We start from the raw sequence: 56520 nt of genomic DNA on the forward strand, positions 1-56520 counted from the left end.
TGTTTTTTCGTGCAACTAAACCCTATACCGGCAGACCTTTTTCCTCACTCGCCCGCACCACCACCCGCCCATCCCCTGCCCAGCCGCTCAGATCGCGCGGCACCTCGGCGGGCGCCACGTCCATCGCCTCGATGACCCCGAAATAGCCGTCCCGCCCCCGGGCCTTGGCCGCGTACAGCGCCGAGTCGGCCAGGGCGAGGGTGGCGGGCCAGTCCCAGGCGCGGGGTCGGCGCGGGTCGAGCGGGAAGGCGGCGAAGCCGATCGAGACCGTGACCTCGACCGCCTGGCCGAGGCCGATGTCGAAGGGCTGATCACGCACAGCAGCGCAGACGCGCGCGGCCAGCTCGGCGGCGTCTGCGCGGCTGGTCTCGCGCACCAGCACCAGCAGCTCCTCGCCGCCCCAGCGAACCAGCGAGTCGGTACCACGGAAAACCTGGCGCAGCCGCTCGGCCAGGGTCACCAGCACGGCGTCGCCGGCGGCGTGGCCATGGGCATCGTTGACGCGCTTGAAATGGTCCAGGTCCAGCAGCATCAGCATCAGATCGCTGTCGGGGCCTGGCAAGCCCGGCTCGCTGGCCTCGAAGCGGCGCAAGCACAGGCGCAAGTCGTCCTGCAATCGCAGCTCCAGATAGCGGCGGTTGCGCAAGCCGGTCAGCGCGTCGGTCAGGCTGGCCTCACGCAGCTCGGCGGTGCGCTCGTCCACCAAGGCCTGCAGCACGGCCTCGCGCCGGCGCAGCAAGCGGGTGCGCCAGCGCACATAGGCCCAGATCGCCAGCAGCAGCAGGGCCACCGACGCCAGCTGCGCCCATATCGTCTGCCACCAGGCGGGCAGCAGCTCGACGGGCAGCTCCAGCCGGGCAGGGCCCCACAGCGTCGGGTGCGCCGTCACGCGCATCTGCAGCACATAGCGGCCGGGCCACAGCGGGCCGAAGCTGGGGCTGCGCGCGCCGGGGTCGACGCTGGTCCAGTCGCTGTCCAAGCCCAGCAGGCGGTACTGGTAGCGAAGCCGGCCGGGATCGGCATAGTCCAGCCCGGCGAACTCGACGCTGAAGCTGCGTGTGCCAGCCGGCAGGCGCAGTCCCTGACCATCTAAGCGCACAGGCGCATGGGGCTGGCCGTTAACGCGCAGCGCGCTGATCACCAGCGGCAGCGCACCCGGATCCGGCTCGAAGGCTTCGGGCAGAACGCGCAGCAAGCCCCGGCTGCCGCCGAACAGCAAGGCCCCGCCGGGCAGCTCGGCGCTGGCGAAGAACCAGAAGCTGCCGAAGGCCGCGCCCTCGGCGGCGCCGAAGCTGTCGATCCGGTCGGCCTTTGGGTCGTAGACCTGCAGCTGGCTCCAGATGCGGCCGCGTGCGTCCTCGTGCAGATTGCCGCCGAACACGCCCTCGCTGCCGAGGCGCTCGCCGACGCGGTCGAAGCGGGCCCGGCCCTCGGCGTCCCAGCCGCGCAGCCGGTGCAGGCCGGCGACCGGTGTGTCGAGCCACAGCGTGCCGTCGCTGGCCAGCAGCAAACCCATCACGACCGGGCTGGCCAGGGTCTCGCCCGACGCCTGCGGCACAGCTGCCAGGCCGGCGCCTTGTTCTCGGAACAAGCCTTGCTGGCCACCGACCCAGAGCCGACCTGACCCGGAGGCCCCAGCCTTTTCTTCGATCAGCGCATGGATGCCGCCTTGCAGCGGTGCACCGCCGGCCAGCGCGACCCGCTGCAACGCCGGCGCCGAGGCGCCGGGGAGCCGGTATAGGCCCTCCTGCATGCCCAGCCAGACTTCGCCATTGGCGCGCAGCAGCAGGCGCTGTGCTCGCCCGCCGTCCAGCGGCCAGTCGCGCAAGAGCCGGCCCTGAGCGGAGCGGTGCTCCAGCCGGCCGGCTGCCGCCATCCACAGACTGCCGTCCGGCGCCTCGGCCAACGACTCGACAACGCTGGAACGCTCCCGCGGCCAAACGCCCAAGCTCGCCAGGCCCTGGCCGGGCCGGCCATCGAGGCGCACGACGCGCCCGCTCTGCGTAGGCGCCAGCACCTCTCCGTTGCTCAGACTCAGCAGCGCACGCACATCGGCATCGACCAACCCGGTCGGTGGCCCGCCGTCCGCCGCAGGATCCGGGCCGCGCACGGCCAGCGCCGGGTGGTGCTGATGGCGCTGCAAGCCCAGACCATAGCCGCTGACCCACATCGCGCCGCCGGCGTCGCGCAGCAGGCCGCTGATGTCATTGCCGGCCAGGCCGCTCAAACGGCGCGGGTCATGGCGGAGCCGGGCCTCGATCGCACCGCTGTCCCGGTTCAGCCAGAGCAGGCCCACCTTACTGCCGACCCAGAGCCGGCCGGCGCTGTCCTCGGCCAGGGCCTGCACTGGCGTGTGCAACTGCTGGACCCAGCGCACGCGCCCCTGTTCGACCACGCCCAGACGGCCGTCCTGGGTGCCCAGCCACAAGCGACCGTCACTGTCCTCGGCCAGTGCCAGCACCGGCGCGCTCGCGCCGCCCGGCAGCGGCAGCGCTTCCCAGGCGCCGTCGCGCAGCCGCGACAGGCCACGCCAGTGGCCGGCCCAGACCGTGCCGTCCCGGGCCACGCGCACAGCCAGCACGCGGGCCTCGGGCTCGCCCTGCCAGCGCAGATCCTGGGCTTCAAAGCGCCGCGTGGTCGGCGTATAGCGCAGCAGACCCCGACCCAGGGTGCCGACCCACACGGCGCCCTGGCCATCCTCGGCTAGCGCCCGGATCGGTGCGTGCGGCCCGGCCTCACCCTGCATGCTGCCCAGGGCCTCGACCCGGTCTTGCGCGGGATCGAACACCATCAGGCCCATGAACTCGGTGCCTATCCACATGCGGCCATCGCGGCCGGCGCCCAACGCGCGCACCCAGCCGAGATTGCGCCGCGCGCGGGTCGGGCCCTCCCGCTCGATAGGCCGCAGCCTGTAGCCGTCATAGCGCGTCAGGCCCTTGCTGGTCGCCACCCAGATGAAGCCGTCGCGGTCCTGCGCCAGCGCGGGCACGGTATTCTGCGGCACGGCCACCGCCCGGAATTGCACGTCCAGCGCCTCGCCGACCGGGCCCGCCTTCACTCCCGCCAAGAGGGTCAGCAAGAGCAGTAGCAGGCAGCACTGGCTGCGGAAAGGAAATGGCATGGGCGAAATTGTAAGCAGCGCACCGACATCACCCCACCTCGGCCGTCCCCGCTCGGCGCAAGGCCAATAGGCTTGCGCGACACTATCGAGCCCCGCCAGCCTCTCAGCATCACGCCTCTTGGACACCCGCACCCCTCCCCGCCTCGCCACCCTCGCCAACGGCCTGCGCGTCGTCGCCATCGACATGCCCTGGCGTGCGACGGTCTCGCTGAGCATCTTCATCCGCACAGGCAGTCTTCATGAGAGCGCGCGGCAGGGCGGCATCAGCCATGTGGTCGAGCACATGGCCTTCAAGGGTACGGCCACGCGCGACTGCCAGCGCATCAATCTGGACGCCGAACGCTTGGGCGCGGAGGTCAACGCCCACACCGACAAAGACCATACGGCTTTTCACATCGAGGGGCTGCCGCAAGACCTGCCGGCCTTTGTTGTGCAGCTGGCCGACATCGTGCTCAACAGCAGCTTCCCCGAAGACGAGCTGGAACGCGAGCGCCGCGTCATTGAACAGGAGTTCAGCGAGTTCGACGAGGACCCGGCCAGCGTGGCCTTCCAGCTCTTCGACCGCGCCTGCTACGGCCCCACGCACCCGGCCGGCCGGCCCATCATCGGCACGCGAGCCAATATCCGACGCTTCGCCCGCAGCGATCTACTGGACTATGCCAAGCGCCAGTACACGGCCAGTAATGTGATCGTGGCCGCCGCCGGGCCGGTGGACTTCGACGCCTTGGCGCGCGCCACCGAGCAGGCGTTTGGCGCGATGCCCACCGGCGCACCGAATCGGCTGGAGGCTCCCGTGTGGCTGGGCGGGCTGAAGACGCGCCGCCTGGCGGGCAGCGGGCAATGCCAGGCGGTGCTGGGCTTTGCCGCGCCGGCGCTGACCGAGGACGCCCATCTGGCCTATGTGCTGGCCGCCGCGCTGCTGGGCGAAGGCATGAGCTCGCCACTGCTAGACGAGATTCGCGAACGCCGAGGCCTGGCCTATCACACGGCATGCGCGGCAGATATCGGGCCACTGGCTGGGCAGTTCGTGATCGAGGGTTCAACCGCGCCGGCCCAGGCCGAGGAGTTCCTGGGCGCGGTGGAAACCCTGCTGCTTCAGCAGACCCAGGGTCTTGATCCGGTCGGGCTGGAGCGCGCGCGCAAGCAGCTCATCGTGCGCTCGCTGCGCGGCCTGGAGCAGCCCTCGCGGCGGCTCGAAGCGGCCGCGCAAGATCTTTTCACGCTGGGCCGGCTTCGCGACACGCAGCAATGGCTGGATCAGCTGCAGGCAGTCAAGACCAGCGAGATCAGCGCGGTGTTTGCCCACCTGCTGGACCGGAAGCTCCCGGCCGCAATCGCGCTGGCCGGCAGCGTGCCGGCCAAGGTGCACGAGCGGGCTGCAACGCTGTTTTGCTGATCAACCGTCGCGCAGCAAGTTTGACAGCTCGACCGCCGACTTGACGTTCATCTTCTCGAACACCCGGGCACGGTGCACCTCAACCGTGCGCACGCTAATGAAGAGCTGATCGGCGATCAGCTTGTTGGGCAGGCCTTGGACGACCAGGGCCATCACCTCGCGCTCGCGCTCGGTCAGCTCGGCCATACGCAGGGCCAGCTGACCCTGGCTCTGGCGGGCCGCAATCGCGGCGGCGCTGGCGGCCAGCGCCTCCTCGACGCGGTCGACCAGGGCGTTGTCAGAAAAGGGCTTCTCTACGAAATCGAAGGCGCCACGCTTGACCGCAGCCACCGCGGTCGGCACATCGCCGTGACCGGTCAGAAAGATCACCGGCAGCGCGGCGGCCATGCCGCGCTCGATCAGGCGCTCGAAGAGGGCCAGGCCACTGGTGCCGGGCATGCGCACATCGAGCAACAGGCAGGAAGGCGCGTCTGGCCAGCCGGCGCCATGCCCGGGCCGGGCGTCCAGCATGGCCTCGAAGGCCTCGGCGCTGCCGAAGCCCTCGGAGAGTAGGCGGCGAGAGCGCAGCAGCCAGGCCAGCGCGTCGCGCACCACCTCTTCGTCATCGACCAGGTAAACCATCGGCAGCTTGGTGTGCGTCTGTTGCATCGGGTTTTATCCTCTCCTCGGACGCCATGGTATCGGCCGGCAAGGTGAAGCGGAACTCGGTGCCGCTGGGCCGTGTCGCGGAGGCCGCCGTGTGACTCTCGTAATCCATCGCACCACCATGCTGCTCGACCACGGTTCGGCACAGGCTCAGACCCAGCCCCATGCCCTCGCTGCGGGTCGTAAAGAAGGGGGTAAACAGCTGCTGGGCCACGCCGGGGTCGATACCGGGCCCGCGGTCGATGATGGAGAAGGTAACCCAGCGCGGCTGGGTCTGCGTCACCCTTAGGGTCAGCACCCGTTCGGCCAGCGGCGTGGCGCCATCCATCGCCTGAATGCCGTTGCGGGTCAGGTTCAGCAGCACCTGCTCGACCATGGTGCGGTCGCAGCGCACGCGCGGCGCGGGCGTGGGCAGATCAATGTCGATGCGGGTACCGCTCTTGCGGGCCTGCAGCCGTACCAGCGGCAGCACCGCGTCGATCAGCAGATCGACCGCGATCGGTTCGCGCGCCTGCTCGCGCCGGCGCACGAAGTCGTGCACGCTCTTGATCACGCGGCCGGCGCGCTCGGCCTGCTCGGCAATGCGGGTCACGGCCTGGCGCACCATCGCCGGGGTCTGCGGATCGTCGGCCTCTCGGGTCAGCAGGTTCAGCGAGGCGGTGGCGTAGCTGGCAATCGCGGCCAGCGGCTGGTTCAGCTCGTGACTCAAGAGCGAGGCCATCTCGCCGACGGTGGCCAGCCGGGCCGTGGCCTGCAGCCGCTCCTGCTGCTGGCGCGACAGCTCCTCAATCCGGCGCTGGGCTGAGACGTCGAGCACCGCACTCATCCAGCCGGTCTGTTTGCCGAGGGCGTTCTTCAGCGGCGCCTCGAAGATCAGCACGGGGAAGCGCTCGCCGTTGCGGCGCATGAAGACGGTCTCGAAACCCTGGCGCTGCTCCTGGCCGGCCTCCCAGCGGGCGCTGCGGTCGCGGTGGCGGTCGCGGTAGACCTCGATGAACTCGGGCGGCCAGTAGGGCGGCGTGGCCTGGCCCAGCAGCTCGGCGGCCTCGAAGCCGACGATGGCGCAGAAGGCCGGATTAACGTAGGTGATATTGCCGTTGATGTCTCGGGCGCGCAGGCCAGTGATCAGCGAGTTCTCCATTGCCTGACGAAAGCTCAGCGACTCGGCCAGCGCCGCCTCGGCAAGCGCGCGCCGGCGCCCATCGCGGGCCAGCAGCAGCACCACGGCGAACAGCGCCAGCGACAGCCCCATCACCAGCGCGGTGGCCAGATTGGGGATCAGCTGCGGCTCGCCGGCGGCGCTGTCGACGCGCAGCTGCAGGGTCAGACCCGGCAGGTCGACGACACGCTCGGCCAGATAGACGCCGGCACCGCGGGTCAGCCCGGTGCGCGCCAGCCGGGTGCCGTCGCCCTCGACAAAGGACATCTCATGGACCCGCGCCAGCTCTGGCGTGACCGCCTCCTCCAGCAGCTGGCGCAGCCCCACGGTGGCGACCAGAAAGGCCGTCACCTCGCCGGCGCGCAACTGAGGCAGGCACAGATCGACCACCTCCAGCCCCTCCCCGCCCGGCAGCGGCACGAAGTAGCTGCGCGAATAGAGCAGGGAGCCGTGACGCACGGCGGCCGAGCAGGCCAGCTCGGTCTCAAGCTGCAGCTGCTCGCGCCGGATCTGCGTAAACAGCGGCGCGGCATAAGGCGAGTCGACCGCCTCGACCACCTCGCGCCGCACATCGCGGTGCTCCAGCCGCAGCAGTGGCCGGGTGCGGCGCAGCATCTCGCCGGCATCGTCGCGCCAGCGACTGTCATTGAGGCTTTGCCACATCAGGGCCTGCAGGCCCTGCAGTTCGCGCCCGGCCATCTGCTTGGCGCGCGCGGCCACCTCGGCGGCGGCCTGGTCGGCCTGCTCCTGGGCCCGCGAGGCCTCGTAGCTCAGGGTCAGCCCCACCAGCAGGGTCTGGGCGATCAGCAGCAGGGACACCAGCGCGCCCCACAGCAGCGCGCGCCGCCAGCGCCGCCACAGCGGCAACGCGGGCGGGGGGGGGGCAGAGCGCTCGGTCGTGTCCATGCAGGCCGCAGTATCCTGTGTGCGGCGGCAAAGCAGATGCGCAGTTTCGCGTATCAATTCGCGCCGATCTCGGTCCACACTCAAGCCTGATCCCTACAATCGCCGGCCACTCATGGCTCAGCCATGGGGCACGCCAGCCCAAACGCCTCGAATTGCCTATGTCAACGTCCGAACAAAAAAGCGCCCAGCTCCGTCAAGCCGCACTGGAGTACCACGAGTTTCCGACGCCCGGCAAGATCGCCATCGCGGCCACCAAGCAGTTGGTCAACCAGCGCGATCTGGCGCTGGCCTACTCGCCAGGCGTGGCCTTCGCCTGCGAGGAAATCGTCGCCGACCCGGCCAATGCCTTCCGCTACACCTCGCGCGGCAATCTGGTCGCCGTCGTCACCAATGGCACCGCCGTGCTCGGCTTGGGCAATATCGGCCCGCTGGCTTCGAAGCCGGTGATGGAAGGCAAGGGCGTGCTGTTCAAGAAGTTCGCCGGCATTGATGTGTTCGACCTGGAGATCCAGGAGAACGATCTCGACAAGCTGGTCGACGTGATCGCTGCGCTGGAGCCGACCTTTGGCGGCATCAACCTGGAGGACATCAAGGCCCCCGACTGCTTTTATGTCGAGCGCAAGCTGCGCGAGCGCATGAAGATCCCGGTCTTCCACGATGACCAGCACGGCACGGCAATTGTCGTCGGCGCGGCCTTCCTGAATGGCCTGAAGGTGCTGGGCAAGGACATCAAGAGTGTCAAGCTGGTGACCTCGGGCGCCGGTGCGGCGGCACTGGCCTGCCTGGGCCTGCTGATGAAGCTGGGCCTGCCGCGCGAGAACATCTGGGTGACCGATCTGGCTGGCGTCGTCTATGAGGGCCGTACCGAGCTGATGGATCCTGACAAGGCCGTCTTCGCACAGAAGACCGAGCTGCGCAGCCTGGGCCAGGTCATCGAGGGCGCCGATGTCTTCCTGGGCCTGTCGGCCGGCGGTGTGCTCAAGCCTGAGATGGTGGCCAAGATGGCCGAGCGGCCGCTGATCTTCGCGCTGGCCAACCCGACGCCCGAGATCCTGCCTGAGGCGGTCGCCGCAGTGCGCAGCGATGCGGTGATGGCGACCGGTCGCACCGACTATCCGAACCAGGTCAACAACGTCCTGTGCTTCCCCTACATCTTCCGCGGCGCGCTGGACTGCGGCGCCACGACCATCAATGACGAGATGGAGATCGCGGCGGTCTACGCCATCGCCGAGCTGGCCCAGGCCGAGCAGAGCGAGGTGGTGGCTGCGGCCTATGCCGGCGCGAACCTGAGCTTCGGCCCCGAGTACCTGATCCCCAAGCCCTTCGACCCGCGCCTGATGATGAAGATCGCGCCGGCCGTGGCACTGGCGGCGCAGACCTCGGGCGTGGCGGCACGGCCGATCACCGATATGGACGCCTACCGCGAGAAGCTGCAGAGCTTTGTCTACGCTTCGGGCACGACGATGAAGCCTATCTTCAACGTCGCCAAGCGCGCCGCCAACAAGCGCGTCGCCTATGCCGAGGGCGAAGAGGAGCGCGTGCTGCGCGCGGTTCAGGTGGTGGTCGACGAGGGCCTGGCCCGGCCCACGCTGATCGGCCGCCCCGAGATCATCGCCCAGCGCTGCGAGCGTTTCGGCCTGCGCTTACAGGAAGGCCGCGACTACGACACGGTGAACGTCGAGCACGACGCTCGCTACCGCGACTACTGGCAGACCTACCACCGCCTGACTGAGCGTAAGGGCGTGACCCAGCAGCTCGCCAAGATCGAGATGCGCCGCCGCCTGACCCTGATCGGCTGCATGATGCTGCACAAGGGCGAGGTCGACGGCATGCTGTGCGGCACCTGGAGTAACACCGCGATGCACCTGCAGTACATCGACCAGGTGATCGGCAAGCGCCCAGGGGTCAAAACCTATGCCTGCATGAACGGCCTGATGCTGCCGGGCCGACAGGTCTTCCTGGTCGACACCCATGTCAACTACGACCCGAGCGCCGAGCAACTGGCCGAGATCACCGTGATGGCGGCCGAGGAGCTGATGCGCTTTGGCATCCGGCCCAAGGCGGCCCTGCTCTCGCACAGCAATTTTGGCTCAAGCAACTGCCCATCCGCACTGAAGATGCGTGAGGCCCTGAGCCTGATCCAGGCCAGCGCGCCCTGGCTGGAGGTGGATGGCGAGATGCATGGCGACACTGCGCTGGATGCGAATTACCGCGCCCAGCTGATGCCCAACAGTACGCTGAGCGGCGAGGCCAATCTGCTCGTGCTACCCAATATCGACGCCGCCAACATCAGCTACAACCTGCTGAAGACAGCCGCCGGCGGCGGCATCGCGATCGGCCCGGTGCTGCTCGGCGCAGCCAAGCCGGTGCATGTGCTGACGCCCTCGGCGACCGTGCGCCGCATCGTCAATATGACGGCACTGACGGTAGCTGACGCCAACGCCGCGCGCTGAAAACGCCTCCGACCCATTGAGACGCCCCGCTTGCGGGGCGCTTTTACGCCCCATCCAGGTGCGTGACAAGGCCGTGACTGGCTTCGTTTTATAAAAGTTTGTAAGAGCTCACCACAGCAGTTTCAACTTCGACAATGCTGCTAAGGTGCCAATCTCAATGAATGCGTGCGCACACTAACTAAACAGCAATAGCCCCGCAACAAGGGTGTGGCGGCTTGAGGTTTTCGGCCTCATTCGGTACCATCTTGCTTTCGATATTCAGGGTAAACCCGTGTTTTTGCTCGATAGGTCACCGATGTGGCCGTCTTGGCGCAAGTTCGGTCTTGCCGTCGCCATGCTGGCGGCGCTGGGCACGGAAGTGCATGCCAAGCCGTCGGTAACCCTGCAGCAAGACACGGTGGCCTTGGCGGCGTTGCCGCGCGAAGCCCAGAACACACATCGTCTCGTGCTTGCCGGAGGGCCCTTCCCCTACGACAAGGACGGCAGCGTGTTCGGCAATCGCGAGCGACTGCTGCCATCAAAGGCCAGGGGCTACTACCGCGAATATACCGTCAAGACGCCAGGCGCCCGCAACCGCGGAGCCAGGCGACTGGTATGCGGCGGTAAACCTCCGACCAACCCCGATGCTTGTTTTTACACCGACGACCATTACGCCAGCTTCAAGCGCATCGCGCCCTGAGCCCGTAGTGACCGGCGGCCAAAAGTTCTTGTGACTATATAGGAGGATCGCGACCATGCTTTTGCAGACCGTCCGTCCCAATATCGTGCAGGCCATACGGGCCTATCGCGTAGAGGACTTGGCCCAGGCAGCCCAGGATGCCGGCCAGCATTTCCTGTATGCCAATCTGAGCGAAGCTCAGTCCAAGCAGGAAGTGCTGGAGGGCATCGCCCAGTCCTTTCTGTTCCCGGCGCACTTCGGCAAGAACCTGGACGCCTTGCATGACTGCATGACCGATCTGGTCCACAAGTCGGGCGCCCAGCCCGGCTTTGTGGTGGTGCTGGAGCAGCTGCCCGACAACCTGCGCTTCGACCGCGAAGCCCGCGAGCAATTGCTTGACGTCTTCCGCGAAGCGGCGGATTACTGGGCCGACCGCAAGGTCCAGTTCCGCTGTTTCTATTCTTTTCAGTAGCCCGCTCCCAAGAAAACGGGTCATGGGAGCGGGCTGCTGAGGTGGCCCCGGTTGCTGAGAAGCCGGCTGCGAAAAGCAGCAAGGCAGCGGCAAATGCAAACTTCGGCATGAATATGCCGATGATGAGCAGCGCGTTCGATACATCGATGTGGCTCAACGCCGCCTGACGTCATCGAGCCTGCAATAAACAACAAGGGGACTCCGCTGGAGTCCCCTTGTTGTTTTCAGAGCGCCTGGGCCAGCGCGATGTAGTCCGCCACGGGCACCTCTTCGGCGCGGCGCTTCAGATCGAACTCGCCCTCGAAGCCGCGCGCGGCCAGCCAGACCCCCAGACTGTGGCGCAGCAGCTTGCGGCGCTGCGAAAATGCCACCTGCACCATCTCGCCCAGCAGCACCGGGTCCAGCGCAGGCGCCTGGGCGTAGGGCAGCATACGCACGATGGCGGAGTCCACCCGTGGCGGCGGATCAAAGGCCTCGGGCGGCACATCCAGCACAGCCTCGACGTGATAGCGCCACTGCAGCATCACCGAGAGACGACCGAAGTCCTTGTTGCCCGGCGTCGCAGCCATGCGATCGACAACCTCTTTTTGCAGCATGAAGTGCTGGTCGACCACATGGTCCACAAAGCCCAGCAGGTGGAACAGGATGGGCGTCGAAATGTTGTACGGCAGATTGCCGACCACGCGCAAGCTCCGGCCCTTGGCGGCGGCCAGCTCCGCGAAATCGACCTTCAGCACATCGGACTCGATCACCTCCAGATCGTCGCGGCGGCGCAGCTTGGCGGCCAGGTCACGGTCCAGCTCGATGACGGTCAGCGGCCGGCTACTCGCGGGCAAGCTCTGCAGCAGCGGCAGAGTCAAGGCACCTAGACCGGGTCCGATCTCGACAAGGGCCTGATCCTCGGCAGGCTCGATCGCGGCGACGATGGCATCGATGATGCCGCCATCGGTCAGGAAATGCTGACCAAAGCGCTTGCGGGCAATATGAGCCATCAGATGCTCACTGCCATTCGCGCAGCTCCACAAAGGCACGGGCGCGCAACTCAGTGACCCACTCGCGGTAGGCGTCCTCGTACTTCTGCTCGCGCAAGGCATTTCGGGCCTGCTCGCGCAGCTGCTTAGGGTCGACCTCGGTGTCGCGTCGCTCCAGCACCTGGATCAGGTGCACCCCGAAACGCGAGGGCACCGGCGCCGAGATGCCGTTGATCGGCAGCGCATTCATGGCCTCCTCGAACTCTGGCACGAAGCCACCCGGCGAGACCCAGCCGAGGTCCCCACCACCGGCGGCGCTGCCATCCTCGGAGTTGTCGATCGCCACCTTCTCGAAGCTGGTCTGGCCGCTCTCGATCAGCCGCTTGAACTCGGCCAGGCGGCGCGCCGCCACCTCGGCGCTCAGCTGCTCGGAAGGCCGCAGCAGCACATGGCGGGCCCGGGTCTGTGTGACCATATTGACGGCATCGGCCGCCGTGCGGCGCTGCACCAGCTTCAGCACATGAAAGCCCGCCCCCGAGCGCAGCAGCTCGGCGCGCACCGCACCGGACTGCAGATCGCGTACTGCGTCGACAAACAGATCCGGCAGCCGGTCGGCCGGGCGCAGGCCGATCTCGCCGCCGCGCTGCTTGTTGCCATCCTCGGAGACTTCGCGCGCCACCTTGGCAAACTCCTCGCCCGCCTTCACGCGGGCCAGCGCCGCCTCGGCCTTGGCGCGGCGCTCGGCCACCAGCGCATCGGCCGCGCCTTCGGGCACCGCGACCAGGATCTGCGCGATGTTGAGCTGGTCCGCACCGCCGGCCTGCTGGCGGCGCTGCTCCAGGAATTTGTCGATCTCGCCGTCGGTAATGCTGATGCGGCCTTGCACCTCACGCTCGCGCACCCGCTCGGTCATCATCTGATCGCGCAGGTTCTCGCGGAAGCGCCGGTAGTCCAGGCCCTCAGCGCGCAGGCGCTCGCGCAACTGCTCCATCGTCAGCTTGTTCTGCGTTGCGACATTCGCCACCACCCGGTCCAGCTCGGGCTCATCGACCCGGGTGCCGCTCTCGCGCGCATGGGTGACGATGACACGGTCCTCAATCATCGCTTCGAGCGCCTGCTTGCGCAGCGCATCGATATCGGGCGTCTCGCCGCGGCGGCGGGCTTCCTCGCGCAGGCGCTCGGTGCGCATCGCCACTTCACTGGCAGCCACGACATCCTGATTGACGACGGCGGCGATATGGTCGCCCGGCCGCAGAGTGGCACCGGTGCTTTGCGCCTGGGCCGCTGAGCAGGCCAGCGTCGCGCTCAGCACGCAGGCCAGAGGCAGGAAACGAAAGAGCTGCAGATCAGTCATAAGATTGGATGGGCGAGCGGTCGGAGCTCAGCTGACGGTAACCAGGGATATTGTCTCTCAGGACTCCGAGTGCGTTGGAGCCCAGCTGGGAGAGGCCCACGAGCTCCAACTGCAGCAGCAAACGGGTATTGGTTTCGGCCCGGCCGGTAGACAGCCGCTCGGCGCCGACCCGCAAGATCCAGCAGCCGGCGTCATATTCGACGCCCAGCACCGAGTCGGTGAAGCGGCGGTCGCGCAAGCTGTATTGCAGCCGGCCGGCGCTATACCAAGCGCCGCTACAGCTACCGCCGCCGGTGCCGCGCCGCGCGCGCGGCCCGTCGGACTGGGCCACCGCGCCAAACAGCGGCCACTGCCAGCCCAGCTCCAACTGCTCGCTCTGCCCGCGCGCCAGCCGGTAGGCGGCATTGACGGTACGAAAGGGGCCGGGCGAGTACCGCGCACGCAGGGTCGAGCGCACGCTGCGGCCGGAGTCGGCATTGAACTGCAGAGAGCCGTCCATCCACCAGCGCTCGCTGACATGAGCCGCGCCGAGCAGCAGCAAATCGGAGACCTTGCGCGTCTGCGTCTGGCCGTCCGGTGTGATGCGCTGGTCATTGAACAGAAAGCGCTGCACCAGGCCAAGGCGCAACAGCTCAGCGCCGCCATTGGCATCGATCCAGCGCGAGGTCGCGCCCACCGTCAGCTGATGGGCGTCGGACACCCGATCAACACCGGAGAACTGGTTCTCGGTGTAGATCGAGTCGAAGTTAAAGTCCTTGGCCGCCGAGTCAAAATTGGGCAGGTCCAGCTGGTCGCGATACGGCGTCTTGACATAGAGCAGGCGGGGCTCCAACGTCTGTGTCAGCCCACGCCCGAACAGCCGGGTCTCGCGCTCGAAAATCCAGCCGTGGTCGATGCTGAAGGTCGGCACCGATCGGCTGGCCGAGCGCCGGCCATCGGCCAGGGCCTGATCCAGCGAATAGCTGGCCGCATTCATCGACAGCTTGGGGATGAGCCACCAGGCCGCGCCGCTCATCGGCAGGCTGACATGGCCCAGCAGATGCACGCGCGAGCCGGTCTGGGTCTGGCTGCTGAGCGCGTCGGTGGGCAGGTCGAAGCGGTTGTATTCCAGCTCCAGCCCACCCTCCAGCCTGGCCTTGCGGCCCCAGGGGGTGAATCCGGCCAGCACGCCCTCGTCGGCCAGGCTGGACAGGCGCAAGCCGATCTGCGGCGTGCGCTGATAGGGTGACTCGAAGCGGGTCTGCAGGTCGGTGCCCTGCAACAGTTGCCATTGCTGGATGCGCGCATAGGTCTGCGCTTCACCCCAGCGGAAGCTGTAGCCGCGCTGCAGCTGCAGATCGCTGCCCAGCAGGCGCTGGGTGTCACTGTCGATGCGCTTGGGCAGGTCTTTCCAGTAGTCGTCGTCCGAGACACGCTCAGAGCGCAGGCGGTAGCGCCAGGCCAGGCCCAGCTCGCCGTCATGGCTCAGATTCAGCGCCCAGCGCTTGCGATCGGCGACGCGATCATTGGGCAGCCAGGCCAGGTTCAGCTCGCCGCGATGATGAGGCTCCAGATAGCGAAACTCGCTGTCCAGGCCGACGCCGCGGCGTGTCATCACGAAGGGCGTCAAGGTGGCGTCGCGCTGCGGCGCGATGTTCCAGTAATAAGGCAGACCCAGCTCGACGCCGCTGCGGTTGTCGACACCGATGTTAGGCGGCAACCACCCCGATTTGCGCTCACCGCCGAGCGGGAAGCTCAGCGCGGGCGCGGCCAGGATGGGCACGCCGTAAAAGCGCAATACCGCCTTGCTGGCCAAGCCCTCGTTGGCCTCGAAGTCCATCTTCAGGGTCTCAGCCGTCAGCTGCCAGGCCTGAGTGCCCTCGCCTTCGACCGCCGGGCAGCTGCTGTAGGTGGCGGCCTCGGCGCGCAGGCGCTTGCTGTCGAGAAAGCGCAGAGAGCGGGCCGTGCCGCCGCCGCCAGTTTCTGAGAAGAAGTAGCTGGGCTGAAGGAACTCGCCTTCGAAACGCTGCAGATACAGCTCCAGGCTCGGGCCTCGCACGGTATTGCCAGCCCGGCTGATTTCAACGCTGCCTTTGGCGCGCGCCAGATCGCTGGCCTGGTCGTAGCTCAGGCTATCGGCACGCAGCAGCAGGTCTCCGTAGCGCAGCTCGGCCTCGCCCTCTGCCAGGGAGCGCTGGTCGATCTGAGTCTGCAAGCGCTCGGCGCTCAGCACCAGGGCCGGCTTGCTGGCCTCGCTACTGGCCGGCGCCAACAGCAGGCGCGAGGGGCGTAGGCGCAAAGGCTCGTCGGGAGGCGCGGCGACGGCTTGCCCGCACAGGCCCAGAAGCAGGGCTGACAGCAGCGGGGTCAGCGCGGTCGGCGGCGGTGAGGAAGGAAACGGTAGGCGCAGCACGGCGTCGGCGGGCGTCTTCTTCGGACGATGTTGAGCGAGGGCTTCGGCGCGGTGCCGACGGTTTGTAGAATTGATTATCCATGAGGCACCCGCCTCGCTCCCAATGCCGCGCCGATGCGGCCGTCCAAGCTCCCCCATGAACGCTATCGTCTGGCCCGACCCGGCCCGTGAACAACAGTTGCTTGCCTGGCTGGCGACGCTTGCCGCCAGCCATGGCCTGCGGCCCGAGACACTGCAGCTGGCCAAGGAAGATGCCAGCACGCGGCGCTATCTGCGACTGCAGACTGCGGCGGGCGGCTCGCTGATTGTGATGGACGCGCCGCCCCAGCATGGCAGCCAGCGCGCCTTCGTCGAGATCGCCGCACACATGGCCGACTGCGGACTCCGAGTGCCGACGGTGCTGGCGGCCGACGAAGGCCTGGGCTTTTTGCTGCTCAGCGATTTCGGCGACCAGCCCTATCTGCAGGCCCTGCAGCAGGCCACCATCGCTGAGGCCGACGCGCTGATGCGTGCCGCCATCGCCACGCTGCTGCAGTGGCAGCTCAAGGGCGATGCCAGCCGGCTGCCGGTCTTCGACGAGTCCTTTGTGCGCCGCGAGCTGCAGATCTTCACCGACTGGTGCGTCGAGCGCGAGTTCTGCCAGCAGTGGAATGCGACCCAGAAGGGCTGGTGGGCGCACAGCTGCCAGGTCTTGGTCGACAACATCCTGAGCCAGCCCCAGTTAGCGATGCACCGCGACTTCATGCCCCGCAATCTGATGGTGATCGACGGCGGCCCCGGCGTGCTGGACTTCCAGGACGCGGTGCGCGGCCCGATCAGCTACGACCTGGCCTCGCTGCTGCGCGACACCTTCGTCTCCTGGGATGAGGAGCGCGAGTTGGACTGGGCGATCCGCTATTGGGAGCAGGCGCGCCAGCTGGGCCTGCCGGTGCATGAGGACTTCGGCGAGTTCTGGCGTCAACTGGAATGGACCGGTCTGCAGCGCCATCTGAAGATCCTCGGCCTGTTCTGCCGCCTCAAGCAGCGCGACGGCAAGCCCGCCTATGCAGAGGATCTGCCGCGCTTCTTCGCCTATGCGATCAAGGTCACGACCCGCTATGTCCAACTCTCTCCTCTGACCCATCTGCTGGAGGGCCTGCGCGGCAATTTGGTGCAGACTGGCTTCAGCCTGCGCTGACCGAATCGCCGCAGACGCCAGGGTTGGTCTCGCAGCCGGCGGCTGCCAGCCAGGGGTCGCGGTCCTCGCCGCCGAAGACCTCGACCAGGAAGTCGAGGAAGGCGCGGGTGCGCGCCGGTACGTACTTGCGCGTCGGCATCGCTGCCCAGATCGTGAAGCTGAACAGCCGCCACTCGGGCAGCACGCGTTCCAGCGCATGCTCCATCAGAGCGTCCTCGATCAGAAAGGACGGCAGGCCCGCCACACCCAGCCCGTGTAGCGCGGCGGCGTAATTGGTGTCCATATGCGCGGTGGCCAGCACCGGCCGCTTAGGCATCAGGGTTAGGCTTTCGCCGCCCGGCTCGTCATCGCCCCAAACGCCGCGCTGGAACACGATGCCGCGCTGCAGCTCGGAGACCGGTGGCAGCAGTGAATCGTGATCACGCAGATCATTCGGATGATGGGGCCGGCCGCGCTTGTTCAAATACTCGGGCGAGGCGCACAGAATCACCTCGGTGCGCGCCAGCCGCCGAGCCACGAACTCGCCGTCCAGCGGATGGCGGGTGTGCAGAATCGTCAGATCAAAGGCCTCGTCCACCGTCTCGATGCCGCCGGGTGAGCTCAGCTCCACCGAGACCTGCGGGTAGAGCTTGTGGAACTTGGGCAGATGCTTGGCCAACTGATGCACCGCGATCGCCGGCGGCACCAGCACACGCAGATGGCCGCGCGGCTCGGTAGTCGCGGTGGTCGCCAGGGCCTCGGCCTCATCGACTTCGACCAAGATGCGGCGGGCCCGCTCCAGATAGGCCTCGCCGATATCGGTCAGCGCCAGGCGGCGGGTGGTGCGGTTGATCAGGCGAGCGCCCAGATGCTCCTCCAGCTCAGCCACCAGCCGGGTCACGACGGCCGGCGCCAGGTCCAGGGCGCGCGCGGCGGCGGCAAAACTGCCCTCGTCGATGACGCGGACGAAAACACGCAAGGCTCGGAGCTGGTCCATGGGGGGCTGAGGCTGGGCCTCTGCAGGTAGTGGGCGCGACCCAGTCTAAGTGATCACAGAGACCGGCATCCGGTTGGGCTCACGGGGCGGCCATCGCACAACGACGCCAGTCGGCATCGGCCCCTCATCCAGGGGGTCCCCGGGTCACGGGGTTGCCGCGTCCCCTGAAGCCGGGACAATCGGCCCGCCTCTCACCCCGCCCAGCGCATGCCTTCCGTCTATCTCCTACGTCGTACCCCTCTAGCGCTGCGCCAGGCCCGAGCCGCCCTGTTTGATGAACTGCCGAGCTGGCATTGCGTCGGTGTCAGCACCCAAATGCATGAGGCCCTGCCGCAGGTCGAGCGCCTGCGCCCCGACATCGTCGTCTGCGATCTGCACTTGATCAACGGCCATGCCGTCGCACTGCTGCGCCGTCTGGAGCGGGCGCGGCCTCGGCTGATGCTGCTGACGACGCTGGCCGACGACAACTTACTGTTCGAGTCGCTATGTGGCGGTGCCCAGGGCTACTGGCTAGACGCAGGCGGGGCCAAGGGGCTGGGGCAAGCGCTGCAGGACTTCCAGCAGCGCCGCGCCACGATGTCGCCAGCGCTGGCGCGTCAAACGCTAGCGAGCTTCGGCCTGCTGCGCAGCGACCTAAAGCTGGCGCACAACGTCGGCTCGGCGCATGACCTGGCCCCTGCGGCGCCGGGCTGCCTGCTCAGCAAGGCCGAACAGCATCTGCTGAGCATGCTGGCCCAGGGCCTGCTGGAAGGCGAAATCGCTCAGTGCTGGCAGACCAGCCCGGCCGACATCGGTCAGCGCCTGGCCTATATCTACGCGGCGCTGCATCGCCAGCAGCAGGTCGCCCCGCAGGGCTTCATCAGATCGTCGGCGGCGCCGTATCGATGAAACTCGTGCGGGTCGACAGCTTGTCGAACAGGCGCGCCAGATTGGGATGGGGGCCACGCCAGTCGATGCCGGGGAAGCGGAAGTCCAGATAGCCCAGTGCACAGCCGACCGCGATATCGGCCAGCGTAAAGTGATTGCCCGAGCACCAATTCTTTTCGCCCAGGCCCTGGCCCATGGCTTGCAAGGCCGCCATCACCTTGCTCATCTGGCGCTCGACCCAGACAGCGCTGCGCTGCTCGGCCGTGCGGCCGACCCAGGTCTGCTCTAGGCGCGCCAGGATGGACGCATCCATCAAGCCATCGGCCAGCGCCTCCCAGGTGCGCACCTCGGTGCGCTCGCGGCCGCGCTCGGGGATCAGCTTGCCGACCGGCGACAGGGTATCCACATACTCAACGATCACGCGCGAGTCGAACACCGCCCCGGTGATCGCGTCCTGGCCTTCCATCACCAGGCAGGGCACCTTACCCAGCGGGTTCATCTTCATGATGGCGTCGCTGGACCAGACGTCTTCCAGCACAAGCTGATAGTCGAGCTTTTTTTCCGCCATCACGACGCGGACTTTGCGGACGTAGGGGCTGGCGAGGGATCCGATGAGTTTCATGTCAGGCTTGTGTCGGACGGACTGTCCATTTCGAAAAGATTCTAGCGAAGCACATGTTGTGCGCCAGGCTGTACAAAGCCCCGGAACTGGTGCATGCAGACATCCCCCGAAGGTCCCCCTTGTCAGCCCTGCGGCCCGGCCTCAGACTTCTGGCCCGGCAGGCGGCTCAGACCGCCGCAACGGCAAAAGTCAACAAGGGAGGAACGATGAACGAACAATTTTCCGCCGCCCAACCGCAGGGATCGGCCGCCGGCCCGCGCGAGCTGCCCATCGAATTCAGTGCCTCGGGCAGCGAATACTTCCGCATCTGGATCGTCAACCTGCTGCTGATCATCGTCACGCTGGGGCTGTACCTGCCCTTCGCCAAGGCTCGCCGGCTCAGCTATTTCTACAGCAACACTTTGGTCGATGGCCAGGCCCTGGCCTTCCACGGCAACCCCTGGAAGATGTTCCGCGGCTTCGTGCTGCTGGCAGTGCTGATGCTGGTCTACGGCATCTCGGGCCAGATCTCGCCGACGGCCGGTGTGGCCGCTTTCCTGATCCTTGCGGCGGTCTGGCCGGCGCTGTGGCGGGCGGGTCTGCAGTTCCGCCTGGCCAACACCAGCTGGCGCGGCCTGCGCTTTGCCTTCACTGGCGATTTGCGTCAGGCCTATCTGGCAATGCTGCCGGCCTATTTGCCGGCAGCGTTGATTGTCGTGGTCTCGCTGCTCAACGGCGAGGCGCTGGAGAGCAAGAGTTTCACGCCGGCCCAAGGCGTGATCGGCGCGGCCACCCTTCTGATCATCCTGTTGACGCCCTGGACCCTGAGCCTGAGCAAGCGCTACCAGCAAAGCCACTACGCGCTGGCCGGTCAGCATTCGCGGTTTGGTGTGGGCACCGGCGCCTTCTACCTGCTGATGCTGAAGTTCATGCTGTTCATGATCGGCTACGCCCTGCTGGCCGGCGCAGTGCTGGCCGGCGCCTACTTCCTGCTGCAGGCACCGCTGCTGGTAGCGCCGCTGGCTCTGCTGGCGTATCTGGGTCTGTTCGCCTTGGTGGGCCCCTTCTTCACGGTAGCCCTGCAAAACATGGTGTGGCGCGGCACCAGCAGCGCCGGACTGCGATTTGACAGCCAGTTGCGGCTGCGCGCTTTTGCCTGGTTGAACCTGAAGAACTGGTTGTTGACCGCACTGACGCTCGGCCTGTACCGCCCGTTCGCGGTGGTGCACGCCAACCGCATGCGCCTGGAAGCCGTCAGCCTGCGCGTCAACGGCGACATCGATGGGTGGGTGGCGCGCAAGAGCGCCCAACACCAGGATGCCAGCGGCGACGCTGCCGGCGATTTCTTCGGCATCGACATGGGCTTCTGACGCCGTGGATCAACATCCGATCCTGCCGCTGGACTTCTTCGATGGCCGCAGCGCCCGCCCCCAGCCGGTGCAGGCCTGGGTCGAGCCCGGCACGCTGCGACTGCGCAATGCCGAGGGTCAGATCTTGAGCTACCCGCTGCGCCGGGTGCGCTGGCCCGAGCGCCAGCGCCACGGCCAGCGCCAGGCCCAGCTGCCCGACGGCGCCGTGCTCAGCGCCGTCGATGCCCGCGCTTGGGATGACTGGGCGCGCGCCAGCGGCATCGACGACTCCATGACCGTGCGCTGGATGCAAAGCTGGCGCCTGGTCACGGCGGCGCTGCTGCTGCTGATGCTGAGCCTGGCGGCCGCCTGGCGCTGGGGCATACCCTGGAGCGCAGGCGCCATCGTGACCCTGCTGCCGGCACAGGCCGAGCGGCAGATCGGCAGCCAGGCTATGCAAAGCTTCGACACGCGCTGGTTCAAGCCCAGCACGCTGGCGCCAGCGCGCCAACAGGCCATCGCGGCCGACTTTGCAGCGCTGCTGAGCGCAGGCGGACAGCCGACCCCGGCTTATCAGCTGCATTTCCGCAGCGCCGGCAAGGAGCTGGGACCTAATGCGCTGGCCCTGCCCGGCGGCCACATCGTGCTGACGGACGCGCTGGCCGAGCTGCTGGTCGACCAGCCCGACGCGCTGGCCGGTGTACTGGCCCATGAGCTGGGCCATGTACAGCAACGCCACGGACTGCGCATGGTAGTGCAGGCCAGTCTGCTGGCCAGCATGGCCGGCCTGGTGGTGGGCGATTTCTCGGCTGTGCTGGTAGGCATCCCGACGGTGCTGGGCCAGCAGGCCTACTCACGCGATTTCGAGCGCGAGGCCGATGCCTATGCGCGCGAGCTGCTGCGTGCCGGCGCACGCTCACCGACAGCGATGCTGATCTTCTTCGAGCGTATCGAGGGCTACAAGAAGGAGCACAGCCCGCCGACCCTGCCGATCGCGCTGGCCAGCCACCCGGCACACGAGGAGCGCAAGCGCTTCTTCGGCGCCGCGCCTTGAAATACGGGGCCTAGGCCGGATTGCGAACTAACGATCTGCCGCTCAGAAGCGGTGCACGAGATTGAGCGAGTAGGCGCTGGCGTCCTTGCCCGGCTTGTCGGTGAAGCCGTAGAGCAGGCCTTGCGAGTAAGGCAGCACCTGCTGGCCGGTCTTGTTGTCCACATAGCTGGCAGAGAGCCAGACCGAGGTGCGCTTTGAGAACATATGCTCCAGAGCTACGCCGCCGATTGCCGCCTCGCGCGCCGCCACGGAATCGTTGTAGGCACCATAGCTCACGATCACTCGGTTGCGCTCGTTGACCAGGTAATGCACGCCACCATAGGCCAGATGGCCATCGAAGCCCAGATTGCTGGCAATCTGAGTGCCGTAAGCCAGGAAGGCCGGCTTCAGCGCCGCCGGGATCGCGGTGTTGGCATTGAGCTGCGCGCGCAGCTGGGCGCCCAGGATGGGGTGCTTGTCTTTGGCGCTAACCACGACGCCGGTGACTTTCCACGGGCCGGTCGAATAGCTGGCACCGACAATGGTGTTCTCCAGCGAGTTCAGTCCCTCGGAAGTCTTGCGGCGCTGATGGCCCACGCCGATGTCAAACCCTCCGGTGGCATAGCCAGCGCTAACGCCCCAGAAGCGCCCCGGGCCGACCTCGCCCTCACCGGCACCCAGCATCGCGTTGAAGCGAAAGCCGCTCATCTCAGCCACATATTGCAGCGAGTTGTCGATGCGTACTTCCAGGCCGGTGGGCACGGACAGGGTCGCCAGGGCGTTGCCGATATTGCCAGCCTGATGCGGATCGAAACGGCCATAAGTGGCGAACGCCGGGCTGTACTGACGGCCCGCCAGGACCGCGCCAACCGGGGTGACGACGCCGGCCCAGGCCTGGCGATGCCAGAACCGGTTGTTCAGCGAAGCCGCCAGCGAAGCGCCCAGCGCGGGCTCCAACTGCGAGCGTATGGTGTTGGGCACACCCACAAGCGCGCGTGCCGGGATCGCGAAGCCCGAGATCGGGGTCTGCTGGTTCTGTGAACCGGTGTCAGCGTAGAGCTGGTGCTCCAAGGTGAACATCGCACGCCAGCCGCCACCCAGGTCCTCGTTACCACGCAGGCCCAGGCGCGAGCCCAGCTGGGTGCCGCTGGAGACGAAGCGACGGGTCTTGTCGCCGTAGCCATCGATCGCAGTCACGCCCACATCGATGATGCCGTAGAGATGCACGCCGCTCTCGGCGCTTTGCTGCGCCTGGGCGGCACCGCAAGACAGCATGGCAGCCAGGGCCAAGATGGCTTTGTTGTTCTGTGTCATGGGAATTCTCCTTGTCGGTGCGGTCTCAGCGCACCCAGCCCTTGGTCTTCAGTGCGTCGTAAATCGCATTGCCGAACTTGGCATGCGAGGCCACCGTCGGATGCACGCCATCGGCGAACAGCGAGGTCGCGGCAGGCGCCACCGCCGCCGGGAAGTAGGTGCTAAACACACCCGGGATCTCGAAGCAGACCAGCGAGGTGTTGTTGGTCTTGGCCGGGTCGCAGACCGGCACCGCGACGTTGGTGAAGCCGTTGGCGGCCGGGTTGTCGTAGTACTGGGCCGACAGCGCGGCGGCATCAAACAGCATCACACCGGTGTCCATCAGCGCCAGCTCCTTCATCAGCTGGTCGTTGAAGGCCTTAACGAAGGTCGACATCAAGGTGCGGCCCGAGGCACCGACCTGGGCGCTCTGGCCCATCGGCGACTTGGCAGAATCCGGCAAAGTCATGACGACGATGCGCTGCGCACCGGCCGCCCGGGCGCGCTTGGTCTGCTCCAGCAGAGCCAGCGCGGCCTGCTCCATCTCGATCACATATTTGCCGGCGATCGCCTGCTGCAGCGCGGCGATCTGGGCGGCCGACTGCCCGGCCATCGTGGCGGCGGTCACGGCTGCGGTGATCTCGGGCCCGGCCAGTGCCAGGTTGTGGAACACATCGTTGTTGCCGCCCCAGAAGACCACCAGGTCGGTAGCCGTGAAGCTGCCCTTGGCCAGCGCGCGGTCCACCTGCTGGACCACGGGCACGGCAGTGGCGCCGGTGCAGGCTCCGGCGGCGTTCGGGCTACAACCGATGCCAGGCTGCTTGGCCACACGCGAGCCGCCCTGGGCGTAGTTAGTCGCGTTGGGAGCGGTGCTGATTTGGGCCGGCACCGGGAAGCTGGTGCCGTACTCAAAGCGCTCGTTGACGATGGTCGTGCCCAGCTTGCCGGCCAGCACCTCGACCCACACGGCGCCGGCGCTGTTGGTGAACTTACCAACCGGGGCCGCCGCGATCGCGCCGCCAGTGGCCTGGGCCACGGCCGCCTGGGCGAACTTGGTGTAGGTGCCGCCATCGGTCAGGCTGTCGCCAAAGGCGACGATGCGGGTGGTCTCGTTGCTGCTGGGGGCAGGCGGCGAGCTCTCGCCACCACCACAGGCGGCCAGCACGGCCAGGCTCAAGGCGCCAAACGCCAAACGGATGTTCATGGGAGTGTCTCCTGCGCATGAGGCTCGCTCATGCGCAAGCCTGTTTTGTATCTAGCGAAAGAGCATGCCATAGGCGGGGTCAGGCCCGGCTAGGGTTTTCAGGCGAAGACGGGACCGATGTGCTGGCTCGGGAAAGCGCACCCGACCCGCAACGACCGGCGCCACCGCACCGCGCGGCCGGGCTAGAGCCGCAGCTCTATTCCCTGCCGAGCCACGGCAGCCTGTGCCTTGCGCGCAACACCGCTCGGCATCCTCAATGCGCTAAGCGCCAGTCGAGCTCGGCCGCCGGTCGGCCCGGCAGGCACAGGCGGGCGGTCGCCGGCGGCGTCCGGCTCAAGACCTGGCCCCGGCGCACGACAAGCAGCCGGGCCGCGCGCAGCCGCAGCGCCTCGACCGCATCGCCGGCCTGCAGCAGCACGAAGTCGGCGCTGCGGCCGACCTCAATGCCGTAACCGTCCAGGCCCAGGATGCGGGCGTTGTTGACCGTCACCGCATCGAAGCAGGAGCGCATGCCTGCCTGCGAGGTCATCTGCGCCACATGCAGGCCCATGCTGGCGACCTCCAGCATGTCGCCGCTGCCCAAGCTGTACCAGGGGTCCATCACGCAGTCGTGACCGAAGCCCACATTGATGCCGGCCGCCAACAGCTCGGGCACCCGGGTCATGCCACGGCGCCTCGGATACGTGTCATGGCGGCCCTGCAAGCTGATGTTGATCAACGGGTTGGCCACCGCATGCAAGCCGGCCTCGGCCATCAGCGGGATCAGCTTGGAGACGTAATAGTTGTCCATCGAATGCATGGACGTCAGGTGCGAACCGGTGACCCGGCCTTGCAGGCCCAGACGCTGGGTTTCGCTGGCCAGGGTCTCGACATGGCGCGACAGCGGGTCATCGCTCTCATCGCAATGCATGTCCACCCGCAGCCCGCGCTCCGCGGCCAGCTCGCACAGCAGCTTCACGCTGGCGGTTCCATCGGCCATGGTCCGTTCGAAATGCGGGATGCCGCCGACCACGTCGACGCCCATGTCCAGCGCCCGCTTCAGGTTATCGAGCGCGCCCGGCGAGCGCAGCACGCCGTCCTGCGGGAAGGCCACCAGCTGCAGATCAAGATAGGGCTTCACCCGCTCGCGCACATGCAAGAGGGCCTCGACCGCCAGCAGGCGCGGGTCGCAGACATCGACATGCGAGCGTATCGCCAGCAGGCCCTTGGCCACAGCCCAGTCGCAATAGGCCAGCGCCCGCTCGATCAGGGCCTCCTGCGTCAGCAGTGGCTTGAGCTCACCCCAAAGCGCAATGCCTTCCAGCAACGTGCCGCTCTGATTGACCCTGGGCAGACCGTAGCTGAGCGTGGCGTCCATATGGAAATGGGCATCGACAAAAGGCGGGCTCAGCAGCTGACCCTGGCCGTCGATGATCTCCATGCCCTCTGGCGCTGGCAAGGCCGGCGCGATGGCGGCGATGCGGCCATCGCGCACCAGCAGGTCCTGGCCGCGGCGGCCATCGGGAAGGCAGATATTACGGATCAGCATGGCCGCCAGCCTACCATTGAGGGGCCTCACGCAAGCAAAAAGACCCCCAAGGAGAAAGACCATGAACATCACGAGCTTCGAGCACTACCGGCACCAAGCCCTTGCCGCGGGATTCGACGAGGTGCTCGAGCGGCGCTGGGCGCCGTTTACCGTGGTCGATGAGCACAGCCAACCCTTTGTCGCCAAGGCCGTCATCGCCGAGGGTGAGATGTGGCTGAAGGTGGCAGCCAAGACCCGGCATCTGCGGGTCGGCGAGTGCTTCGAGCTGGCGGCCGGCGAGCGGCACGCCGAGCGCTATGGCGCCGAGGGCGCGATCTACTGGGTGGCGCGGCGTGCCGCCTAGCCAGGCGCGGTACTGAAGACACGAGGCGGGGTGTCGCCAACCTCCAGGCGTTCGTACTGGGAGATCAGCTGCGCACCGAACAGCATCAAGGTCGCACCCAGTTCCAGACTCAGCAGCACCGCGATCGAGGTCGTCAAGGAGCCGTACACCGTGCTGATCTGTGACAAAGTGCCGAAGTACCAAACCAGGGCATGGCGCGACAGCTCCCATAGCAGGGCTGCAGCGATCGCGCCAAACAACGCCAGCCGCAGCGAGGGGCGCCCAACCGGCATCACCATATAGATCGAGGTCAGCACGAAGACCTCGCCGGCAAAACCCAGCAAATAGAACAGCAGGCCGGACACCCCCACCAGCGACCAGCTGCGCCACAGGAACTGAATCTCGCTCTGGCCCATGGCCTGTAGCGCGCCGGCCACCAGTGTCACGACCAGCAGGCCGAAGCCCAGGCACAGGATGTAGCCATAGGGGATCAGTGCCGACACCAGGAAGTGGCGCCGCCGTATCAGCACGCGGTGGTGGAAGATCACCGACATCGCGTTCTCCAGCACCGTGAAGGCCAGCGAGCTGAAGAACAGCATCGTCACCAGCAGCACCCAGCCCACAACCGAGCGGAAGGCCAGGAACTGCGCCAGCTCGGCGACGACCGCGCGCGAGTGCCCCGGCAACAGCCATTCCAGATAGCGGCCCAGGGTTTGCAAGAGCGCCGCTTGGTCGATCACATGCGAGAGCGCGATCACCGCCAGTATCAGCAGCGGGACGATGGACAGCAGCGCGTAGTAAGCCACCGCGCCGGCCAGCAGCAGACCCTGGTTGGCGCGAAAAGCCTTCAGCGCACCGAGCAGGAAGGCGCCGGGATGGCGCATCAGCAGGGTGGCGCGCGGGTCAATGAGGGCGCGCGGTCGATTTGTCGCCATCGCGCCAACGCTCAGGGCCCGCGATCAATGCCGCGCCCCGGTGTCGGGTCATCCTCCGGCGCCGGGTCTATCGGCCCCTCATCGGGATCGACAGGCATGGGTTGGGGCTCGTCATCATCACCGGGAGCCTTGATCGGCGGCCGATGAGCAAACAAGGTCTCGGGGGACGAGGTCGGATTGATGAAGGACATGGCGCACTCCGGTTGGCATTCTCTGCATCCTGCCGGGAACACCGTGGGGTGGGGATCGGACAACGGTGCCGGTTCGTGTCAGGCAATGCTCACAACATTCGAATGGATGTCGGCATGGGGCAGCGAGTCACGGACGGAGCCAACAATTGATCAACAAACTCTACGCACTGGCCTGCCGAAGGTCGAGAAACCGGTCATAGGCATTGCAGAAGTCCTGTGGGACCTCGAAGTACGGCAGCGCCCCGGTCGGGAAGATGGTGAACTGCCAGTTGGGGCTGCTCTCGACGATTGACTTGCCGCGATAGTCGGTAAAGTCACCGCGCACGCCATGCGACATCCAAACCGGCATCGCGAGACTTTCGTAAACCGTGTGTATGTCTGCACTGAAGAGCTTCGCTGACAAGAAGTGCAAGGGGGCATGCTGGGCGCCGGGCACTCCGGTGGTTAGCACGTCATAGGCCCAAAGCGCTTCGTCGATGTTCTTCGACCCCCAAGTGCGGCCCAGAAAATAGCGAATCACACCAGGCCGGGTCAGCGCACGGAAGAGCGCAAGCCCCCAGACCGCCCTCGGCCCGCGCAACGCCTTGTACAACCACGGCAGCCCGCGCGTGCTGCCAGGGGCTGCACGCCACGTTTTCAGCCCGTTGAAGCCCGTGGGACTGACGAGCGCCACGCTTCTGTACCTGCCCGGCGCCTCTGAAGCGGCGCGTCCCAGGTATTCGCTCGATAGCGACAGAGCCAATGCATCGATGGGTGCCGGCCCGCAACGGGACTGAACCCATGCGGTGAATGCGTGGACCGCATCCGTCATCAGGCGCGGCGTGTAGTCCCGGTCGCTGCGATCAGAAAAGCCGTAACCTGGCAGATCGACTGAAAAAACGGTGTGCGTCGCTCGGTAGTGCTCATGCAGTGGTCGCATTTCAGCGGCAGACGCCGATGCGTTGATGCTGTGGATGAGCACTAGGGGCGGGCCTTCGCCGGCGACATAGACACTCAGGCGCCCCGCCGCACTGTCAAACTCGCAACGCTCGCCGCTGACGGCTGCGGGCAACGACTGTTTCATATTCACCATTTGAAGAGCGCGTGCCGAAGGGGGACACTGCGTCCAGTGTGGACCCGGCAACCCGCCGCCTCAGCGCTCCCCCTTGCGATAGGGCTTCATCAGCGCCTGGGGATAGGCCGCCTTGCGGGCCACCAGTACCAGGGCAACGATGGAAAGCAAATAGGGCAGCATCAGGTAAAGCTGGTAGGGCAGCATAGCGCCACCGCTGCTTTGCTGCAGGCGCAGTTGCAGCGCATCGAAGAAGGCGAACAGCAGCGCGCCCACCAGCGCCTTGCCGGGCCGCCAGGAAGCGAATACGACCAGGGCCACGCAGACCCAGCCGCGGCCGTTGACCATATTGAAGTAGAAGGCGTTGAAGGCGGCCAGGGTCAGAAAGGCGCCGGCTATGCCCATTAGCGCTGAACCGGCCATGATGGCGCCAATGCGCAGCCGCACGACCGATAGACCCTGACCCTCGGCGGCGGCCGGGCTTTCGCCGACCATGCGCACAGCCAGGCCCAGCGGCGTGCGGTTCAGACCATAGGCCAGCACGGGCACCAGCAGCAGGGCCAGCAGGGTCAGCGGAGTCTGGGCATTCAGAATAGGGATCGGCAACCAGGCGCCCATTGCGGCGAAGGGCTCAATCGTCGGCGGGTTCTCGACCTTGGGGAAGCTGACGCGGTAGGCATAGCTGGCCAGACTCGTCGCCAGCAAGGTCAGCCCCAAGCCCGAGACATGTTGCGAGAGCGACAGGCTCACGGTGAGCCAGCCATGCAGCAGACCCAGCAGCGCGCCGACCCCGGCCGCGACACCCACACCCAGCCACAGCCCGCCCCCCTGGTAGACCGTCAGCCAGCCGGCAAAAGCGCCGGCCACCATGATGCCCTCGATGCCCAGGTTCAGCACGCCGGCGCGCTCGCACAGCAGCACGCCCAGGGTGCCGAGGATCAAGGGCGTCGCGATGCGGAGCACCGCGACCCAAAAGGCACTGCCGGACAGCAACTCGAGGATCTCAGCGCCCATCGCGGCTCCTCAAATGGATGCGGTAGTTGACCAACAGGCCACTGACCAGCATAGCGATCAGCGCGGTCGCGACGATCACATCGGCGATATAGGTCGGCACGCCGACCGAGCGGCTCATGCTGTCGGCGCCGACCAGCAGGCCGGCGACGAACACCGCCGACAGCAAGGCACCGAGCGGATTCAACCCCGCCAGCATTGCGATCACGATGCCGCTATAGCCATAGCCGGGGCTCATGTCCAGCGTGACATAGCCTGTGCGGCCGGCCACCTCGATCGCACCGGCCAGGCCCGCCAGCGCACCCGACAGCAAAGCCACCTTCAGGCTGACCCAGGCCACCGGCATGCCGGCAAAGGCGGCCGCCTGCGCATTCGCGCCGACCGCACGGATCTCGAAACCGGTGCGGCTGTACTTGAACAGAGCCCACAGCAGCAGCGCCGCCGCGATGGCCCATAGCAAGCCAGTGTGGACACGGCTGCGCTCGACCAGCTTCCCCAACTGCAGCGATTCCTGCAGTCCGACACTCTGCGGCCAACCCATCGCCAACGGGTCCTTCATAGCCCCGTCCAGCATCCACGAAACAAACAGGAGCACGATGAAGTTCAACAGCAGCGTGGTGACCACCTCATCGACGCCCAATCGGCTCTTCAGCAGCGCCGGACCCAGCAGCAGCATGGCTCCGGCCAGCGCGGCGGCCGCCATCATCAATGGGAACAGAGCCCAGCTGGGCCAATCAAGACCTGTACCGCCATGCAGCCCCCCGACCAGCACCGCCGCCAGCGCTCCCATATAGAGCTGACCCTCGGCACCGATGTTGTAGAGCCGCGCCTTGAAGGCGATGGCGGCGGCCAGCCCAGTAAGTATCAACGGCGTCGCGCGGGTGAGTGTCTCGCTCCAGGCAAAGCGCGAGCCAAAGCCGCCTTCCAGCAGCAGCGCATAGGCTTTGCCAACCGGTGCGCCGGCCCAGGCCACGAGCAGCGAGCTGACGGCCAAAGTCAGGGCCAGCGCCAGCAGCGGCGCGGCCAGGCGCCAGGCCTGTGAGGGCACCGAACGTTTCTCAAGCCGCATGGCCAGCCTCCCCCACTTGGCTGCCGGTCATCTCCAGGCCGATGCTGCCAAGGGTCCAGTCGGCGCGCGGCTTGGCGGCGCCGAGCCTGCCCTCGTGCATCACGGCGATACGGTCGGCGATGGCAAAGATCTCGTCCAGGTCTTCGGAGATCAAGAGCACCGCCGCGCCGGCTGCACAGGCGTCCAGCAGCTGCTGGTGCACATAGGCCACAGCGCCGACGTCCAAGCCCCAGGTCGGCTGGTTGGCAACGATCAGCCTCGGCAGGCTCCCGGCCTTGGGGTCGCCGGTCAGCGCACGGCCAAGGATGAGCTTCTGCATATTGCCGCCCGACAGGCTGCGGGTCAGCGTGTCCAGGCCGCGGTCTTCGAGACCGCGCACATCGAAGCGCTGCACGATGTCCTGCGCATGGGCGCGCGCCCGCTTGCGCTTCAGAAGTCCCCAGCGCGAGAACGTCGGCGCGCGGTACTGCTCCAACAGCGTGTTCTCCCACAGCAGCAAGTCGCCAACCACGCCCACCGCATGGCGATCCTCCGGGATGCGGGCCACACCGGCCGCCAGCCAGGCCCCGGGTCGTGGGGCCAGGTCTTCCCCCAGCACCCGCAGCTCGCCACCCTCTAAGCCCAGCAGCCCATGCAGCAGATCGGCCAGCGCATGCTGCCCATTGCCAGCCACCCCGGCAACCGCTAGCACCTCGCCGGCGCGCAGTTCCAAATCGACGCCGCGCAGCCCCGGCTTGGCCGCGAGCGTGGCGCCGCGCAGGCAGCAGACGATGTCGCCAGGCTGTGTCGCCGCGCGCTTGGGGCTCGGCACGGCACGGCCCACCATGGCCTCGGCAAGATCGGCCTTGGACGCGCCGGCCGCGTCCAGCTCGGCGATCAGCTTGCCCCCGCGCAACACCGCGATGCGGTCCGAGACGGCCAGCACTTCGTCGAGCTTGTGGCTAATGAAGATGACGGCCATGCCTTCGGCCACCAGTGCCTTCAGCGAGGCAAATAGCGATTGGCTTTCCTGCGGCGTCAGAACTGCCGTCGGTTCGTCCAGGATCAGGATTCGGGCGCCGCGCACCAGAGCCTTGAGGATCTCGACGCGCTGGCGCTCGCCGACCGAGAGGTCAGCGATCAGCGCATCGGGATCGACCTGCAGGCCAAAGCGCATCGCGGTATCGAGCAGGCGCTGGCGCTGCGCGGCACGGCGCGCGAAGGGCTGCCACAGCGGCTCCAGGCCTAGCATAACGTTGTCCAGCACCGTCAGGCGCTCGGCCAGAGTGAAATGCTGGTGCACCATGCCAATGCCGGCGGCCAGCGCCATCTTGGGCTGGCCCGGCGGCAGCGGCCGGCCGAACACCGTGATCTCGCCAGCGTCGGCCAGATAGTGGCCGAACAGTATGGATACCAGGGTGCTTTTACCTGCCCCGTTCTCGCCGAGCAAGGCCAAGACCTGCCCCTGTTCGAGCGTCAGAGAGATGCCATCATTTGCCAGCAGCGCACCGAAGCGCTTGCTGATGCCGCGCAACTGCAGCGCTGGGGCCGTCACGTCGTCGTCACTTGGCCGTGGACTTGGGCTGGCTGTCGTCGACCTTGACGACGAAGCTGCCGTCCAGAATGGCCTTCTCCTTGGCCCTGACCTTGGCGATCACATCGGCCGGAACCTTCTTCTCGAAAGTGCCCAAGGGTGCCAGCTCGCTGCCCTTGTGCTTCATCATCGAGTAGGGGCCGTAGTCCTCGGCCTTGAAGGCGTTCGTCTTGACCGCCTTGATCGCGCGGTCGATGCTGGGCTCCATATGCCAGAGCGCCGAGGCGACCACGGTGTCGGGATACTGGGCCTGGGTGTCGATCACATTGCCGATGGCCAGCACCTTGCGCTCCTTGGCCGCGTCGCTGACGCCAAAGCGCTCCGCGTACATCACGTCCGCGCCCTTGTCTATCATCGCGAAGGCGGCCTCCTTGGCCTTGGGCGGGTCGAACCAGCTATTGATGAAGCTGACGGTGAACTCGGCCTTGGGGTTGACCTCCTTGGCCCCGGCCATAAAGGCATGCATCAGGCGGTTGACCTCGGGGATTGGGAAGCCGCCAACCAGGCCGATCTTGCCGCTCTTGCTGACGCCGCCGGCAATCATGCCGCTGAGATAGGCCGGCTCCTGGATGTAGTTGTCGAAGACCGCGAAGTTCGGCGCCTGCGGCTTGCCGCTGGAGCCCAGCAAGAAGGCGGTCTTGGGATAGTCCTTGGCGACCTTGCGCGCCGCCGCCTCGACCGCGAAGGCCTCGCCGACCACCAGGCCGTAGCCCTTCTCGGCGTACTGGCGCAGCACGCGCTCGTAGTCGGCATTGCTGACGTTCTCGGAGAAGGCGTACTCGATCTCGCCGCGCGCCTCGGCCGCCTTCAGCGCCTTGTTGATGCGGCTGACCCATTGCTGCTCGACCGGCACGGTGTAGATGCCGGCCACCTTGAGCTTGGCCTGTGCCGAGGCAGGCAGGGCGAGGACAGCGAGGCTGGCGGCGGCCAAGCCGAGGGTGAGGCGGCGCAGGGCCGAGGTCGGGACAGATCTCATGGCGTGTTTCCTTGTTGTGGACGTCGACAGGGGCGGACTCACTTGCATTAGGCAAGAGGCGTGCCGGCCTGCCAAGCATGGTTTGCCAGAAGGATTTCTGCCAGCTCGGGCCGGCCGGATAAAATCTGCGGGTTTGCCCTCAGCTCTTGCGGCCCGCCCGCGCACACGCCATGACCACGCTCTCCGCCTTCTCCAGTATCAGCGCCCTCTCGCCCCTGGACGGCCGCTATGCCTCGCGCGTGGCCGCTCTGCGCCCACTGCTGTCCGAGTTCGGATTGATGCACCGGCGCGTGCAAGTGGAGGTGGAGTGGTTCATCGCACTGTCCGACGCCGGCTTCGACGAGTTCGCGCCCTTGTCCGAGGCCGCGCGCGGGCTGTTGCGCTCGCTGGTGACGCGCTTCTCGGAGGCCGATGCCCAGGCCATCAAGGACATCGAAAAGACCACCAACCATGATGTCAAGGCGGTCGAGTACTGGCTGAAGTCCCGCTTCGAGAACGCGCCCGAGCTGAAGGCCGCCGGCGAGTTCGTGCACTTCGCCTGCACCAGCGAGGACATCAACAACACCAGCCACGGCCTGATGCTGAAGGCAGCGCGCGCCGAGGTGCTGCTGCCCACCGTCGACCGCATCATCGCCAAGCTCGGCACCATGGCCCACACGCTGGCCGCAACGCCGATGCTCAGCCGCACCCATGGCCAGACCGCCAGCCCGACCACGGTAGGCAAAGAGATCGCCAATGTCGTCGCCCGCTTACGCAACGCCCGCGCGCGCATCGCCGACGTCAAGCTGCTTGCCAAGATGAACGGCGCGGTCGGCAACTACAACGCCCACCTGTCAGCCTGGCCAGAATTCGACTGGGAGACCTTCAGCCAGCGCGTCATCGAGCAGCAGCTGGAGCTGACGTTCAACCCCTACACCATCCAGATCGAGCCCCACGACTATATGGCCGAGCTGTTCGATGCTGTGACGCGCACCAACACCATCCTGATCGACTGGTCGCGCGATGTCTGGGGCTATGTGTCGCTGGGCTATTTCAAGCAGCGCACGGTGGCCGGCGAGATCGGCAGCTCGACGATGCCGCACAAGGTCAACCCGATCGACTTCGAGAACGCAGAGGGCAATTTCGGCCTGGCCAATGCGCTGCTGAGCCATCTGAGCCAGAAGCTGCCGATCAGCCGCTGGCAGCGCGACCTGACCGACTCCACCGTGCTGCGCAATATGGGCGTCGCGCTGGGCTATGCCGTGCTGGGCTACGAGTCGCTGCTGAAGGGTCTGGATAAGCTGGAGGTCAACGAGGCCGCGCTGGCCGAAGACCTGGACAGCGCCTGGGAAGTGCTGGCCGAGCCGATCCAGACCGTGATGCGCCGCTACGCCCTGCCCAACCCCTACGAGCGCCTGAAGGAGCTGACCCGCGGCAAGGCCATCACTCGGGAATCGATCCGCGAGTTCATCCACACGCTGGAACTGCCCGAAGCAGAGAAGACCCGGCTGCTGGCGATGACACCGGGCAGCTATACGGGCAAGGCTGAGGAGCTGGCCCGCAAGATCTGACCCCAACTGTAGACCTGGGTCTGGCGCGTCTCGCCGTCCAGTATCCGGGTCTCGACGAAGCGCATGCCGATGCCCGTCAGCACACGCTGCGATGCTTCGTTGTCCGGCCCGGTGATGCCCAGGATGGTTTGCATGCCTAGCGCCTCGGCGCCATGGCGCAGGCAGGCGGCAGCGGCCTCGCGGGCATAGCCGGTACCCCAGGCGCGCGGCACGAAGGCATAGCCCAGGTCTACCTCAGGCAGGCTGTCGCGCTTGATCAGGCCGCACATGCCCAGCAGCTCGCCGTCCGTGCGGCGCTCGACGGCCCAGAAGCCGAAACCCAGGCGGGCATAGCTGGCCACCAGCTTCGCCTCGATCCAGGCCTCGGCGGCGGCCAGATCATGCACATCACGCGGGCCGATATGGGCGATCCAGGAGGGCTCGTTGAGCAGTTCCAGGATGAAGGCTGCGTCCGCCGGCCCGAAATGGCGCAGCCGCAGCCGCTCGGTCTCCAACACCGTCATCTTCCTGCTCCCGATGCAAAACCGGGACAATACGCTACCCCAAACCGTCGCCAGGCCGCCCATGAATTTCATCCAGCAACTCCACAAAGCCGAACAACTGAACCACTCGCTGCTTTGCGTGGGTCTGGACCCGGACCCGGCCCGATTCCCAGGCGCATGGAAGGGCGATGCCGGCCGCATCTACGACTTCTGCAGCGCGATCGTCGACGCCACCAAGGATCTGGTGATCGCCTTCAAGCCGCAGATCGCTTATTTCGCCGCCCATCGCGCCGAGGATCAGCTGGAGCGGCTGATGGCACACATCAAGCGGGTCGCGCCCCATGTGCCGGTGATCCTGGACGCCAAGCGGGGCGATATCGGCTCGACCGCCGAGCAGTACGCGAAGGAGGCTTTCGAGCGCTACCAGGCCGATGCAGTGACCCTGTCGCCATTCATGGGTCTGGACTCGATCGAGCCCTATCTGCGCTACCCCGACAAGGGCGCCATCCTGCTGTGCCGCACCTCGAACACCGGCGGCAATGACTGGCAGATGCAGCGCCTGGCCGATGTGTCGGGCCAGCCGCGCCTGTTCGAGCATCTGGCCGCGCTGGCGCAGACCGAATGGAACAAGAACGGCCAGCTGGGTCTGGTGGTGGGCGCCACCTATCCGGAGGAGATCTCCCGGGTGCGCGAGCTCGCGCCAACCCTGCCGCTGCTGATTCCCGGCGTCGGCGCTCAGGGCGGCGATGCCGACGCGACGGTGCGGGCCGGCCTGCGCAGCGACGGCCTGATCATCGTCAACTCCTCGCGCGCCGTGCTCTACGCCAGCGGCGGCGACGACTTTGCTGCAGCGGCCCGCCGCGCCGCGCAGCAGACCCGCGAGCAGCTGAACCAGGCCCGCCCCGCCTGAGCATTAGTTCGCGTTTACCCCGAACTGCTGCGATAAGCCCACGCATTCGGGGGCTGACCGGGTATTCAGGCCGCCAGGTTCTGGCGGAGACTGCGCTCTTCGTCGAAGACCGGCTTCGGCGCGAGCGGAGCGAATGGCGTTGTGAGCAAGGACACCCTGGACGATTTGAGCAGCCTGGTCGGGCATGATGTCGGCCCCGGCGATGCCGCTACCGCGCTGGAGCGCAGCGTGCGGCGCCATTCGATGCGCTTGTTCTTGGCCGCATGCGCGCTGATCTGCGGCCTGGCCGGCAGTCTGCAATGGTTTGGCCGCCTCGGTGGCGAGCCGTTCAACGGACTGATCCCGCCGCTGCTGACCTGGGGCACGGCGGCGCTGGCCGCGCTGACCGTCTGGCAGCCGCCGCAACGCCAGGCCAAGGCCTTCGCGCTGCTGGTGATGAGCCTGGTGATCGCCTCGGCCGTCGCGCTGGCGCTATCGCGCCAGCTGGGTCTGGCCTCGATCTCGCTGGGCATCATGAGCCTGATGGTGGTGCTGGCCACCGCGCTGCAAGGCGTGCGTGCCGGCCTCTTCATCTTCTGCATCAGCCTGCTGGCCGTGGCCGGTCTGGTCTTCGCCGAGCTGGAGGGCTGGGGACCAGGCGCGGGCGCGCCTGCCAGTCTGCCCGCCCGCCTGGCCACCCATCTGATTCTGCTGGGGTCGGGCCTGGTGATCGGCATGGGTTGCATGCGCATGCTGCGCCGCTCGATCCTGGCCGCCGGCGAGCGCAATGCCCGCTTCCGCCATCTGCTGAGCATGGCGGCCGATTGGTACTGGGAGATGGATCGCGAGTTCCGCTTCACCCACTTGGCCGAGGACAAGCCCGGCTCCTCCGGGCTGGATCTGGCGGCACGCCTGGGTAAGGCACCCTGGGATGTCGAGCACCTGGGCCTGTCGGATGAAGATCTGGACGCGCACCGCGCCGACCTTGAGTCGCACCGCGCCTTCCACGGCGTCGTCGCGCGTCGGCGCGGGCCGGACGGCACGGTGCGCTTTGTCTCGATCAGCGGAGAGCCGCGCTTCGACGCTCAGGGCAGCTTCCGAGGCTACTGGGGCGTGGGCCGTGATGTGACCAACGAGGTGCAGGCCGAGCAGGCCGTGGCCGCCACCGAGACACGCTACCGCGAGCTGTTCCGCCGCTCGCCCAGCCCGCTGGTGCTGCACCGTTGGGGCCGGGTGCTGGATGCCAACCCGGCAGCGATGGCGATGTTCGGCTACACCCAACGCTCCAGCATGATCGGCCAGGACCTGTTCTCGCACTACGAGCCGGGGGACGACGAACGCGCCCGCCAGCGCGCCGCCAAGATCGAAGCGATGGCAGTCGGCGCGATGCTGCCGATGGCCGAGTTCAAGCTGCGCACCCTGTCGCGCCGACGCCGCCTGGTGCAGGCCACCAGCGTGCGGGTCGATGCCACCAGCGGCCCGGCCACCCTGTCCTTCTTTATCGACCAGACCGAGGCCTCGCGCGCCCAGGACGCCTTGCGCCGCAGCGAGGGTCTGCTTTCGCATCTGGTCGCGACCAGCCCCGATGTGATCACGCTGACCGAGATGAACTCGGGCCGTTATGCGATGGTCAACAAGACTTTCGAACGCCTCTCCGGCTACAGCGCCGAGGAGGTGCTGGGCCGCACCTCGGATGAGATCGGGATCTGGCAGGACGTCGAGGAACGCGCCCGCGTGATAGACGGCGTGCGCCAGCACGGCAAGGTCAGCGAGGTGCCGGTCAACTTCATCACCAAGTCGGGCGAATCGATCGCGATGGTGCTGTCGGCCGCGCCCTTCAATATGGACGGTCAGGCCTATCTGGTCGTCAACGCGCGCGATGTCACCGAGAGCGAGCGCACTCGGCTCGTGCATGCGGCGATCCTGCAGAACGCCTCGATCGGGATCACGCTGACGCGCGACCAACACTTCGTCCAGGTCAATCCGCTGATCGAGGAGATGTTCGGCTGGCCGCCAGGTGGCCTGCTTGGGCAGCATGGAAGCGTCGTCTGGCCCGGTGTCGAGGCCTATGCGGCGGTGGGCGAGGAGCTGGGCCCACGCCTTGCCGCCGGAGAGCAAGTCGAGATCGAACGGCCGATGCGCCGCCGCGACGGCTCGACCTTTCTGTGTCGACTGCTCGCCAAGGCGGTGGACCCGAACCACCCGAGCCGCGGCGGCACGATCTGGATCATGGAGGACGTAACCGAGAAGCGCCGCGTTGAGGCCGCGCTAGCCCAAGCCAAGGACGAGGCGCAGGCCGCCAACCGCGCCAAGAGCGCCTTCCTGGCCAACACCAGCCACGAGATCCGCACTCCACTGAACGGCCTGTTGGGCCTGGCCCGCATGGTGCAACAGCCCGATCTGGACGAGGCCACCCGGCGCCAGTATCTAGACCAGATGCTGGACAGCGCCGAGAGCCTGTCGGGCCTGATCTCCGACATCCTGGATCTGTCCAAGATCGAGGCCGGCCGCCTGACCCTGGAGTCGGTCCCGTTCGCCCTGCGCGACATGCTGGGCACAATGCGCCTGGCCTATCTGACGCTAGCGCAGGCGCGTGGCCTGTCTTTCCGTATCGATGTCGACGAGGACGTTCCGGCCTGGGTGGTCGGCGACCCGATGCGCACGCGCCAGATCCTCAGCAACTATCTGAGCAATGCCCTGAAATTCACACAGGCCGGTGCGGTGGCCGTGCGGGTGCACCGGCAGGATGAGCAGCGGCTGCGCATCGAAGTGACGGACACCGGGCCAGGCATCGAGCCGGCGCTGCACGAGCGCCTGTTCCAGCCCTTCACCCAGGCCGACGAATCGACCACGCGGCGCTACGGCGGCACGGGGCTGGGCCTGTCGATCTGCCGAGAACTGGCCGAGCTGATGGGCGGCACGGTGGGCGTGGACAGCACGCCGGGCCAGGGATCGACCTTCTGGGCCGAGCTGCCGTTGGCCGGCGCGCCGACGCCGATCAGCACCACGCTGCGCGAGGCGCGCGACAACCAGGATCTGCAGGGCCTGCGCGTGCTGATGGTGGAGGACAACCCGGTCAACATGATGATTGCCGTGGCCCTGCTGGAGCAGTGGGGGCTGGAGGTCTCGCAGGCCAGCGACGGCAGTCAGGCGGTCGAGGCCATCAACGCCCAGGCCAGCATGGGCAAGCCTTTCGACGCTGTATTGATGGATGTTCAAATGCCGGTGATGAGCGGCCACGAGGCGACGCGCCAGGTGCGGCGGCGCTTCCCGGCCACCGAGCTGCCCATCGTCGCACTGACCGCCGCGGCCCTGATCTCGGAACGTGACGAGGCCCTGGCGGCAGGCATGAACGACTTCCTGACCAAGCCGATCGACGCGCCACGGCTGCGTGCGACCCTGGTGCGCCTGATCGGCCACAAGGACAACGACCAGCACCGCAGTTGAGCGGTGCTGCGCAGCTTCAGCCGGGCGGCGGCGGTGACAGACGTTTGAGAAAGACGCCCATCTCGCGCCCGGCCTGGTGATCGCCCTGGCTCTGTGCCAGCGCCAGACCCTGGCGCCAAGCCGCCCCGGCCTCCTGCGGGCGCCCTTGCGCCAGCAGCGCCTTGCCCAGCAGCTTCCAGGCGGCCGTGTAGTCCGGCTTGTGCTCGGTCGCCTTCTGCAAGTGCTCGACCGCTGCCGCCGTATCGCCATCATCCAGACAGGCCTTGCCAAGACCGAAGCGCAGCAGCGCATCGTCCCGGCCGCGCGCCAGCAGCGCTTCGAGGCGGGCGCGCAAACCGCCGGGCAGGACGGGGCTGGTCATCGGCTCAGCCTTTCCACACGAAGGGGAAGGCCAGCTGCTTGACGAAGCCATTAGGCACGTAGTCGCCGACCACGCCATAGCGTGCCGGCCAGGCGCGCTCGGACTTCACCGCCGTGCCGAACAGGTAGTCCAGGAACGCGAAATGGGCGGCGTAGTTCTTGTCGATAGCCTCGTCGTCCTGGGCGTGGTGCCAGTGGTGGAAGTTGGGCGTCACGATCAGGTATCGCAGCGGGCCTAGCCGCACGCTGACATTTGCATGGTTGAACACCGCCTGGAAGCCGACGACGATGATATAGGCGTCAATCACCTCCTTGCTGAAGCCCATCACATAGATGGGCGCCAGCACCAGAGTGCGGGTGATGACCAGCTCAAGGATGTGCTGCCGCGAACCCGCCAGCCAGTCCATGCTCTTGACGCTGTGGTGCACCGCATGCAGCCGCCACAGCGTCGGTACCTCGTGATAGGCCCGGTGCGTCCAGTACTGCACCAGATCGGCCACCAGCACGATCAAAAACAGCGCGAGCCAGAAGTTCAGCCCCTGCACCCAGCCGCGGACACCGTCATGTGCGGCCCAGCCGAACAGCCTGTGCACCAGCAGATTGGTGGCCAGCAGCACGAAGCCCACCACCATATGGTTGACGATGAAATGGTGGAAATCGGTCTGCCACTCGGAGCGGAACACCGGCTGGTCCTTGCGCAGCGCGAACAGCTTCTCGATGAACACAAAGATCAGAGTCGAGCCCAGCAGGTCGAGGATGAACCAGTCCAGGCCGATATAGGGCGTGTTGTCGGGGAAGTTGCTGTCTACCGGCACTTTGTGGCCGCCCAGGGCAAGCGACAGGGCTATCAGCACAAAAGCCGCCAGCGCCAGCCAGCGCGCTCGGCCGCGCAGGATGTTGAACAGCGCAATCGCGCCCGACAGCACCAGCGCACCAAACAGCAGGCTGCGCAGTGTATCGACCTGGTAGGAGCGGCGCAGCTGCGGCGTCGTGAGGTACTCGGGCCAGTGAAATGCCAGCACGCCGAGAAAGCACAGGATTGCCAGCGCCAGCGCGATCACCCCCGACACCATGCCCTTGCCGGGCCGCAGCGCGCCATGCGACTCGGTGAGCCGGTTGAGTTTGTCGAGATCACTACTCATCAAGCAGGCCCTCCCAGGCATTGTTTGGCCGGGATTATGCAAGGCAGTCACGACGACCGGGCGCGGTCGATACAGTTGCGACAAAGGAAACGCCCGGGGCCGGCGGCCGTTTGCCGCCGTGCAGAAGCCGCAGAGCGCTCAGCTCAGTGCCGCGGCTGCCGGCTCGGTTTCGGGAACTAAGTCGGCGCACAGCAGCGCGGCCAATTGCTCCGGCACATCGTTGTCAAAGCTCATCAGCAGCTCGGACGGCTGAGCCGAGGCGGCTGCATTCAGGATCTCGGCAATCCAGGTCTTCAGCGGCTCGCTCACCGGCTGCTTGAGCCGGCCCGCCAACCGAGAAACGGTGTCGTCGCGCAGGCGCCCCGAGCTCAACACCTGCCAAGCGTAGTCGACCTCGTAGCGCTCGACCGCATCCTTGAGGCTTTCACCGTCCAGCCGCGACTCTTCGGCAAACTGATTCAGCGTGCGGGTGCACAGACCGGCGATCAACCTGCTCAGCAACTCGGCCTGGGATGCGCGCAGGGCGCTTGTCTCGGTATTCATCGTCGGTTCCCTGATCAGACAGCCCACGAGAGTATGTTCGGACCGACGATCCATGGGCGGACCAACGAACCAAATCGCTAAACACCCAGAGGACGTACAGCGAGGCCGCCGAGGTCCTGGTGCCCATGACGCGGATCGAACGCGTGACCTCTCCCTTACCAAGGGAGTGCTCTACCACTGAGCCACATGGGCGAATCTGGAGCGGGATAAGAGACTCGAACTCTCGACCTATACCTTGGCAAGGTATCGCTCTACCAACTGAGCTAATCCCGCAGTGCGATATTCGACGGCGCCAAGAACATGCGCCAAACAAACAAAAGCCCATCACTGAGGATGGGCTTTTGCACAATGTCTTGGTGGCCTGGGGCGGAATCGAACCACCGACACGCGGATTTTCAATCCGCTGCTCTACCAACTGAGCTACCAGGCCATTTATCTTTTTTCTCGCCTTTTCGACAGGTCTGCCGAATCAGCGAAGACCATGACTATAGCATAGAAATTACAGACCGCCACCGCGCTTGTTGCGTGTCAGGTCCACACCTAGTTGCTTGAGCTTGCGGTAGAGGTGAGTACGCTCCAGGCCGGTCTTCTCGGCGACTCGAGTCATCGAGCCACTTTCCTTGGCGAGATGGAACTCGAAATAGCTTTTCTCGAAGGCGTCGCGGGCCTCGCGCAGCGGACGGTCAAGCTCGAACACCTGCTCAGAGGCCAGGCCGTTGGTCGGAAGGCTGGCCAGCGGCGGAGCGCTGAGTACCGGCGCCACATGCGAACTCGGGCTCATCAGCTCGCTGCGGGCGTAGCTGCTGGGCACGCCGACAACCGGTGCGGCGCGCGGCGCGGTCTTGACCAGGGCCTGCTCAACTGCTCGCAGCAGCTTCTGTAAGGTGATCGGTTTTTCGAGGAAGGCGATCGCGCCGACCTTGGTAGCTTCGACCGCCGTGTCTATCGTGCCGTGACCGCTCATCATGATCACCGGCATCGACAGCTGACCGGCACTGCCCCACTCCTTGAGCAGGGTGATGCCGTCGACATCGGGCATCCAGATGTCCAGCAGCACCAGATCGGGCCGCATCCGTTCGCGCACGGCGCGGGCCTGCGCGGCGTTCTCGGCGAGCTCGATCGTGTGACCTTCGTCGGTCAGGATTTCGGACAGCAGGGCTCGTATGCCCAGTTCGTCGTCAACTACAAGAATGGTTGCCATGTATGCCTACTGTTCACGCGGCCCTGTGCGCATCGCCGGGTTCGGCCGGGCTGGGTGCAGTCGCGAGTTTTGAAAATGATAACGAAACTTGAGCGCCGATCAGCGCCTGAGCCTGGTCGCCCTGCAAATGAAGGTTGGCCAGGCGGATGCGCGCGCCATGCTCGTCGGCGATTTTCTTCACCACGGCCAGGCCCAGGCCGGTGCCCTTGGTCTTGGTCGTGACATAAGGCTCGAAAGCGCGTTTGAGCACCTTCTCGGCAAAGCCGGGGCCGTTGTCGGTTACTTGTAAACGCAGCGCGCGCAGCTCGCCGGCCTCGTTGAAGGCCTTCTGCGTACGCACCAGCACATGGCCGTCGGGCTTGTCGCTGACAGCGTCCAGCGCGTTCTGCACCAGGTTGTGGATGACCTGGCGCAGCTGTGTCGCGTCGCCCTCGATCAGCGGCGGCTCCTGGGCCAGCTCGGCATGCAGCCGGCCAGCCTCCTGGGCTGGGGCATACAGCATCAGCACCTCGGACACCAGCGCATTCAGGTCCAGCGCGCTGAGCTTGGCCGAGGGAAGCCGGGCATAGTCACGGAACTCATTGACCAGTTGCTTCATCGCCTGCACCTGGTTGACGATGGTGGCGACCGAGCGCACCAGCATGGCCTGGTCCGCCCCTTCCAGCTTGGCTTCGAGCTTGTGCTGCAGGCGCTCGGCAGAGAGCTGGATCGGCGTCAACGGATTCTTGATCTCGTGGGCCAGGCGCCGTGCCACCTCGCTCCAGGCGGCCGAACGCTGGGCAGAGACCACTTCAGAGATGTCGTCGAACACCATCAAGCGGCCGTCCAGCGGCAGCTGCGCGCCTCGCACCAGCAGGGTCAGTGTGTCCTGGCCGGACTGCAATTGCAGCTCGAAGGCGTCCTGCCAGTGGCCACGCTCGCCGGCTTCGGGTGCGTCGCTGAGCTGCTCGAAACGCTGCCAGACAGACTGGGCAAAGGCCTCCAACTGCGGCACCTCTTCGAGCCGCCGACCGCGATAGGCCGACAGCGGCAGGCGCAGGATTCGGGTCGCGCCGGGGTTGACGGTATCGATCTGCTGCTGGGCGTCGAACACGATCACGCCGGCGGTCAGGTTGTCCAGAATCGTCTGCAGGTTGGTGCGCGCGCCCTCTAGATCGGCCACGCTGCGCTCGACCAGCGCACGGGCGTCCGCCAGCTGATCGGTCATGTCGGCGAAGGAGCGGGTCAGGCCGCCCAGCTCGTCGCGCGAGGACAGCACCGGTTTGGCCGACAGATCGCCATGCGCGACCTGTCGCATGCCGTCGGCCAGCAGGAGCAGCGGCCGGGCCAGCTGATTGCCCAGGGTGACGGCCAACAGCAGGGCCGCGAACACCGCCAGAATCAGCACCAGGGTCAAGGTGCCCAGATACATGCGGCGCAGTCCGTCGCGCTCCAGCGCGCGCTGCTGGTACTCGCTGTTGGCGGTCTGCACCGCCAAGGCATTGGCCAGGACCTGGCTGGGCAGGCGTTGCACTACCATCAGATAACGGTCGGCGCTGCCCAGGCTCATATCGGTGCTGGGCAGCAGGGCCAGCGCGCGCAGCAAGGCATTGCCCTGCAGAGCCTGGGCCTCGTCCTCCAGGCCTTCGAGCTGGCTCATCACACCGGAGGCGCGCGCCTGCCGCAGCAGCACCGCGCCAGGCCGCTCCGGCGCCAGCGCGCTGGTGTCGCCGCCCACCGACATCAGGATCTGCCCGCCGTTGCCCACCAGGGCCACAGTGCGGGCCGAGAGCTGCTCGCGGATACGCTCCAGCGCCAACGGCTGCAGGCTTTGGGTGTCAGTCAGGCGGTCGGCGGCGTCGCGGGTTTTGTTCGACAGGTCGTTGACCAGGCCGTCCAGCGTGCCTCGCCCGAGGTTCAGGCCGGCATCCAGCGCGCTGGCCAGCCGGACATCGAACCAGCTCTCGATGCTGCGGTTCACGAACTGGTAGGACACGGTGTAGATCAGCAACCCCGGCACCACGCCCACCAGCGCAAAAATGCCGGCCAGCTTCAGCAACAGCCGGCTGCCGAACTTGGCGGCACGCACCCGCAGCACCAGGCGCACCGCCGCCACGCTGATGACCAGCACCAGCACCGCAGCCACCGTCGCATTGAGCCAGAACAACCAGACGTAGTGGCGCTCGAAAAAGCCACGCTGCGCGGTACCGCCGATCGACAGCAAAAAGGCCAACACGCCGCTGGCGCCGGTAACGGCCACCAGCGAGACCAGCCAGGCCCAACGCGCGGCGCGGGTCATGGCTTGTTGCTGGTCAGGTCAGCATTCAGCGCCAGGCTGCGCTCGACGCTCAGGGCCCAGCCCTGCGGCGAGCCCAGGCCGATCTGCATCGGCCTGGGCAGTTGGCTGGTATCGAGCCGGTAGCTGAACTCCAGGTAGTAGCGGCTACCCTCTTCCAGATCTTTGCCCTCGGCCAACCGCCATCCGGCAATGCCGCGCAGCGAGGCCAGCGCCTCGGGCAGCGTGACATAGCTCTGGTGCAGGCCGCCGTTGCTGACACGGTACTGGCGAGTCAGCGGCTGCCAGGCCAGGCGCCAGCTGCGCGAGACCCGCGAGACGCGCTCATCGCGCCAGTACCAGCGCGAACGCAGCACCGAGGCCTCGGCGGTGAAATAAATGGGCACGCCCTTCAGCAAAGCGTCCTCGACCGGCCGCGGCAGCTCGAAGCGGGTGCTGAAGCTCATCAAGAGGCCATCCTCGGCCCGCTCGGTGCTCAGCTGCACCAGATCCACCCCGTCTGCCCTGGCCGGTGCCAGCCCGGCGAGCAACAACAGTGCCAGCAACAGACGCAACAGCGCCGCTCGCGCCAAGGCGGCGGAAAACGGGGCGGCGGAGAACGGCAGGCGCAAGACCAAGGGACTAATCAGTTCTTTACCAGCAAGGCGTAGAAGAAGCCATCGACCACCGAGACCCCCGCACCCGCTTGCGGGCCATTGTCGGCTAGGGGCAGCAGATGCCCCGTGAAGCCCTGCACCTGGACCGGGCTCGCATCGCTATGGCGTTGCAAAAATGCATCGACCTGGTCCTGGCCCTCGGCCTTAAAAACAGAACACGTGGCATACACCAGACGCCCGCCGGGCTTCAACGTCGGCCACAGCGCCTCCAGCAGCTCGGCCTGGATCGCGGCCAACTGGGCGATATCACCGGGCCGGCGCAGCCAGCGCACATCGGGGTGGCGCCGCACAATGCCGGAGGCGCTACAGGGTGCATCGAGCAGGATGGCGTCGAAGAGCCGGCCGTCCCACCAGGCGGCGGTGTCGCGCGCGTCAGCGGCCTTCAGGCTGGCGCGCTGGCGCAGGCGGTCCAGGTTTTCTTGAACGCGGACCAGGCGCTGCGGGTCGGTGTCCAGGGCCTGCAGCTCCAGATCGGCCAACTCCAGCAGATGGGCGGTCTTGCCGCCCGGAGCCGCGCATGCGTCCAGCACCCGGGCGCCTGCGGCCAGGGGGCCCAGGTCTTGCCAGGCCTGTACCACCAGCGGCGCGGCCAGCTGGGCCGCCGCGTCCTGCACCGAGACCTCGCCCTCGGCAAAGCCCGGCAGCGCCGTCACCGGGACGGCGCGTTCCAGCACGACGGCCTGGGGCGCCAGCGCTCCGAGCACGCGCGCGGCTATGCCGGTGGCGGCTAGCCTTTGCACATAGGCGGGCGCGTCGCCATTGCGGACATTGACCCGCAAGCTCATCGGCGGGTGTTCGTTGTTCGCTCTGAGCACGGCCTGCCATTGGTCGGGCCAATCCTGGCGCAGCCGCTCTATCCACCAGGGAGGATGGTTGAACTCGCCCTGAAGCTCGCGCTGCGCGGCTTGCACCACCGCCTCGCGCTCGCGCAGAAAGCGGCGCAGCACAGCGTTGACAAAGCCGGCGCTGGCCGGGGCGCGCTTGCGCGCTGCGCTAACGGCCTGATCCACCACCGTGTGGTCGCCATAGGGCGGCGTAGCCACCGGCCATAACAGGGCCAGTGCGACTGTCAGCAGGCTGTCGACCTTGGGCGGTGGCGTTTTCGGGGCCAGCTGGGCACGCGCCGCCTGGGCGCCGCCCAGCAGGCGCAGCACATGGAAACTCAAGGCCTGGGTGCCTGGGCGCAGCTCCTGCGGGCAGCGCGCGAGCACAGCGGTCAAGGACTGACCCTCGCGCACGGCCTGCACGGCATCGGCCGTCTGCAGCATCAGGCGCTGCAGGGGCGGGGAAAGGGAAGTGGACGGGGGTGGTGAAAGCACCCGCTCAGTGTAGGGGCAGCCCGCCGTCGGCCCCGGCGCGGCAGGGAATTTGCAATCCGGACACAATGGTGGCCGAACAAAGACTACCGAGACGCCCATGACCGGGGACAAGCCTGACACCATCTTCCGCAGCGAGGCCGAGCTGGCCGCCCTGCCAGCCTCCGAGCGCATACGCTACAGGCTGCGCGGTGCCGGCTGCCGCCACCATGCCAATGACAATATCGCCGCCTTCATCGAAGAGGGGGAGCTCGACGAGCTGCAGGCCGAGGTGCAGGCCAAGCTGCAGGAGGTGCTGCGAGCGCTGGTTATCGACACCGACAGCGACCACAACACCCAGGAGACCGCCAAGCGCGTCGCCAAGATGTATGTGCGGGAGATCTTCAAGGGCCGCTATGCCGACGCCCCGCTGGTCACCGAGTTCCCCAACGTGACCCGGCTCAACGAGCTGATGATCGTCGGCCCGATCACCGTGCGCAGTGCATGCTCCCACCATCTGTGCCCGATCATGGGCCGGGTCTGGATCGGCCTGCTGCCCAATGAACACTCCAATCTGATCGGTCTTTCCAAGTATGCGCGGCTGTGCGACTGGATCATGAGCCGGCCACAGATCCAGGAAGAAGCGGTGACGATGCTGGCCAACGAGCTGCAGGAGCGGGTCCAGCCCGATGGCCTGGCCATCGTGATGGAGGCCGACCATTTCTGCATGCACTGGCGCGGCGTCAAGGACATCGACTCGATGATGACCAATAGCGTGATGCGCGGCGCCTTCCTGAAGGACGCCAATCTGCGCCGCGAATTCTTATCCCTGCTATCCAAGAAGTAAGGAAAACCAGATGCTAGTCCGTCTGCTCTATGCAAGCCGCGCCGCCAGCCCGATGAGCGAGGCCGAGCTCGCGGCCATCCTCAAGTCCTCGCGCGCCCACAACCCGGCCGAGGGCCTGACCGGCCTGCTGTGCTACAGCGACGGCATCTTCATGCAGGTGCTGGAGGGCGGGCGCGACGCAGTCAACGCGCGCTACAAATCCATCGTCGGCGACGCCCGCCACCGCGATGTGATCCTGCTGAGCTACGAGGAGGTAGCCGAGCGCCACTTCGCCGGCTGGAGCATGGGCCAGGTCAACCTGTCGAGGCTGAACCCGGCCCTGGTGCTGAAGTACTGCGAGACCACCAGACTGAACCCCTACGCGATGTCGGGCCAGGCCTTGAAGGCGCTGTTCGACGAACTCGTCAACACAGGCGCCATAGTCTGCAACTAGTCAAGCCAGCGAGTCCGCCCAGATCGTGCGCGCCCAGTTCCAGGCGTAAGTGCCCTCCAGCTCGGTCGGGCCGGCGGACACGCCGCCGGAGCCGGCCACGGTCTTGAAGGTCTTCTCGGCCGCAACGTATTCGTGCACGCTGGCGACGTGAATGACGTTCTTCGCGTCGACGAAGCTGTAGCAAGTGTTGGTTAGCATAGGCGCCGGGTTGATCTCCCAGCCATTGAGCTGGGCGACGATGGCAGCCGCCGCCACTTTGCCGTGGCTGTTGGCCATATGGCCGCTCTTGGGCATGCCCGGCGCGATCTGGATCGAGTCACCCAGCACATGGATGTCCTTGGCGGCGGTTGCCTCAAAGCTCAGATAGTTGACATTGACCCAACGGGCGTTGCTGTTGGCCAAGCCGGCCTGCACCGCAACGGCGCCGGCCCGCATGCTGGGTAGCACATTCAGCACATCGGCCTTGACGTCGTCCTGGATCTCGAACTTGACAGTCTTGCTCCTCGCGTCGACCGCCACGGCCTTGTGCTGCGGCCGGTACTCGATGATGCCCTTGTACTGCTCGGCCCAAACCTTCTTGAACAGCGCACCCTTGGAGGTCACGTCCTGATTGGCATCCAAGATCAGCACCTTGGAGCGCGGCTTGGCCTGCTTGAAGTAGCCGGCGATCACGCTGGCACGCTCGTAGGGCCCGGGCGGGCAGCGGTAGGGCGCCTCGGGAATCGTGATCGCGTAGACACCGCCGTCAGGCATCGCCTCCAGTTGGCGGCGCAGCGCCACTGTCTCGGGACCGGCCTTCCAGGCCTGCAGGATCTGGCCTGCGGCATTGGCTTCCTTGAGCCCGGCCACCGAGTCCCAGATCAGGTCGATGCCGGGGCTCAGCACCAGCTTGTCGTAGGCAATCACCGGGCCGGAGGCAAGCGTCGCTGTCTTCTTGGCCGCGTCGATGCCGGTCACCCAGTCGCGCACCACGGTGATACCGTGCTTGGATTGCAGCGCGCTATAAGGCGTGGTGATCTCGCCGATCTGGCGTGAGCCGCCCAGCACCAGGTTGGAGATCGGGCAAGAGACAAATGCCTCGCTGGGCTCGACCAACACGACCTCGATCTTGTAATCGGACAGCAGCCGAATGTACTTGGCCGCCGTGGCGCCGCCATAGCCGCCGCCGACGACCAGCACCCGGGCCTTGCTCGGCACCGAGGTGCTCGCGCAGCCAGCCAGGCCCAGCACGGACAAGGCGGCTGCGCCCTGCAGGAGATTGCGTCTTTGCATCATGGTGTCGGATCTCCGTCAGTTGCGCGGCAGGGCGGCGAAATAGCCGGCCAGCTGTTCGATTTGGGCTTCGCTATAGCCTTTGGCCAGCTGGTGCATCACGGTGGCCTGACGGGCGCCACTCTTGAAGGCCTTCATCTGCTCGGTGAAATAGGCGGCCGGCATACCGGCAAGACCTGGCACCGCCGAGCCCTCGACGGCGCGCCCCGCCGTGCCGTGGCAGTTGGCACAGGTGGCGGCAAGGGCCTTCAGGTGCAGGGTCTTGGCATCCTGCGCCGCGGCGGCGCAGGTACTGGCGGCCAGCGCGGCGCCCAACAAAATCGCTCGCAAGCTCATCGGAGTCTCCTTGTTGTGTCGTGGCCGCAGTTTATGCAGCCCCCCCCGACTTGCCAACAAAACAATTGCAATAAGCTTCTACAGCGAGCGCGCTTCGGTAAATCCGTAGAGGCTGGCCAGCACCCGGGTCGGGAACTGCTTCGCCGCCTCGTTGTACTGGCTGACCGCCTGGTTGAAGACCTGGCGCGAGAAAGCGCGCTGGCGTTCGATCAGCTTCAGCTCGGCCAGCGCGGCCTGGATCTCGGCCTGCGGGCCCAGCTCTCCATGGTGTTCGACCAGAGACATCAGCCGCGTCAACGCCGCCGCATGCACGGCCGTGGCCACTGCGAGGCTGGCGACCGGATCGCCCGCATAGGGTTTGGCCCGGGTCGCCAGCACGGCAGCCTGCACCTCAGCCTGGGCGCTGTCCAGCGCATCGAACGTCGCCTGCTCGCTCTCCAGCGCCGGCCGCAACATAGCCAGCAGCCGCTCGCCAACCTCGGCGCGCGCACCGAGCTGCAGGTCCAACTGCACAAAGGCTTCGCCGATCGCATTGCGCAGCCGCATCAGCCTGTTGTAGGCGCCAATGCCCCAGAACAGCAGCAGCGCCGCGGCTATCCAAGCTAATGTCGACCAGGTCATGTGCTTGCCTCGTACGGCGAGTACGCCGACCGATCTGCTAAGGGTATGCGGGCCGGCTTCGGCGCGCAGCGGCGCTCGACCCGCCTCATGCCCGACCCTCGTACTGCGCATGGCCGCGCGCGCGCAGCTCGCACGCCGGGCAGCTACCGCAACCGTAACCCCAGCGGTGCCGGATCTTGCGCTCGCCGAGATAGCAGGTGTGGGTGTGTTCGATGACGATTTCGTTGAGCGCCGCGCCGCCCAGGCTCTCGGTCAGCGCCCAGGTCTGAGCCTTGGTGATGAACATCAGCGGCGTCTCTATCGTCATCGGCGCGTCCAGGCCAAGGCTCAGCGCCACCTGCAAGGCCTTCAGGGTGTTGTCGCGGCAGTCGGGGTAGCCCGAGAAATCGGTTTCGCACATGCCGCCCACCAGCACCGAAGCGCCGCGCCGGTAGGCCAGGGTCGCGGCAAAGCTCAGGAACAGAAGGTTGCGGCCGGGCACAAAGGTGTTGGGCAGGCCATTGGCCTGCATCGCGATGGCGCGATCCTCGGTCAGCGCGGTGTCGGAGATCTGGCCCAGAAGACTCAGGTCTAGCAGATGATCATCGCCCAGCTTGGCGCCCCAGGCAGGAAACTGCCGGGCCAACTCGCTGCGCACGGTCAGGCGGCATTCGAGCTCGACGCGATGGCGCTGGCCGTAGTCGAAGCCGAGGGTCTCGACCTCGGCATAACGCTGCAGCGCCCAGGCCAGACAGGCGGTGGAGTCCTGGCCGCCGGAGAACAGCACAAGGGCTTTGCGGGATGTATTGGCTTGAGGCGGGACGGTCATGGTCAGGCTGGCGGGGCGGAACCCGCATGTTATGTTCCCCGCCATATGGAGAGGAGGACGGCAATGGAAACAAGAACGCTCATTTTGCTCGTAGCGGTGCTGGTCCCGACGTTGGCCCAGGCCCAGGCCGGACGCATTGAGCAGGTACTGGTCTATCCGGGCGGCGCCAGTGTCGAGCGAGTGCTGGCGGTCAAGGCCGGACAGCAGCAGTTGAAGATCGCCTGCCTGCCCGCCCGCTTCGATACCGACTCGCTGCAGCTGCGTGCGGCACAGGGCAGCGGTCTGGCGATCGGCGAGATCACGGTGCAGACCGTCGCGCGCGCGGCCCTGCCCGAATGCGCCGACTCGCCGCTGGACACACGAATTCGCGAGCTTCAGGACCAGCAAGCCGCGCTGGCCGCCGAGACCGACGCCCATGATCTGGCGCTGGGCTATCTGAAGAACTACACCGCGCCGAGCGGCCAGTCTGCGTCGATAGCGGCGACCGCCGAGACTCTGCGCCGCAGCGGGCTGGACACCCTGCAGCGCCAGCAGGCGCTGCAGCGGCGTAAGCAGGAGTTGGAACGCCTGCTGGCGCCGCTGACGGCCGAGCGCGACCGACTGGTGCAGGCAAATCCGCAGTTGCGGACCGTGGTGGTGCGCCTGGCCGCGCCGCGCGATGCCGAGCTGCGCCTGTCCTATCGCCTCAGCCAGGCTGGCTGGGAGCCGGTTTACCGCGCCTACCTTGACAGCCGCTCCGGCCAGGTCCGGCTTGAGCGCCATGCACAGGTCGCACAGCAAAGCGGCGAGGACTGGACGCAGGTCAAGTTGCGGCTCTCGACCACCCAGCCACGCCAGGCCACCGGCATGCCGCCACCCAAATCCTGGACCTTGGACTTGCTGCCGCCGCCCAGCGCCGAGCTAGCACGGCCGGCACCGACTTATGCAGCCGCCGCAGCAGCGCCCGCGCCGCGAGTGCAAAGGGCCGACGGCCCCGAACTGGACTTCAATGTGGCGGTGTTCCACGGCGAATTCGCCACCGAGTTCGAGGTGCCGGGCCGAGTCTCGATCGCGACCGATGGCCAGCGCATCGGTATGGCCCTTGGTCACCAGATGCTGGACGCACAGCTGATGGCACGCGCCAACCCAAGCGCAGAGGCTCAGGCCTATCTGGTGGCCGAGAGCGCGCGCCCCACCGGGGTCTGGCCGGTCGGGCTGCTGCAGCTTTTCCGCGACGGCGACTTCGTCGGCCAGAGCCAGCTGCGCCTGGCCAATCAGGACCGGCTCGACCTGTTCTTTGGCCGAGATGAACGGCTGCGCGTGACAGTGGAGCCCGAGCAGCGCAAAGCCGGCGACCGCGGCCTGATCGGCAGCCGTGTCGAGCAACAGCTCGGCCGCGCCTACCGCATCGAGAACCTGCAGCAACGCCACGTCAGCGTTCAAATTCTCGAGGCCGCGCCGGTCGCCCGCCACGACGACATCAAGGTGCTGACCCGCTTCGATCCCGAGCCCGCCATCGACAGCTGGCGCCAGCAGCCGGGCATCGTGGCCTGGCAGTTCGAGCTGGCGCCCGGCCAGAGCCAGCGCCTCACGGCCGGCTATGTGATCGGCTACCCCAAGGACGCGCGCGTCGGCGGCCTGCGCTGATTGCCGCGCGAAGACTATCAATGACACCCACCCCCCGTCTGGCCTTGATGGGCCTGCTGCTGATCGCCGCCCTTGTGCTGTCCGGCTGGCAGCCCTATGACCGCGCCACCTGGCTGATGGAGGTGGCGCCGGTGCTGATCGCCGTGCCGCTGCTGGCCGCCACGCGCGCGCGCTTCCCTCTCACGCCGCTGATGTACGGGCTGATCTTCGTCCACTGCCTGATTCTGATCCTTGGCGGGGCCTACAGTTATGCGCGGGTACCACTGGGTTTCTGGATGCAGGAACTGATGGGGCTGTCGCGCAACCCTTACGACAAGATCGGCCATTTCGCCCAAGGCCTGATCCCGGCCCTGCTGGCCCGCGAGATTCTGCTGCGCGGCGGCCACGTGGCCGGGCGAGGCATGGCCGGCTTTCTGGCGGTCTGCGTCGCGCTGGCGGTCAGCGCGGTCTACGAGCTGTTCGAATGGTGGGCGGCGCTTGCGTTGGGCCAGGGCGCCGACGAGTTTCTCGGCACCCAGGGCGACCCCTGGGACACCCAGTCGGATATGTTTCTGGCTCTGCTGGGCGCGCTCGTCGCCACCATGGTGCTCGCACGCTGGCATGACAGGCAGCTGCGGGCGACGGCGACTCACTAGCCGCGCCTGCACCGGGCATACCCGGGGCCTCGAAATCCCGCTGGTGGGCGTGAGCTCGCGCGGCCAAGATCAGCGCCTCAAGTACGCCTCAAGCCACGCCCAATGACCGCCCTGCTGCCCACCCTTTTGCTGATCTCACTGGCCCTGGTGATGCTGGGCGTCGGCCTGTCGCTGAGCCTGGAAGATTTCGCGCGGCTTCGCCGGCACCCGAAGGCGGTGGCGATCGCGCTGCTGCTGCAGATGCTGCTGCTGCCGCTGGCCTGCTTCGCGATGATCAAGCTGGTCGGCCTGCCGCCGGCAATGGCAGTGGGGCTGATGCTGCTTGCGGCCTCGCCGGGTGGGGTCTCAGCCAATCTGTTCTCGCACCTGTTCGGCGGCCATGTGGCACTGAACATCTCGCTGACCGCGATCAACACCTTGCTGTCGGTGATCACAATGCCGCTGATCGCCAACCTCGCACTTCAGCATTTCATCGGCGAAGGCATCGTGCCGCTGCAGACCGCCAAGGTCGCCGAGGTGATGGCCGTGGTGCTGCTGCCGGTGGTCGTCGGCATGAGCGTGGCGCGCTGGCGCCCGGCGCTGGCAGCACGGCTGGAGAAGCCCTTCAAGATCTTCAGCGCCGTGGTGCTGGCACTGCTGGCCCTAGGAGCCATCGCCAAGGAGTGGCGCGCGCTGGCCGACTCGGCCGCCAGCATCGGTGGCATCGTGCTGGTATTCAATCTGCTGAGCCTGCTGTCGGGCTACTACCTGAGCCGCGCTCTCGGTCTTGCCAAGGCGATGGCCACGGCGATCAGCTTCGAGATCGGCATCCACAACTCGACCCTGGCGCTCTACATCGCGCTGAGCGTGCTCCAGAACTTTCAGATGGCGCTGCCGGCCGCGGCCTACTCGGTCAGCATGTATGTCGTCGGCACCGTGTTCGGCCTCTGGTTGCGCCGTGGCGACGCAGCGCCTAGGGCAGCAGAGGAAGGCGCCGGCACCGCTCGCCGGTGAGCGCGAACCAGGCATTGGCCAGCGCCGGAGCCACCGGCGGTGTGCCGGGTTCGCCGACGCCGGTGGGTGCATGGCGGCTTGCGATCAGGTGGGTCTCAATGTGCGGCGTCTGTGCCAGGCTCAGAAGCGGGTAGTCGGGAAAATTGCGTTGCCGCACGACGCCGCCCTCGATGTCGATGCGGCCGAACAGCGCTGCCGTCAGCCCGAAGATGATGGCGCCCTCCATCTGGCGCTCGACGATGGCCGGATTCACCACGGTGCCGCAATCCAGCGCACAAACCACGCGCAGCACCTTGGGCCTCCCGTCAGCATCCTGCGTCAGTTCCACTACCTGGGCGACGATGCTGCCGAAGCTCTCATGCAGGGCCAGGCCGCGAGCGACGCCCTGACCTCTGCCAGAACTTGGCAGGGCCTGGCCCCAGTCGGCCTTCTCGGCAGCCAGTCGCAGCACCGCAGCGTGGCGCGGTAGGTCGTGCAGCAGGCTCAAGCGATAGTCCAGCGGATCGGCCCCGGCCGCGTGGGCCAGCTCGTCGACAAAGCTCTCGATGAAAAAGGCATTGTGCGAATGACCGACCGAACGCCAGAAGCCGACCGGCACGCCGTGGTGCGTAGCCAGATGCGCGATGCGTTGCTGCGGCACGGCATAGGGCTGGTCGAATAGACCCTCAGCCGCGGTCTTGTCCGGCAGGTCCACCGGCCCGGCCAGCGTCGGCAGCACCCGCTCCATCCAGCGCGGCGAGATTGCATCGCCGGCGCTGCCGATGCGCAAGGCCAGCGGCTTGCCGTCCTCGCCCAACAGCGCTTCGCAAAAGGCCGAGCCGGCCGGGCGGTAGAAGTCGTGCGTCATGTCCTCCTCGCGCGACCACAACAATTGCACCGGCCGGCCGCCGGTCTCCAGCGCTACCCGCACGGCTTGGCCCACGAAATCGATCTCCAGGCGCCGGCCGAAGCCGCCACCCAGATAGCTGACATGCACGGTGACCGCATCGGGCGCGACGCCGGCCACGCGCGCGGCCAGCTCGAGGGCAAGACCCGGCACCTGGGTCGGCACCCAGAGCTCGACCCGGCCGTCGCGCACCCGGGCCGTGCAGTTCATCGGCTCCATCGCCGCATGGGCCAGGTAGGGGGTCTCGTACAGCGCCTCGATCTTGCGACCCGGGCCGGCCAGCGCGCGGTCGGCATCACCCTCGCTGGCGAAGGCCAGTCCGTCGGCGGCGGCGCGGCGCGCCGCCTCGGCCAGCGCTGCGGCGATATGCTCGCTGTCCAACGCCCCGGCTGGTCGGCCCTGCCACTCGATCTCCAGCGCCGCCGCTGCGCGAAGCGCATGCCAGCTGTTGCGAGCAACCACGGCCACCGCCGCATGGCCGCCTGCAAAAGGCCCCAGGCGCACGACCCGCTCGACTCCCGGCTGGCGCAGCGCCGCATCGACCGGCAGCGCGCCGGGCGCACCGCCCAGCATCGGCGCGTGGCGAATCGCTGCATACAGCAGGCCTGGCGGCCGCGCATCGATGCTAAAGCGCGCCGAACCATCGATCTTGGCGGCCAGATCCAGGCGCGGCGCGGACTGCCCGATCAAGGTCCATTGCTCCGCCGGCTTCAGCTCCACCTCGCCGGGAGGCGTGGCGGCCGCCGCCTGGACCAGCTCGCCGTAGTGGGCGCTATCGCCCGAGGAGACATGGCTGATCACGCCGGAGGCGATGCGCAGCTCGGCCAGCGGCAGCTTCCAGCGCAGCGAGGCCGCGCCCAGCAACTGCTGGCGGGCTGTGGCGGCCGCCCAGCGCAACGGCTCCCAGGCATCGGCCACGCTGGAGCTTCCACCGGTGGCATTGATGCCCAGCTCGCGCGCCAGCTTGGCCACGGTCCAGGCCCCCAGCCTCGCGGCAAGGCTTTCCTGACCGGGTTCCAGGCTGCGCGGCGGGAGTGGCAGCTGGCCGACGAACATCGCGACATTGCCGTACAGCGATTCATGGCCGGCCGCGATCAGCCGCAGTCGAGCTAGCGGCACGACCAGTTCCTCAGCCACCAGTTGGGCAAGCGCGGTATGCACGCCCTGCCCCATCTCGCTGCGGTTCATCGCCAGCAGCACGGTGCCGTCGGCGGCAATTTTGATCCAGCCATTCAGGCCGATTTCGCCGTCGACCACAGACTGCGTCTTGGCATGGCCCAACCGGCTGCGCGGAGGCAGCGCGGCAAAACCCACCAGCAGGGCGCCGGCAGCGCCAAGACCGGACAGCAGCAGCGTGCGGCGCTTCATACGCGCTTGCCTGCGGACTGGGCGCTCATCCTGGCGGCCGCGTCCTTGATCGCGGCGCGCACGCGCGGATACGTGCCGCAGCGGCACAAATTGGTCATCGCCGCTTCGATATCGGAATCGCTAGGCCTGCGGTTGTTGGCCAGCAGCGCGGCGGCGGCCATCAGCATGCCGC

General features: G+C 66.9%; 49 protein-coding genes and 3 tRNA genes (1 of these 52 only partly in view). 17 read left to right on the top strand and 35 right to left on the bottom strand.

Annotation, left to right across the window (positions count from 1 at the left end):
- Positions 1 to 22: 22 nt before the first annotated feature.
- Complete coding sequence (locus OOZ63_RS19360; protein WP_266007241.1) at positions 23 to 3121, bottom strand: ligand-binding sensor domain-containing diguanylate cyclase; 3099 nt, start codon at positions 3119 to 3121, stop codon at positions 23 to 25.
- Between the two features lie 118 nt (positions 3122 to 3239).
- Here OOZ63_RS19360 and OOZ63_RS19365 point away from each other — a divergent pair, with 118 nt between their 5' ends.
- On the top strand, positions 3240 to 4517 hold the full coding sequence (locus OOZ63_RS19365) for a M16 family metallopeptidase (protein WP_266007242.1): 1278 nt from the start codon (positions 3240 to 3242) through the stop codon (positions 4515 to 4517).
- On the opposite strand, the gene OOZ63_RS19370 is transcribed toward OOZ63_RS19365, so the two are convergent.
- Both OOZ63_RS19370 and OOZ63_RS19375 read right to left on the bottom strand, forming a co-directional pair.
- Complete coding sequence (locus tag OOZ63_RS19370) at positions 4518 to 5165, bottom strand: response regulator transcription factor (protein WP_266007243.1); 648 nt, start codon at positions 5163 to 5165, stop codon at positions 4518 to 4520. It lies immediately after the preceding gene.
- A complete protein-coding gene (locus OOZ63_RS19375; protein ID WP_266007244.1) occupies positions 5119 to 7227 on the bottom strand; it encodes a sensor histidine kinase in 2109 nt (702 codons plus the stop codon). The genes OOZ63_RS19370 and OOZ63_RS19375 overlap by 47 nt, the downstream gene beginning before the upstream one ends.
- Positions 7228 to 7385: 158 nt before the next feature.
- On the opposite strand from OOZ63_RS19375, the gene OOZ63_RS19380 reads away from it, so the two are divergent.
- The 3 genes from OOZ63_RS19380 to OOZ63_RS19390 all read left to right on the top strand — a co-directional run bounded on the left by OOZ63_RS19380 (position 7386) and on the right by OOZ63_RS19390 (position 10810).
- Positions 7386 to 9680, top strand: a complete 2295-nt coding sequence (locus OOZ63_RS19380; protein WP_266007245.1) for an NADP-dependent malic enzyme — start codon at positions 7386 to 7388, stop codon at positions 9678 to 9680.
- A 295-nt stretch (positions 9681 to 9975) separates the two neighbouring features.
- Positions 9976 to 10359, top strand: a complete 384-nt coding sequence (locus OOZ63_RS19385) for a ribonuclease (RefSeq protein ID WP_137942693.1) — start codon at positions 9976 to 9978, stop codon at positions 10357 to 10359.
- A gap of 55 nt (positions 10360 to 10414) precedes the next feature.
- Positions 10415 to 10810: a barstar family protein gene (locus OOZ63_RS19390; RefSeq protein ID WP_137942652.1), complete on the top strand. Its 396-nt coding sequence runs from the start codon at positions 10415 to 10417 to the stop codon at positions 10808 to 10810.
- Between the two features lie 224 nt (positions 10811 to 11034).
- Here OOZ63_RS19390 and rsmA read toward each other — a convergent pair whose 3' ends face one another.
- The 3 genes from rsmA to OOZ63_RS19405 are packed head-to-tail and all read right to left on the bottom strand — an operon-like array spanning position 11035 to position 15527.
- On the bottom strand, positions 11035 to 11802 hold the full coding sequence (rsmA, locus tag OOZ63_RS19395) for a 16S rRNA (adenine(1518)-N(6)/adenine(1519)-N(6))-dimethyltransferase RsmA (RefSeq protein ID WP_266007246.1): 768 nt from the start codon (positions 11800 to 11802) through the stop codon (positions 11035 to 11037).
- A gap of 7 nt (positions 11803 to 11809) precedes the next feature.
- A complete protein-coding gene (locus tag OOZ63_RS19400; protein WP_266007247.1) occupies positions 11810 to 13135 on the bottom strand; it encodes a peptidylprolyl isomerase in 1326 nt (441 codons plus the stop codon).
- Entirely contained in the window at positions 13128 to 15527 is a 2400-nt protein-coding gene (locus tag OOZ63_RS19405; protein WP_266007248.1) for an LPS-assembly protein LptD, read from the bottom strand. Before OOZ63_RS19405 ends, OOZ63_RS19400 begins: the two co-directional genes overlap by 8 nt.
- Positions 15528 to 15663: 136 nt before the next feature.
- Here OOZ63_RS19405 and OOZ63_RS19410 point away from each other — a divergent pair, with 136 nt between their 5' ends.
- Positions 15664 to 16704, top strand: a complete 1041-nt coding sequence (locus OOZ63_RS19410; protein ID WP_266007249.1) for an aminoglycoside phosphotransferase family protein — start codon at positions 15664 to 15666, stop codon at positions 16702 to 16704.
- Here OOZ63_RS19410 and OOZ63_RS19415 read toward each other — a convergent pair.
- The gene (locus tag OOZ63_RS19415; protein WP_266007250.1) at positions 16691 to 17680 is read right to left on the bottom strand and encodes a LysR family transcriptional regulator; all 990 of its coding nucleotides are present in this window, start codon (positions 17678 to 17680) and stop codon (positions 16691 to 16693) included. The genes OOZ63_RS19410 and OOZ63_RS19415 overlap by 14 nt on opposite strands.
- A gap of 207 nt (positions 17681 to 17887) precedes the next feature.
- Here OOZ63_RS19415 and OOZ63_RS19420 point away from each other — a divergent pair, with 207 nt between their 5' ends.
- On the top strand, positions 17888 to 18568 hold the full coding sequence (locus OOZ63_RS19420; RefSeq protein ID WP_266007251.1) for a response regulator: 681 nt from the start codon (positions 17888 to 17890) through the stop codon (positions 18566 to 18568).
- Here the strand turns inward: OOZ63_RS19420 and OOZ63_RS19425 are convergent.
- On the bottom strand, positions 18540 to 19169 hold the full coding sequence (locus OOZ63_RS19425) for a glutathione S-transferase family protein (protein WP_266007252.1): 630 nt from the start codon (positions 19167 to 19169) through the stop codon (positions 18540 to 18542). The two genes, OOZ63_RS19420 and OOZ63_RS19425, sit on opposite strands and share 29 nt — an antisense overlap.
- 206 nt (positions 19170 to 19375) lie before the next feature.
- On the opposite strand from OOZ63_RS19425, the gene OOZ63_RS19430 reads away from it, so the two are divergent.
- Positions 19376 to 20518, top strand: a complete 1143-nt coding sequence (locus OOZ63_RS19430; protein ID WP_266007253.1) for a YjgN family protein — start codon at positions 19376 to 19378, stop codon at positions 20516 to 20518.
- A 4-nt stretch (positions 20519 to 20522) separates the two neighbouring features.
- Positions 20523 to 21551, top strand: a complete 1029-nt coding sequence (locus tag OOZ63_RS19435) for a M48 family metallopeptidase (protein WP_266007254.1) — start codon at positions 20523 to 20525, stop codon at positions 21549 to 21551.
- Between the two features lie 42 nt (positions 21552 to 21593).
- On the opposite strand, the gene OOZ63_RS19440 is transcribed toward OOZ63_RS19435, so the two are convergent.
- The 3 genes from OOZ63_RS19440 to OOZ63_RS19450 all read right to left on the bottom strand — a co-directional run bounded on the left by OOZ63_RS19440 (position 21594) and on the right by OOZ63_RS19450 (position 25555).
- On the bottom strand, positions 21594 to 22844 hold the full coding sequence (locus OOZ63_RS19440) for a porin (RefSeq protein WP_266007255.1): 1251 nt from the start codon (positions 22842 to 22844) through the stop codon (positions 21594 to 21596).
- 25 nt (positions 22845 to 22869) lie between these two features.
- A complete protein-coding gene (locus OOZ63_RS19445) occupies positions 22870 to 24027 on the bottom strand; it encodes an SGNH/GDSL hydrolase family protein (protein WP_266007256.1) in 1158 nt (385 codons plus the stop codon).
- 253 nt (positions 24028 to 24280) lie between these two features.
- A complete protein-coding gene (locus tag OOZ63_RS19450) occupies positions 24281 to 25555 on the bottom strand; it encodes an amidohydrolase family protein (protein WP_416234762.1) in 1275 nt (424 codons plus the stop codon).
- A gap of 61 nt (positions 25556 to 25616) precedes the next feature.
- On the opposite strand from OOZ63_RS19450, the gene OOZ63_RS19455 reads away from it, so the two are divergent.
- Positions 25617 to 25898, top strand: a complete 282-nt coding sequence (locus OOZ63_RS19455) for an AraC family transcriptional regulator (RefSeq protein WP_266007257.1) — start codon at positions 25617 to 25619, stop codon at positions 25896 to 25898.
- Here OOZ63_RS19455 and OOZ63_RS19460 read toward each other — a convergent pair.
- From OOZ63_RS19460 to OOZ63_RS19490, 7 genes are all read right to left on the bottom strand, one after another.
- Positions 25895 to 26812 carry a YihY/virulence factor BrkB family protein gene (locus OOZ63_RS19460; RefSeq protein ID WP_266007258.1) on the bottom strand — a complete coding sequence of 306 codons (918 nt, stop codon included), beginning with the start codon at positions 26810 to 26812 and terminating at the stop codon, positions 25895 to 25897. The genes OOZ63_RS19455 and OOZ63_RS19460 overlap by 4 nt on opposite strands.
- Before the next feature lie 11 nt (positions 26813 to 26823).
- Positions 26824 to 27003 carry a hypothetical protein gene (locus OOZ63_RS19465; RefSeq protein WP_266007259.1) on the bottom strand — a complete coding sequence of 60 codons (180 nt, stop codon included), beginning with the start codon at positions 27001 to 27003 and terminating at the stop codon, positions 26824 to 26826.
- Between the two features lie 160 nt (positions 27004 to 27163).
- Positions 27164 to 28075 carry an alpha/beta fold hydrolase gene (locus OOZ63_RS19470; RefSeq protein WP_266007260.1) on the bottom strand — a complete coding sequence of 304 codons (912 nt, stop codon included), beginning with the start codon at positions 28073 to 28075 and terminating at the stop codon, positions 27164 to 27166.
- Positions 28076 to 28135: 60 nt separating this feature from the next.
- Positions 28136 to 29068 carry an ABC transporter permease gene (locus tag OOZ63_RS19475; protein ID WP_266007261.1) on the bottom strand — a complete coding sequence of 311 codons (933 nt, stop codon included), beginning with the start codon at positions 29066 to 29068 and terminating at the stop codon, positions 28136 to 28138.
- On the bottom strand, positions 29058 to 30134 hold the full coding sequence (locus tag OOZ63_RS19480) for an ABC transporter permease (RefSeq protein ID WP_266007262.1): 1077 nt from the start codon (positions 30132 to 30134) through the stop codon (positions 29058 to 29060). The genes OOZ63_RS19475 and OOZ63_RS19480 overlap by 11 nt, the downstream gene beginning before the upstream one ends.
- Positions 30124 to 31668, bottom strand: coding sequence for an ABC transporter ATP-binding protein (locus OOZ63_RS19485; protein ID WP_266007263.1), 1545 nt, complete (start codon positions 31666 to 31668; stop codon positions 30124 to 30126). The genes OOZ63_RS19480 and OOZ63_RS19485 overlap by 11 nt, the downstream gene beginning before the upstream one ends.
- A gap of 7 nt (positions 31669 to 31675) precedes the next feature.
- Entirely contained in the window at positions 31676 to 32683 is a 1008-nt protein-coding gene (locus tag OOZ63_RS19490; protein WP_266007264.1) for a BMP family protein, read from the bottom strand.
- A gap of 170 nt (positions 32684 to 32853) precedes the next feature.
- Here OOZ63_RS19490 and purB point away from each other — a divergent pair, with 170 nt between their 5' ends.
- Entirely contained in the window at positions 32854 to 34233 is a 1380-nt protein-coding gene (gene purB, locus OOZ63_RS19495; protein WP_266007265.1) for an adenylosuccinate lyase, read from the top strand.
- Here purB and OOZ63_RS19500 read toward each other — a convergent pair.
- Positions 34194 to 34736, bottom strand: a complete 543-nt coding sequence (locus OOZ63_RS19500) for a GNAT family N-acetyltransferase (protein WP_266007266.1) — start codon at positions 34734 to 34736, stop codon at positions 34194 to 34196. The two genes, purB and OOZ63_RS19500, sit on opposite strands and share 40 nt — an antisense overlap.
- A 61-nt stretch (positions 34737 to 34797) precedes the next feature.
- Between OOZ63_RS19500 and pyrF the strand changes: the two genes are divergently transcribed.
- Together pyrF and OOZ63_RS19510 are read left to right on the top strand one after the other, a co-directional pair.
- A complete protein-coding gene (gene pyrF / locus OOZ63_RS19505) occupies positions 34798 to 35625 on the top strand; it encodes an orotidine-5'-phosphate decarboxylase (RefSeq protein WP_266007267.1) in 828 nt (275 codons plus the stop codon).
- 141 nt (positions 35626 to 35766) lie between these two features.
- Positions 35767 to 39051, top strand: a complete 3285-nt coding sequence (locus tag OOZ63_RS19510; RefSeq protein WP_266007268.1) for a PAS domain S-box protein — start codon at positions 35767 to 35769, stop codon at positions 39049 to 39051.
- A 16-nt stretch (positions 39052 to 39067) separates the two neighbouring features.
- Here OOZ63_RS19510 and OOZ63_RS19515 read toward each other — a convergent pair whose 3' ends face one another.
- The 10 genes from OOZ63_RS19515 to rsmB form a co-directional block, all read right to left on the bottom strand.
- Positions 39068 to 39412 carry a tetratricopeptide repeat protein gene (locus OOZ63_RS19515; protein ID WP_266007269.1) on the bottom strand — a complete coding sequence of 115 codons (345 nt, stop codon included), beginning with the start codon at positions 39410 to 39412 and terminating at the stop codon, positions 39068 to 39070.
- Between the two features lie 4 nt (positions 39413 to 39416).
- Positions 39417 to 40553 carry a sterol desaturase family protein gene (locus OOZ63_RS19520; protein ID WP_266007270.1) on the bottom strand — a complete coding sequence of 379 codons (1137 nt, stop codon included), beginning with the start codon at positions 40551 to 40553 and terminating at the stop codon, positions 39417 to 39419.
- Between the two features lie 138 nt (positions 40554 to 40691).
- On the bottom strand, positions 40692 to 41096 hold the full coding sequence (locus OOZ63_RS19525) for a hypothetical protein (RefSeq protein ID WP_266007271.1): 405 nt from the start codon (positions 41094 to 41096) through the stop codon (positions 40692 to 40694).
- Between the two features lie 117 nt (positions 41097 to 41213).
- Positions 41214 to 41288 (bottom strand) — tRNA-Thr (locus OOZ63_RS19530).
- Between the two features lie 5 nt (positions 41289 to 41293).
- Positions 41294 to 41369, bottom strand: a tRNA-Gly gene (locus OOZ63_RS19535).
- An 81-nt stretch (positions 41370 to 41450) separates the two neighbouring features.
- Positions 41451 to 41526: transfer RNA gene (locus OOZ63_RS19540), tRNA-Phe, on the bottom strand.
- 69 nt (positions 41527 to 41595) lie between these two features.
- Complete coding sequence (locus OOZ63_RS19545) at positions 41596 to 42297, bottom strand: response regulator (protein ID WP_266007272.1); 702 nt, start codon at positions 42295 to 42297, stop codon at positions 41596 to 41598.
- Positions 42298 to 42310: 13 nt separating this feature from the next.
- A complete protein-coding gene (locus tag OOZ63_RS19550) occupies positions 42311 to 44575 on the bottom strand; it encodes a sensor histidine kinase (RefSeq protein ID WP_266007273.1) in 2265 nt (754 codons plus the stop codon).
- Positions 44572 to 45189, bottom strand: coding sequence for a DUF4390 domain-containing protein (locus OOZ63_RS19555; protein WP_266007274.1), 618 nt, complete (start codon positions 45187 to 45189; stop codon positions 44572 to 44574). Before OOZ63_RS19555 ends, OOZ63_RS19550 begins: the two co-directional genes overlap by 4 nt.
- 8 nt (positions 45190 to 45197) lie before the next feature.
- A complete protein-coding gene (gene rsmB, locus OOZ63_RS19560; protein WP_266007275.1) occupies positions 45198 to 46496 on the bottom strand; it encodes a 16S rRNA (cytosine(967)-C(5))-methyltransferase RsmB in 1299 nt (432 codons plus the stop codon).
- Positions 46497 to 46644: 148 nt separating this feature from the next.
- Between rsmB and folE the strand changes: the two genes are divergently transcribed.
- Together folE and OOZ63_RS19570 are read left to right on the top strand one after the other, a co-directional pair.
- Positions 46645 to 47370, top strand: a complete 726-nt coding sequence (gene folE, locus OOZ63_RS19565; RefSeq protein WP_266007276.1) for a GTP cyclohydrolase I — start codon at positions 46645 to 46647, stop codon at positions 47368 to 47370.
- A gap of 10 nt (positions 47371 to 47380) precedes the next feature.
- A complete protein-coding gene (locus OOZ63_RS19570; RefSeq protein WP_266007277.1) occupies positions 47381 to 47803 on the top strand; it encodes a BLUF domain-containing protein in 423 nt (140 codons plus the stop codon).
- Here the strand turns inward: OOZ63_RS19570 and OOZ63_RS19575 are convergent, their stop codons facing one another.
- The 4 genes from OOZ63_RS19575 to queC form a co-directional block, all read right to left on the bottom strand.
- Entirely contained in the window at positions 47804 to 49075 is a 1272-nt protein-coding gene (locus OOZ63_RS19575) for an NAD(P)/FAD-dependent oxidoreductase (protein WP_266007352.1), read from the bottom strand. It abuts the gene before it with no gap.
- 18 nt (positions 49076 to 49093) lie between these two features.
- Positions 49094 to 49411, bottom strand: coding sequence for a c-type cytochrome (locus tag OOZ63_RS19580; RefSeq protein WP_266007278.1), 318 nt, complete (start codon positions 49409 to 49411; stop codon positions 49094 to 49096).
- A gap of 78 nt (positions 49412 to 49489) precedes the next feature.
- Entirely contained in the window at positions 49490 to 50032 is a 543-nt protein-coding gene (locus tag OOZ63_RS19585) for a LemA family protein (RefSeq protein WP_266007279.1), read from the bottom strand.
- Positions 50033 to 50117: 85 nt separating this feature from the next.
- The gene (gene queC / locus OOZ63_RS19590) at positions 50118 to 50840 is read right to left on the bottom strand and encodes a 7-cyano-7-deazaguanine synthase QueC (RefSeq protein WP_266007280.1); all 723 of its coding nucleotides are present in this window, start codon (positions 50838 to 50840) and stop codon (positions 50118 to 50120) included.
- Positions 50841 to 50903: 63 nt separating this feature from the next.
- Between queC and OOZ63_RS19595 the strand changes: the two genes are divergently transcribed.
- The 3 genes from OOZ63_RS19595 to OOZ63_RS19605 all read left to right on the top strand — a co-directional run bounded on the left by OOZ63_RS19595 (position 50904) and on the right by OOZ63_RS19605 (position 54094).
- Positions 50904 to 52466 (top strand): DUF4139 domain-containing protein, encoded by a 1563-nt coding sequence (locus OOZ63_RS19595; protein WP_266007281.1) that lies wholly within the window; start codon positions 50904 to 50906, stop codon positions 52464 to 52466.
- Between the two features lie 20 nt (positions 52467 to 52486).
- Complete coding sequence (locus OOZ63_RS19600) at positions 52487 to 53101, top strand: DUF2238 domain-containing protein (protein ID WP_266007282.1); 615 nt, start codon at positions 52487 to 52489, stop codon at positions 53099 to 53101.
- Between the two features lie 102 nt (positions 53102 to 53203).
- Complete coding sequence (locus OOZ63_RS19605) at positions 53204 to 54094, top strand: bile acid:sodium symporter family protein (protein ID WP_266007283.1); 891 nt, start codon at positions 53204 to 53206, stop codon at positions 54092 to 54094.
- Here the strand turns inward: OOZ63_RS19605 and OOZ63_RS19610 are convergent.
- Both OOZ63_RS19610 and OOZ63_RS19615 read right to left on the bottom strand, forming a co-directional pair.
- Positions 54054 to 56348: a xanthine dehydrogenase family protein molybdopterin-binding subunit gene (locus OOZ63_RS19610; protein ID WP_266007284.1), complete on the bottom strand. Its 2295-nt coding sequence runs from the start codon at positions 56346 to 56348 to the stop codon at positions 54054 to 54056. The two genes, OOZ63_RS19605 and OOZ63_RS19610, sit on opposite strands and share 41 nt — an antisense overlap.
- Positions 56345 to 56520 carry the end of a (2Fe-2S)-binding protein gene (locus OOZ63_RS19615; RefSeq protein ID WP_266007285.1) on the bottom strand. The gene runs 298 nt beyond the window's last position, so only the last 176 of its 474 coding nucleotides appear in the window; the start codon falls outside the window, past its right edge; it ends in the stop codon at positions 56345 to 56347. Before OOZ63_RS19615 ends, OOZ63_RS19610 begins: the two co-directional genes overlap by 4 nt.

The sequence above is a fragment of the Paucibacter sp. PLA-PC-4 genome, assembly GCF_026241155.1.
Lineage (GTDB): Bacteria > Pseudomonadota > Gammaproteobacteria > Burkholderiales > Burkholderiaceae_C > Roseateles_E.

Bases quoted from the DNA above. Each gene is read 5' to 3' on its own strand.
- OOZ63_RS19360 (WP_266007241.1), bottom strand. From the start codon at position 3,121: ATGCCATTTCCTTTCCGCAGCCAGTGCTGCCTGCTACTGCTCTTGCTG.
- OOZ63_RS19370 (WP_266007243.1), bottom strand. From the start codon at position 5,165: ATGCAACAGACGCACACCAAGCTGCCGATGGTTTACCTGGTCGATGAC.
- OOZ63_RS19375 (WP_266007244.1), bottom strand. From the start codon at position 7,227: ATGGACACGACCGAGCGCTCTGCCCCCCCCCCGCCCGCGTTGCCGCTG.
- OOZ63_RS19380 (WP_266007245.1), top strand. From the start codon at position 7,386: ATGTCAACGTCCGAACAAAAAAGCGCCCAGCTCCGTCAAGCCGCACTG.
- OOZ63_RS19385 (WP_137942693.1), top strand. From the start codon at position 9,976: ATGTGGCCGTCTTGGCGCAAGTTCGGTCTTGCCGTCGCCATGCTGGCG.
- OOZ63_RS19390 (WP_137942652.1), top strand. From the start codon at position 10,415: ATGCTTTTGCAGACCGTCCGTCCCAATATCGTGCAGGCCATACGGGCC.
- rsmA (WP_266007246.1), bottom strand. From the start codon at position 11,802: ATGGCTCATATTGCCCGCAAGCGCTTTGGTCAGCATTTCCTGACCGAT.
- OOZ63_RS19400 (WP_266007247.1), bottom strand. From the start codon at position 13,135: ATGACTGATCTGCAGCTCTTTCGTTTCCTGCCTCTGGCCTGCGTGCTG.
- OOZ63_RS19410 (WP_266007249.1), top strand. From the start codon at position 15,664: ATGAACGCTATCGTCTGGCCCGACCCGGCCCGTGAACAACAGTTGCTT.
- OOZ63_RS19415 (WP_266007250.1), bottom strand. From the start codon at position 17,680: ATGGACCAGCTCCGAGCCTTGCGTGTTTTCGTCCGCGTCATCGACGAG.
- OOZ63_RS19420 (WP_266007251.1), top strand. From the start codon at position 17,888: ATGCCTTCCGTCTATCTCCTACGTCGTACCCCTCTAGCGCTGCGCCAG.
- OOZ63_RS19425 (WP_266007252.1), bottom strand. From the start codon at position 19,169: ATGAAACTCATCGGATCCCTCGCCAGCCCCTACGTCCGCAAAGTCCGC.
- OOZ63_RS19430 (WP_266007253.1), top strand. From the start codon at position 19,376: ATGAACGAACAATTTTCCGCCGCCCAACCGCAGGGATCGGCCGCCGGC.
- OOZ63_RS19440 (WP_266007255.1), bottom strand. From the start codon at position 22,844: ATGACACAGAACAACAAAGCCATCTTGGCCCTGGCTGCCATGCTGTCT.
- OOZ63_RS19445 (WP_266007256.1), bottom strand. From the start codon at position 24,027: ATGAACATCCGTTTGGCGTTTGGCGCCTTGAGCCTGGCCGTGCTGGCC.
- OOZ63_RS19450 (WP_416234762.1), bottom strand. From the start codon at position 25,555: ATGCTGATCCGTAATATCTGCCTTCCCGATGGCCGCCGCGGCCAGGAC.
- OOZ63_RS19455 (WP_266007257.1), top strand. From the start codon at position 25,617: ATGAACATCACGAGCTTCGAGCACTACCGGCACCAAGCCCTTGCCGCG.
- OOZ63_RS19460 (WP_266007258.1), bottom strand. From the start codon at position 26,812: ATGGCGACAAATCGACCGCGCGCCCTCATTGACCCGCGCGCCACCCTG.
- OOZ63_RS19465 (WP_266007259.1), bottom strand. From the start codon at position 27,003: ATGTCCTTCATCAATCCGACCTCGTCCCCCGAGACCTTGTTTGCTCAT.
- OOZ63_RS19470 (WP_266007260.1), bottom strand. From the start codon at position 28,075: ATGGTGAATATGAAACAGTCGTTGCCCGCAGCCGTCAGCGGCGAGCGT.
- OOZ63_RS19475 (WP_266007261.1), bottom strand. From the start codon at position 29,068: ATGGGCGCTGAGATCCTCGAGTTGCTGTCCGGCAGTGCCTTTTGGGTC.
- OOZ63_RS19480 (WP_266007262.1), bottom strand. From the start codon at position 30,134: ATGCGGCTTGAGAAACGTTCGGTGCCCTCACAGGCCTGGCGCCTGGCC.
- OOZ63_RS19490 (WP_266007264.1), bottom strand. From the start codon at position 32,683: ATGAGATCTGTCCCGACCTCGGCCCTGCGCCGCCTCACCCTCGGCTTG.
- purB (WP_266007265.1), top strand. From the start codon at position 32,854: ATGACCACGCTCTCCGCCTTCTCCAGTATCAGCGCCCTCTCGCCCCTG.
- OOZ63_RS19500 (WP_266007266.1), bottom strand. From the start codon at position 34,736: ATGACGGTGTTGGAGACCGAGCGGCTGCGGCTGCGCCATTTCGGGCCG.
- pyrF (WP_266007267.1), top strand. From the start codon at position 34,798: ATGAATTTCATCCAGCAACTCCACAAAGCCGAACAACTGAACCACTCG.
- OOZ63_RS19515 (WP_266007269.1), bottom strand. From the start codon at position 39,412: ATGACCAGCCCCGTCCTGCCCGGCGGTTTGCGCGCCCGCCTCGAAGCG.
- OOZ63_RS19520 (WP_266007270.1), bottom strand. From the start codon at position 40,553: ATGAGTAGTGATCTCGACAAACTCAACCGGCTCACCGAGTCGCATGGC.
- OOZ63_RS19525 (WP_266007271.1), bottom strand. From the start codon at position 41,096: ATGAATACCGAGACAAGCGCCCTGCGCGCATCCCAGGCCGAGTTGCTG.
- OOZ63_RS19545 (WP_266007272.1), bottom strand. From the start codon at position 42,297: ATGGCAACCATTCTTGTAGTTGACGACGAACTGGGCATACGAGCCCTG.
- OOZ63_RS19550 (WP_266007273.1), bottom strand. From the start codon at position 44,575: ATGACCCGCGCCGCGCGTTGGGCCTGGCTGGTCTCGCTGGTGGCCGTT.
- rsmB (WP_266007275.1), bottom strand. From the start codon at position 46,496: ATGCTGCAGACGGCCGATGCCGTGCAGGCCGTGCGCGAGGGTCAGTCC.
- folE (WP_266007276.1), top strand. From the start codon at position 46,645: ATGACCGGGGACAAGCCTGACACCATCTTCCGCAGCGAGGCCGAGCTG.
- OOZ63_RS19570 (WP_266007277.1), top strand. From the start codon at position 47,381: ATGCTAGTCCGTCTGCTCTATGCAAGCCGCGCCGCCAGCCCGATGAGC.
- OOZ63_RS19575 (WP_266007352.1), bottom strand. From the start codon at position 49,075: ATGCAAAGACGCAATCTCCTGCAGGGCGCAGCCGCCTTGTCCGTGCTG.
- OOZ63_RS19580 (WP_266007278.1), bottom strand. From the start codon at position 49,411: ATGAGCTTGCGAGCGATTTTGTTGGGCGCCGCGCTGGCCGCCAGTACC.
- OOZ63_RS19585 (WP_266007279.1), bottom strand. From the start codon at position 50,032: ATGACCTGGTCGACATTAGCTTGGATAGCCGCGGCGCTGCTGCTGTTC.
- queC (WP_266007280.1), bottom strand. From the start codon at position 50,840: ATGACCGTCCCGCCTCAAGCCAATACATCCCGCAAAGCCCTTGTGCTG.
- OOZ63_RS19595 (WP_266007281.1), top strand. From the start codon at position 50,904: ATGGAAACAAGAACGCTCATTTTGCTCGTAGCGGTGCTGGTCCCGACG.
- OOZ63_RS19600 (WP_266007282.1), top strand. From the start codon at position 52,487: ATGACACCCACCCCCCGTCTGGCCTTGATGGGCCTGCTGCTGATCGCC.
- OOZ63_RS19605 (WP_266007283.1), top strand. From the start codon at position 53,204: ATGACCGCCCTGCTGCCCACCCTTTTGCTGATCTCACTGGCCCTGGTG.
- OOZ63_RS19610 (WP_266007284.1), bottom strand. From the start codon at position 56,348: ATGAAGCGCCGCACGCTGCTGCTGTCCGGTCTTGGCGCTGCCGGCGCC.